Below are 57,671 nucleotides of genomic sequence, written 5' to 3'. Positions count from 1 at the left end.
CGTTTGCTTTGGAAAAGAGCATATGAACTTTATACTCAACAAAAGCCTATCGGGATTAATATCGAAGATTTGTTTCAAGAAGGATTTTTAGGGTTTTATGATGCCATTTATACCTTCAAAGAAATAAAAGATGTAGGATTTGCATATTATGTAAATCTCTGCGTAATCTCCACGATGCGAACCGCACTACGAAAATGTCGATCACAATCATACAAACTTTTGGATAGTAAATGGTCGTTGGATCTCTTTGTGACAGAAGATAAATCTGTTTATCTTGCTGATATGATTGAAACGCAAGATCTCACCAGTGATCCGGTTGTGGTTGCACATTATCATGATGCACGTCGCATTGAACGCAAAGTACTTGAAACGATCCCTGAAAAAGAGCGGATAATCTATACAATGCGGGAAGAGGGATTTGGATATCGTGAGATTGCAGATCGGTTTAATATTTCACCGAAAAATGTGGATAATATCATCCAAAAAGTGAGGCGTCGTCTTGTAGCAATGCGCGATGTTTCCCACATGTGAGTTCATTGACACCCCACTGTGATTGTGATAAAGTTAGGGAGCACGAAAGTGGGGTTTTTTAATGACAAATAAAAGAGAAAAAGTAATCTTGGTATGTACTGAATGCCTTTCACGTAACTACTCTACTTTTCGAAATCATTCAAGTGTTACGGAACGACTTGAGATAAAAAAATTTTGTAAACGATGTGGAAGACACACATTACATAGAGAGACAAAATAGGAGGTAAATGCTATGGCTTGGTTTAGTTTTGCTGGAATTAAAGAAGAAATCCATAAAATCAAATGGCCTACTCGTAAGGAAATGACACGAAACACAACAATCGTTTTATCCTTTGTTCTGTTTTTTGTAGCTTACTTTTTACTAACAGAAGTTGTGTTAGTAGCAGCATTGAAATTGATTGGAATTGGTGGATAAGATGGAAGAAAAAAAATGGTATGTTGTTAACACCTATTCAGGACATGAAAACCGTGTTAAAGAAAACTTAGAACGACGCGTAGAATCAATGGGTATCGAAGATGCTTTATTTAGAATTCTTGTAGCCGAAGAAAAAGAAATTGAATATAAGAATGGTAAAAAAGTCGAAAAACTTCGTAACTTATTCCCAGGTTATTTATTTGTAGAAATGATTATGACGGATGAAGCGTGGTATATCGTTCGTAATACTCCTGGTGTTACAGGATTTATCGGTTCATCAGGTGGTGGTGCAAAGCCATTCCCAGTTTCAGATGAAGAGATTGAATCAATTTTAAGACGCATGGGTATGAGTGATCAAAAACTTATCGTTAATTTCAAGGAAGGCGATACAGTTCGTATTCTTTCGGGACCATTTGCAGGGATCGAAGGAACTGTTGATAGTATGAATGATGATTCTCAAACAGCAATGATTCTTACGATTTTATTTGGTCGTGAGACACCTACTGAGATTTCATATACAGATATCGAAGCATTATAATAATTACAAGCGGGCTATGCTCGCTTTTTTTATGCACAATTATATGAATTCGTGTGAATTGGAAAATCTTAAGATTTATGATGTATAATATAGATGCTATTTATGTTTGGAAGGTGTTTATATGAGTCTATATGGAATTGGGTCTGCGACCGGAAAAATTATTCTAATGGGTGAACATTCAGTTGTTTACGGTAAACCAGCGATTGCGTTGCCTTTCGCATCCGCACGTATTGAGACAAGAGTGGATTTCCATCAAGAAGAAACCACGATTGATTGTCTTTATTATCAAGGGGCCTTGTCAAGTGCGCCTTCAGTTATTGCGGGTATCAAAGAATTAATCACACTAACATTAAAATTTATGAATAAAGAGAATTATGGTCTTCATATTTCAATTGTATCAACATTACCACCACAACGTGGATTGGGCTCGAGTGCCGCAGTTTCAGTATCCGTTGTTCGTGGTCTTTTTGATGCGTTTAAAATGCACTTATCAGACGAAAACTTAAATTATTTGGTGTCAGTAGCCGAGCGCATCCACCATACGAATCCTAGTGGCCTTGATGCAAATACAATCGCTATGGGAAAACCCGTTTTCTTTGAACGGGGTAAATTGGGTGAAGTTATTGAAGTGGATATGGATGCGGTCCTCGTTGTTGCAGATACTGGCGATTCCGGTCAAACCCGTCTTGCCGTTTCAGAAGTGAATGCAATGCTTAAGGATAATCCAGAGTATGTGGAATCGTTGATGAACAAACTTGCAGATTTGACCAATGAAACCCGTATTCACCTTCAAACAAAAAATGTGGGGGAAGTGGGTAATTGTATGAATCGTGCCCATGAGGTTTTAAAAACAATTCGCGTAAGTAATGATAAATTAGATCTCCTAACAACCATCGCCATTCAAGAGGGGGCATTGGGCGCAAAGTTAACGGGATCAGGAAAAGGTGGCTGTATGATTGCACTTTGTGCCAACGAAGAGGATTCAATGCATGTATCACAAAAATTAAAAGAAGCGGGTGCGGTAGATACATGGTCTTATAATTTAAATGGTAAACAAATTCATGACTAAAACGATTCGTGCTCATACCAACATTGCCCTCATTAAGTATTGGGGAAAGAAGGATAATGAATTAAAAATACCGCACAATTCCAGTCTTTCTATGACATTAGATCAGTTTTACACCGATACATGGGTTGAATATGATGCCACATTAACTGAGGATATTTTTATCCTTGATGGTTATGAGGTGGAAGGTAAGGAAAAAGATCGCGTTGTTTGGTATATGAATGAGCTTAGGAAACGATATCCGTTACCTTATTTTGCTCGCATTCATTCTACCAATTTTGTCCCCAAAGCAGCAGGCTTAGCCTCATCAGCATCTGCATTCGCTGCGCTTGCGAAAGCAGCAACGCTTAACCTTGATTTATCCGATGAAGAAGTGTCTCGCTGTGCGCGATTGGGTTCGGGAAGTGCATCGCGTTCAATCTACGGTGGATTTGTGAAATGGAATCGCGGCTCAAATGATTTGGACAGTTTTGCGGAGCCTATAATCATGAAGCCTTGGCCAGAATTTAGAATGATTGTCTGCATTCTTAATGATCAAGAAAAACCGTTTTTAAGCAGCCAAGCGATGAACACAACTGTCGAAGAATCGGTTTATTACCCAGCGTGGGTAGAACAGACAGAAAAAGACATCATAAATTTAGAATCGGCACTGAAAGAACACGATATCTGGACTGTTGGTGCGATTGCGCAACAAAATGCTTTACGAATGCACGCATCGTTAATGGCAGTAAATATGTGGTATTTTGAGCCGCAAACGGTCGAAATTATGAATAAAGTGCGTAAAATCCAAAAGACAGTACCTGCTTTCTTTACCATGGATGCTGGTCCTAATGTGAAAATCATGACAACCTCTGAACATGTGGAAACGGTTCTCGCTGAGTTAGAGGGTGTTAAAACGGTAGTTTGCGCGCCGGGAGTGGGGGTATCGGTTTATGATTCACGTTAAATTTCCTGGGAAACTGTTTTTAATGGGGGAATATGCAATTATGGAACCAGGTCAAAAAGCGGTCATTGCAGCCATTGATCGGTTTTTAAATGTTTACATAGAGGCCGCCGAGCAATTTGAAGTAAACAGTCGCTATGGTCAACTTCAAGGTACTGAGATATTTATGCAGAATGGAACGTTGACTCATGTGAAGGCAGCAATTGAAATTTCAAGACGCTATTTGAAATTTAGAAAAATAACAATGACCCCTTTCAAAATGCATATTGAGAGTGAGTTGGATTCGGAAAATGAGCAAAAATATGGATTTGGATCGAGTGGTGTTGTACTAGCGGCAGTGATTGATGCTATTTTGAGACTTCATGAGGTAGAGCTGGAGTCGTTAGAACTTTTTAAACTCTCGGTGATGGCCCAAGTAATTGTTGGTGAGATCAGCTCGGGTGGTGATTTGGCTTCCACATGTTTTGGCGGCACACTAGTTTATCAGCGTTATGATGAGTCATGGCTTATTGTTGCGGATATGTGTAATATGAACCTTGTCCATTCAACATGGCCAGGATTGCTGATTGAACCTTTACCATCAACCAACCTAAATCTATGTGTTGGATGGACGGGAACTGTAAATCAAACCTCGCCTTTTGTCGACGCAGTACGAGAATTAAAAAGTAGTAATCCAGCCTATTATGCATCCTTTCTCGAGGAAGCGAATCTTCGAGTCAATCAGTTTATTGATGCTTGGAAAGACCATGATTTTATATTGGTTTCTCAAGCCATTGATCACTATAGAATGTTGATGGCCGAATTAGGGAATCGTGCATCGATCAATATTGAGACAAATGTCTTAACGAAGCTGATTGAATCCGCGCACAATATCGGTTTACCTGCGAAGATATCCGGTTCTGGTGGTGGTGATTGTGGATTCGCATTAATATCTGAAAACTTTAATGAAAAAGCGAACACTTTAGTACATGAATGGGAAAAACATGGTATTCTATATCTAGATGTAGGAGTGTATAAAACGTAAATGAGATCAAAAAGAAAAGACGAACATGTAGCACTTGCGTTAAAGCAAAATGTGTATCAATCTGATTTTGATACCGTACGGATTGTTCACCAAAGTTTACCAAATATCAATTTGAGTGAAGTAGATCCTTCCATTCAATTTTTAGGTCAGACGATGAAGTATCCAATTTATATTAATGCAATGACAGGTGGTAGTGAAAAAACTGAAATGTTGAATCGAAACCTAGCGAGAATTGCTCGTGTTTTTGGTTTGCCGATGGCAGTTGGTTCACAACATGCTGCGCTTGATGATAAGACCCTTGAATCATCGTATCGAGTTGTACGTGATGAAAATCCTACAGGATTTATTATTGGGAATGTAGGGGCGAATGCAACTGTGGATGAGGCGAAGCGCGCAATCGCGATGATTGATGCGAATGCACTAGGTATCCACATCAATGTTGCGCAAGAAATTGCGATGGACGAAGGTGATCGCGACTTTGCTCACTGGCTTGAAAATATAACCCAAATTGTTGCTTCGGTGGATGTTCCAGTTATTGTTAAAGAAGTGGGATTTGGTATGAGTGCAAAGACCGTTGCTCAGCTCTATGATTGTGGTGTGCGTCATGTAGATTTAAGTGGTCGTGGGGGTACGAACTTCGTTTGGATTGAAAATGAACGCTCACAAGGCAAACGTTATAACTATCTATCAGATTGGGGTATTACGACCGTCGAGTCACTTATGATGACTAAATCATATCAAGAGAAATGCGATATATTCGCATCAGGTGGGGTGCAAAATCCACTTGATGCCCTGAAGTGTTTAATACTCGGTGCAAAAGCAGTTGGGATTTCAGGATATTTCCTCAAGGTAGCACATTTAGAGTCAGAAGCGATGCTGAATGAAGTTTCCATGTTTTTGGAAGACTTTAAAAAGCTAATGGTTTTAGTTGGGGCTAAAACGATTGAATCGTTAAAGAATGTTGATTATACAGTCCATGGGAAGGAGGTGTAGTAGGATGAGCGAAGAACATCAAGCAATACATGTTGAGGAAAATGCAAACGACAAGAAAGAAAAACAGCGTTTAGTTAAAAATCCAAAAGAAAATAAGAGCGTTATCATTGGTGTTATTGCAGTCTTGTTACTTGCAGTTTTTTCAACCTCATTCTTCTTCTTAAACAGTCGTTGTACGGTAGATGGAAAGAGTGTTTGTTACGATAAAGATAATGAATATTTTAGTATTGAAGAAAATGCCTCGCTTACTGTACAAGTAGAAAATAAAGAACTTGGAGATTATCTCGTGTCCACATGGAATGAGATTCATCCGCAACATAAAGATGCAATTTCATATGTTGTACAGGAACCTTTAAGTATTGATCAAATGGCAAAAGGACTTCCTTATGATGTTATGGTGACGTCTCAAAAAAATGCTGTTTATTTTCTAGATCAGTTGGTCAATCTGGGGAATTCACTTGATACAGTAGTTGGGAGTCGTATTCCGGTCCAACTGCAAGATTCCATTAATCTTAAAGGATACTATTTCGTTCAAAACAGTATTGAAGGTGGCCTTTTTGTCTATAATAAAACCCTTCTAGAGGAAGCAGGTTTTGATTTAAAAGATTCGGATGAATCTGGTTTACCTGATGTTTTTGAGACCTGGGATCAAATCTATAAAGCTTCAGATAAAATACTGAAAAAGACCGATATGGTTTTCCCATTATCCTTTAAAGATCAAGAATCCTTTTATCCTTTCTTAACCAGCGGACGCTGGACGTTGAATTTTACAAAAAAAGGATCTGATCCTGGCTTTGAAACTCAAGAATTTAGAGATGGTCTTGTATTTATTGAAGCAATGAGCACACATAAAATGGATAAGACTCTCTCTAAAGATATGAAGGCAGAAGATCTTCCATGGCAATTGGATGCTGCATTTTATGAACGACGATCGGCCTTTAGTTTTATTACCGATTTTGAGATGGCCGATAAATACGAAGTAAGCAGTAACGATGAATATGTATATGCTCCATTCCCAGAATATATGAAGCATCGCATGTCGCCTATGGGTGAAGTCGATGGTTACATCGCACGAAAAGAGACAAAGTATCCTTCAGCAGCAGCCGAAGTAATCCGAATCTTACGCAGTGGTGAAGGGGTATCAACATATCAAAGTTCGGTAGGTAAAACGCCGATCTATCATCGCATACACCTTGATGAACTTACGATTACCGATAAACGTGTGATTGAAAAGATGAGAGCCTATAATTTCCATGACACACCACCCGTTATGGCATTGGATAATAATCCAACGAAGTTAGCACGAAGTCTTTATAAAGAAGTTGATTTTATGCCAATCTTACGAGATTTATACGATCATAAAATTACAGTTGATGAAGCGCAGATAAAAATTGTGGAATTAGCAAACAAGTGGATTGAAGAAAATGATTTGACGGAAGATGAGAAAAAAGCATTGGAAGCCAAAAAGGCTGAAGATGAAAAAAAAGAGCTTGAAGCTAAGAAAGAAAAAGAATCAAAAGAGTCAGATGATGAAGCATCTTCTGATGATGAAGCGAAAAATAATTAATTGATAATCACAGTTTTGTGATGGAGGTTAGCATGGCTAAAAACAATCGAAAAGAATTTATTTTATTCCGAGACAAAGTAATCGTACTGATATTTTTACTTTGTTCAGTCGTTACTTTGTATGCAATTTATAAGTTTAATGCAATTCCGACAAAGTATCTCATGATTATTGTAGGGATTATCCTACTTTTATTCCTTATTGGAGCGTTAATAACCATGCTCACCAAACCCGGTAAGTTGAAAAATTTTGGTAAAGTATACAGTTTAATTTTAAGTTTACTCTTGTTACTGGGAACACGTTATTTAGTTACAGGAAATAGTTTCCTTGGCAAATTAACCGGGGCAAATAAAGACACACATGTTATTTCTGTTGTGGTCATGAAAGATTCAGAATATAAAAGCATTGATGATGTTAAATCGTTATCCTTTGGTGCAAATACACGATTGGACTCGAAAAACATCGCTAAAGGTAAGAAATTAATTGATGAAAAATATAAATCAGATATTAATATCGTGGACTATGAAGATTATACGGAACTCGCAAATGATTTGTATGATGGTACACAAGAAGTCATCTTATTGAGTGAAGCACACCGTGGTTTTATTCAAGATGAGGTAAAAGATTTTGATGAAAAGACTCGTATTATAGGTACCGTAGCGTATGAAGAAGAAGTCGATTTTAAAAATAAAAATACAGACGTAATGCAAGATACATTTAGTATGTTTGTAACCGGGATTGACACCTATGGACCTGTTTCATCCGTTTCACGCTCAGATGTGAATATGATAATGACCATTGATCCTAAGAATAAGCAAATCTTATTAACAAGTATTCCTCGTGATTATCATGTTGAACTTGCATCCTTTGGAGCTTATGATAAGCTAACACATGCGGGAATTTATGGTGTCGGAGAATCAATGGCAACACTGGAAAATCTTTTCGATATCGATATTGATTACTTCGTAAAAGTAAACTTCAGTTCAGTTGAAACCATTATTGATGCATTGGGTGGCGTAGATGTTTATTCCCGATATGCATTCCAATCTTATGCAGGTGTGTATTTTGATGAAGGAATTAACCACGTAGATGGACGAAATGGTCTTATCTTTGCACGTGAACGTTATAATCTACCAAATGGTGATAATGACCGTGTTCGAAACCAACAAGCTCTCATTACAGGAATCCTTAAAAAGGCAATGTCACCCGCAATTATTACAAACTATACATCAATTCTAAACTCAGTTTCGGACTCATTCCAAATGAGTATGGAAGAAAGTGATTTTAAAAAACTCATAAAACAACAAATTAACGACATGTCTGATTGGGATATTCAATCCTATGCAGTAACTGGAACGGGAAGCTCAAGTACAACGACTTATTCAATGCCGGGACCAGCACTCTATGTGATGGAACCAAACTATGAAACAGTACGTCAAGCGCATGACTATATTGAAGCAATGGAACGTCATGAAATTATTTCAGTCAATGAATAAAAGCCAGATATCTGGCTTTTATTTTTAAAAATCATGCAGGAGGTCTTTATGAACTGGCAACAATTATTTAATGAAGAAAAGCAAAAAGACTATTTTCGTTTACTTGAAAATAAAATCAAAGAAGAACGAAATGAGTTTACAATCTATCCACCTGAGGAAGCGGTTTTCACGGCATTTGAAAATACTAAATTTGAAGATGTAAAGGTAGTGATTTTAGGACAGGATCCTTATCATCAACCCGGTCAGGCGATGGGGATGAGTTTTTCTGTTTATAAAGATCAAAAATTACCTAAAAGTTTGATAAATATTTATAAAGAGTTGGAAGCTGATCTCGGAGTAAAAAATGAACATGGTGACTTATCATCGTGGGCGAAGCAAGGTGTTTTGCTTCTTAATACATTGCTGACGGTAAGAGAAAGTGAGCCAATGTCTCATGCTCATATTGGATGGGAACAGTTTACGGATCGGGTAATTTCGGAATTAGGACGCCGCGAAGAACCAATCATTTTTGTGTTATGGGGGAAAAAGGCTCAAGCTAAAAAAACGCTCATCCAAGATCACCATCAATTTATTGAATCCAGTCACCCATCCCCACTTGGTGCGTATCGAGGATTTATAGGGTCGCGTCCATTTTCAAAAATCAATGCGTTGCTTAGAGAACGTCATCAAGAAGAAATTAATTGGAGTGTTACATGTTTAGACAAATAGAACCTGCGCTTGAAGCGCTTATGAAACGTAAAAATCAGACGTACGGCATTGACTTGTTTCGTCAATGTTTAGAAGATATGGGCAATCCTCAAGATTCCCTCTCTTGCATTCATATTGGTGGTACCAATGGTAAGGGGTCGACAACCAATTATACCCGTGCAATTTTACAGGAAGCCGGTTATACTGTTGGGACATTCACATCACCTCACCTTACGGTACATAACGATCGTATTCGGATAAATAATCAGAATATCACGGACTCGGATTTACTAATGTATATTAATGTAACCGAACCTTTTTGGGATCGATATCAATTAAGCATGTTTGAAATTGATGTTCTCATCTCATTTTTATACTTTCTTGATCAAGATGTAGACTATGCGATTTATGAAGTGGGTCTTGGAGGTCGACTGGATGCAACCAATGTTATCCATCCACTAATTTCTGGAATTACAAACATTGGTCTTGATCATATGAATATTCTTGGGGATACCATTGAGAAAATTGCTGCCGAAAAAGCGGGTATTATTAAGCCGAATACACCTCTTTTCACAACAGAAAGCAAAAGTTCATGTTTAGAAGTATTCCACCAACACGCACATTGTATGCAGACCGAAGTACACCCGATCCAAACACCGGTGCCTCATCGTAGTGGAATGGCCTATCACTTTGAGGTTTTGGGTGACAGCTATAGCATTGAAAATCAAGGTATTTATCAAGTTGCGAATGCAAGTCTCGCCATTAATCTTATAAAGGCCTTGCCTCAACTTGCGATTTCAACCCAAACCATTCAGAATGCAATTTTGAATGCATCCTGGGCAGGCCGTTTTGAGCGTGTCAGCGATGGTGTTTATGTAGATGGCGCTCATAATGAGATGGGGATAGAAATGCTTGTGAGAAGCATGGAAATGCTTCCTCGACCATGGATTGCGGTATTCACAGCTCTTAAAGATAAAGACTATACGCTTATGATAAATAAATTGGAATCTGTATTTGATGAAGTTATTATCACCCAGTTTGATTTTTATCGTTCCGAAAGTGCAGAAAACTTAGCGTTTGGACATCATGTCACCATCATCAAAAATCAATATGATGCAATTGATGCAGGTATCAAACATCGAAATCAAGGGACATGTGTCGTTACGGGCTCACTCTATTTTATTTCTGAGGCGCGTGATTATCTCAAAAAAAAGCAAGACAATTGATGTGAACCCCTAAATCCAAACATGGACAGGGGTTTTTTCATGTCAACATGTAGTGCGGAATTCAAATTAATCGCAATCGAGCATGCAACGATAAACCTAATAAAGTATGGGGACCGATTTCAAATCAAGAAATATGATATCATAATATATTTAGAAAAATAATCAAGTAGATTCGTCCGCACAGCCGTGACAAAATAAAAAGGACGCTCTTCTGTTTAATACAGAGAAGAATCCTTTGGTACTATTCATTAAATATAAAGCTCTTGGTTATGGGTCCACATCCATTTAAGACATGTTTTTTTTTATAAAACTTTACTTAAAAACTCAATGGTACGTGGATGAGATGGGTGATCAAAGATTGCTTCAGGATTACCTTGTTCACAAATAACGCCCCCATCCATAAATAATACTCGATCACTAATTTCTTTTGCGAAATTCATTTCGTGGGTAACGATGACGATGGTCATGCCACTTACCGCAAGATCTTTAATGACTTCAAGAACATCCTTAACCATTTCGGGATCTAAAGCAGAAGTTGGTTCATCAAACAGCATAACTTGAGGTTGCATAGCAAGTGCCCGAACGATTGCAAGACGCTGTTTTTGACCACCGGATAATTTACGTGGAAATTCATGAGCTTTTTCTTTTAATCCAACTTTATCAAGTAAAGATAGCCCTAAAGCATTAGCCTCATCAAGAGACATTCCCTTCTCTAAAGTTGGTGCGAGGGTGATATTTTCCAAAACCGTTAAATTTGGGAAAACATTAAAGTGTTGGAACACCATCCCAATTTCTTGACGAAGCTTATCTAAATTTTTATGATCGGGTTGTAATTCAACACCGTCAAAGATTATACTTCCAGAACATGGTGTTTCAAGTAAGTTCAAACAGCGTAACAGTGTCGATTTTCCAGACCCTGAAGGGCCAATAATTGAAACGACTTCACCTTGGGTGATGGTCTCATTAATTCCTTGAAGAACGGATAAATCGCCATATGCCTTATGTAAGTTTTTGATTTCAAGTAGCGGTTTAGTCATTGAGAGCCACCTTTCTTTCAAATGCGGAAATAAGTTTTGATGTTGAGAATGTCATCATAAAGTAAATAACACCAACAATCATTAAAGAAGGAAGTTTTAAGTGCGTTGCACTTGAAACGATCGACTCCGAAGTCATCAGGTTATTAACAAAAAATACCGATGCAAGAGATGTTTCTTTAATCATTGTAATAAATTCATTCCCTAAAGCAGGTAAGATGTTCTTAATCGCTTGGGGGAAAATAATTTTCTTCATCATATTGGCGTTTGAGATACCAAGACTTTTCGCAGCCTCAAATTGTCCTTTATCAACAGCTTGAATTCCTGCACGGAATATTTCCGCAACATAGGCGCTTGAATTAATTATGAGGGCAACCATAATCCATCCCACATCGGGTACTGAGGATGAAATGTACTCAGATCCTAAAAAATAAAATAAACTCAGTTGAAGTAAAAGGGGCGTTCCACGAATGACTTCAATATAAACATTAATAATTGCTTTTAAGGGTTTAAATTTTGACATTTTCCCCATGGCAAGAAATGCACCAAGTAGAGTGCTGATGAGAACAACTACAACAGAAATGGTTAATGTACCCCAAGCTCCCTTGAGGTACACATGTCCATAGCGATTAATGAGCTTTAATATATCCTGAAACATTTTAGTCTATCGCTCCTAATTGTTCTGCAATGCTTGTAGCGTCATCAAGCCATTGTTTATATAAATCAAGTTCTACGGCTTTCGCAATGGCTTTATTCACTTCATTCATAAGGTCTTCTTGACCTTTTTCTAAAATTACTTTTGTACCATTGTCATCGATTGTTGCGAATTTAACTTTACTTACAACGAGATTTTTATTATTGAGGGTAAAACCTTCGCCTGATGCACATGATGCGGCAATGGCATCAACTTTCCCAACATTTAATTGAAGAACAGCATCATCTAAAGTATTCACAAGCTGCATTGTTGCTTCAGGAAGCTCCGTTTCGACATATGTTTGAGGTAATGATCCGTTTTGAACGGCTACCTTTGCTGTTTTAAGATCATCGATTGTATTTAGGGTTGCTTCTTTTTCTTTGGTAACAAGGAACCCTTGGCATGTGGACTCTGTTGTATCATATGTTTCACTGAAATCAACTTGTTCGGCACGTTCGTCATTGTAAGTGAATCCTGCAATACCCATATCAAATTTTCCAAGCGATACGGCGGAGGCAATATCGCCAAAACTCATCGCTTTAATAACCAGATCAACACCAATTTCATTGGCAATAAATTTTGCGAGTTCAATATCTGCTCCAACATATTGATCTTGACCAGATTTTGTTGCATCGATGAACTCATACGGTGCGTAGTCAGGTGATGTTACTAAAACAATCTCACCTTTTGCCTTGATGGCTTCGAGTTTACTTACGGTTGAATCCTTTTTACCACAACCGGTTAATACTAATAATGTAATACTTGCTACGATAAATAATTTTTTCATTTTGTTTCTCTCCTTGTGATGTTCGCTTTAAGTTTGGTTTGTGCGCTTTGCGAAGTCACGTCGTCGTTTGATTCCCATAAAAATTCTCCTCACTCTTATTTGAATCTAGGAACAAAAAAAACGTCCCTAGATAGTTATATCTAGAGACGTGTTAAACGCGGTACCACTCTAATTGCCATATGTTTTTCATATGACCTCTCTCCTGTAACGCTAGGTTTGCGGTTTATCCTACTCTTTGTTCAGATAAACATCTCCCAAGTGCGGTTCAACATAATTCATCCATTAGGCTTCCACCATCCCTAATTCGCTATCGATATCCGAATGTCTACTCTCTTGTTCTGCGATTTAAGTGAAATAATATCGTACAATCAAATCTTTGTCAATACTTTTATTTATCGTTGTAAGGGAATTGATCTTTCTTAATTGGATGGTTTTTTGCCCAAGTCCTATGTTCTACTGAACAAATAACATCATCACCTAATGTGCGTAAGCGGTCTAATATTTTTTCGTTTTTGATTTGAAGGCCATCAAAATCACAATCTTCAATAAAGACATACTTCTGAACAATCCGTGCACCCATGTAAGATAAAATCGGCTTGAGCTGTTGTTCAGCCATTAAAAAATACTTTGGTGATCCTGCAGTTACAACAATACCTGCACTTTTATCAACCAACGCATGCATTGGTAGTAAATCAAAAATATTTTTAAGGGCTCCAGGAATAGAGGTTTGATACGTTGGCGTTCCAACAATGAGTGCATCGGCCTCCAAAATTGCATTAATAACATATTGGGTATCGGAATTATATTGATTAACGGGGCGTCCATCACTAAATTGGAGATCATAATCTCCGATATTAATAATCTCCGTGTCAATAGTATGATTGTGTTTGGTTATCTCTTGGATAACATAGTCCAAAGCGACACGTGTCTTGCGGCCTGCTACTGAACCTGTGATTGCGATTATTTTCATGATGACACTCCATTTCTAAAAATTGTATCGCTTTCATTATAGAGTTACATGCTGCAAAATGAAAGGAATTCGCATGACTTTATGACAATAACATAAGTTTCGATTACAATTCAATTTCATTATAATAAGAATGTGTTAAAATTTTGATGATAAGGAGGTAGCATATGAAAAAACTCATCGTTCCAGCAATTCTTGCTGCGGCAGGCTATGGTCTGTATAAATATATAAATGAACCGACAACGAGAAATCGATTTCTAAAACCCGTTATGGTACCGACTCTTGGGCGTGATAAAGATATTTTCGTAGGGGAGAAACACTTATATTCGTTTTATATTAGTGAAGGTGATTTTACCCGTATTCTTAAAGAACACATTCGAATTAAACAAGCAGGTTTTGATTTAAATATCAATGAATCTTATACAAATATGCGTTTTGAGGAAATGATTTTACCTCGAATGGATACAAACAGTAATGATACGATTCAAGCAGATATTATTGCAAATTACAGAGAAAATGGCAGTTTAAAAGTAGGGGTAATTAAAGAGATAAATATTGGTCCGGATACGGATGTAAGAGAACGAAGAATTACGCGTAAAGACTTAGAAATGTTTGCGGATCGTTATCAACAACAAGATATTCCTGGCGTGATTACAGTTCGCTTCCATCTAAAAGAGGCCGATGCGTTTAAGGAGTCCCTAGATGTTGTCATTCTAAAAGATCGTACATTATTTATTTTTGAACCGGGTAAAGAACATGAAGACAGTGGTCAAATTGGGATTCATACATGGTTTGGATCTCGAGATCATGAAGCAACGTATACCTATGAAATGGCCTATCATTTTGGTGATTTCAAATAAAAGTCCACGCGATGTGGACTTTTTTCTTTATGGCTTTCGAATCAATTCTTTTTGAGGAACTGTATTTTCGGTTGCGAATATAAGATTGTAAGGTGTATCTTGATTTACATTAAAAATTAGAGTTGCTTGGTTGTTTCGTGCATTGAGGTCCATTCGTTCGTGATTGTTATTTAAAACAAGACGGGGTGGAAGGTAGGTCGTTGCATCTTCAGAGACAAGTGTAAAGGCATTTCTGAAATCAATAATTGGGTCGTCACTTTGTAAATCAAGTGTTACGGAGATGATCGCAAACTCTTGGTTTTTTTCAGTTCGTTCAATATCGCCATCCGGTTTTTTATAGTTCTCACTGAATTCAATGGAATCGACATTAAACGGAATCAAGCGCAATGTTTTTCCCTGTGTATTTGGATAAATACTTTGATTAAAAATCTTAAAAAATTGTGCATAAGGTGCTTCAAGCTCGTTATTGATATCGAATCGTGCATAATTCCGATAGGTTATTCGGTTAATCGGTGTAAAGCGTTTAAACTTAAGGTGAATCTTATAGAGATCAAAACGATGGTCTTCAATGAATGAATCAAATGCTTGGTTTGGATCTTCAAAAATTAATTCAGAATGTTCATCAAAGCACAATGCATATTCAGGCTTTGCATCTAAGAACCCACCGGGATCGGTAAATGTTAAAGATGGCTGTTGACACTGCGTTTTCGGTTCAATTGAACGAGGCCAATTTTCTAAATAAAAGGTTATGACGATGCATAGACACGCGATCAGGACGTATCCTCCCATGATTGTTAGGTTAAACCGGTGTGGACGTGTTGCATAGGTGGGTTGATTAAAGCGTCTTGGTTTTGTTCGCTTTTTAAAGCGAATTCGTTTTGATAGGAAATAAACTGGAAAGCCCAAGATTGTTAGGAGTACAAAAAGCGGTAATGTATAGTTAAAAAAGAATTTCATATGTGTTCCCCCTTATATTCTTATTATAGTTGGATTGTTCTTAGAATGTGTGTGAGTGTGGTAAAAAAGCAAAAAAACACAAATCTTAAAGATTTGTGTTGAGATAATGGGTTGCGAGTGTTTCAAGGTGGTCGAGTGTTTCATCGAGGTCATCAAAGGTGGTGATCGGATTAATTGTACACATTCTTAATACGGTGTGTCCTTTGAGTTCGGTTGTAAAGATACCTGCAAATTCATCGGCAACAATTTGCTTTGCGAGATAGGTATTGAGTGAATCCAACGCTTCGTCCGTTAAATCAGGATGGATGTAACGAAAATTAATAATCGAAAACTGAGCAGGTGAGATCATTTCCCAATGATTGTATTTTAGAATTCGTTCTTGAACGTAATTCGCAAGTTCTTGGCCATGATCAATGCGACGAGAATATTCTTCAATTCCAATAGTTTGCAGTGAAAGCCATAATTTTAGTGCGCGAGTCGGTCGTGTAAGCTCAATTCCCATCGAGCCAAAATTTGTTACACGGTCACCATCAATATCTTTTAAATATTCAGGGCTGGCATCGAAACTGTTGAGAAGATCTTGTTTATCTTTCACAAGAATCATGGCACAACTATAAGTTTGATAGAGTAATTTATGGGCATCCCAGCTAACACTATCTGCTTTATGAATTCCCTTAAGGCGGTGTACTTGACTGGTTGAAAGAAGGAAAGACGCTCCATACGCGCCATCAACATGCATCCAAAGAGAATACTTCTTACATAAATCACCGATATCATCTAAGGGATCTACGGTTCCAGTATTGGTCGTTCCTGCAGTTGCAACTACGCAACAAGGAACCAATCCTTGGTTTAAGTCCTCTAAAATTGTTCGTTCAAGAATGTCCGTTTTAATTTGAAAGGCTTCATCGGTATCAATAAAACGGAATTGACGGCTCGTAAATCCAATAATTTTTAAGCCCTTTTCCACAGAGTGGTGTGTTTGATCAGAAAGATAAATGACCCCCAAGTGTCGGTTATCTTCATTCAATACTTTATCCCTTGCTGCAATAAGTCCCGTTAGGTTTGCCATAGAACCACCTGAAACAAACAACCCGCCAGCATGTTCATCATAGCCGATTTGTTTGGTGAGCCAACAAATGGTGTTTTCTTCGATCGTACTTGCGGCAGAACTATTAACCCAATTACTTGCATGCACATTATAAGCGCTCGACATTAAATCACCCAAAACAGAAACCTTTGTAGCCGGTCCGGGGATAAATCCAAAATGACGTGGGTGAGCACTGCGTAAACTATAGGGATAAATATCCGTCATCAATTGAGATACAACGGAATTGAGGTCGCGTCCTTGTTGCGGCATATCTTGATTTTTAAGACGATCTAAAACGTCTTCCGGTGCGATTGTACAGACAGGTCCGGTACCTGGATTTGTTTCACCTTGATAAAAAGTTTTAATAAATTCAATCATCATAGCTTCAATTGAAGCATCTTCATCGAGTTCATATCGTTTCATTTACATACCTCCATTAACTTGACTTCGTGTTAATGAAAATATACCATAACTTATAGAATAAGATAATTTAATAGATTTTATAAAACGGATAAAAAAAATTAATGTGAGAGCGTATGAATCTGAGACATTTTCAAACATTTGTGAAGGTTGTGGAGAAAGAAAGTTTTAGTAAGGCAGCGGATGCCTTAGGTTATACTCAAGCGGCCGTGACCGTTCAAATCCAACAACTTGAAGAAGAACTTCAAACAAAACTCTTTGACCGCATGAATCGTAAAATTCACCTCACGGAAGAAGGCGAGGCATTTATATTTTATGCGAACGAAGTTTTAAGAACCGTTGAGGAAGCGCGTATCTTTAATCAATCGATCAAAAAAGAACACGGTACCATTCGCGTCGGAACGGTCGGATCGTTGGGGTCGAGCATTTTTCCAGACCTTATCTATAATTTTCACAAGGAACATCCCAACGTGGAAATTAAAGTGATCATCGGAAAAACAGAAGAACTGCTGGGTATGGTACGGCGAAACGAAATCGACATCCTTTTCACACTTGATTATCAACTTTATGGTGCAGATATGGTAAAAGTATTTGAAAAGGAAGAAACCATTCTGTTTGTAAGTGCGGATGAGACGGTAAGCAGTACAAAAATCTATAACCTTGAAGAATTTTCGGATGCACCATTTTTACTGACCGAACAAGGTGAGGCGTATCGCTATGAACTTGAGCGCAATCTTGCGAAGCGACGCGTGAACTTAAATGCGATTTTAGAGGTTGGAGATACAGAAATTATCATCGCTGTCTTGAAAAAAGGACTTGGGTTATCGTTTCTTCCTGAATTTTCAGTAAAAGAAGAACTCGAACAACGCGTATTAAAAACGGTGAATGTTGATATTCCTACGGTTTCGATGTACGCTCAAGTCCTTTATCACGAAAAAAAATTCCTGACGACCCACATGAAGTCATTTATCCAGGAAATTGAACAAACCTATATTCGTCGAAAATAAAAAAACCCACTCTAAAGAGTGGGTGTAATTTCAATATGGGGCGACCGACGGGACTCGAACCCGCGCATGCCGGAACCACAATCCGGTGTGTTAACCGACTTCACCACGATCGCCATATCCTCGTCAATTATAACCATAAAAATTAATCTTGTAAAGAGTAGAAAGACCTAAAAATTAAGAATTCAAAGGGGATGAACAAAACGTGATTGTTGGTCATCATATTTTAAGGTTTCTTGAATTCAAATCACCAAAATGATACTATTTTAAAACTAAATTTCGAATTCTAGATGAAAATTCATCAAATTAACAAACTATCTTGCTATTTTCATTAAATGAAAATGACTTTGGAGAACTATCCTTATAGAATGTATGTGTACGTGCTAAAGAGCATAAAGGAGTACGTTCATATCGAGGAGTTTGTACAATTCACGGTTGATATAATTGAGTGTTTTAACAAGACGAAAGAACAAATAAAAACCCACTTAAAGTGGGTGTTATTTCAATATGGGGCGACCGACGGGACTCGAACCCGCGCATGCCGGAACCACAATCCGGTGTGTTAACCGACTTCACCACGATCGCCATTGCTAGACCATTATAGCGTTTAAAAAAACGTTTGTAAAGGCGCTCACCAAAAAATAGTGAATTATATAAGAAATATGATATAGTAATCATACTAATGGAGGACATTTATGATGAAAATTGCTGTTATCACAGACTCATCGGCAGGTGTTTCAAAGCAAGAAGCAATTGATCATGAGATTATCGTAGCACGTATGCCTTTAACAATCGATGGAAAAGCATATATGGAAGAAGAAGGGATCTCTCGTGAACAATTGATTCAAGCCATGAAAAACGGATCATCTGTTTCAACATCACAACCACCTTTAGGTAGGTTGATTGAATTGTTTGATGACGTTTTAAAAACATATGACCATATAATCTTTTTACCGATTTCAAGTAAACTTAGCGGGACGTATCAAACGGCATGCGGACTGGCTCAAGATTATGATGGACGCGTAACGGTTATTGATTCAAAATTTGTCAGTTGCCCATTGTTTTTATTAAGTCTTGAAGTTAAGGAAATGATAAGGCGGGGTATGGAACCGGATGCTATAAGGACGCTCATCGAAGATGAAGCGGATATGTATGCATCACTCATACCTGAGAATATTATCTACCTTAAGCGTGGAGGTCGTATTACGCCAGCAGCTGCAGCCATTGCGAATTTACTCAAAATCGTACCTGTATTAAAGGTTTCAAATGGTGAAATTGATTTGGCTGAAAAAGTAAGGACCTACAAAAAAGCAGTCCGCGTTGGTTTTGATCACACTGTGGTAGATCGGAATAAAGATGATTATGAATGGATTGTTTTAGACGGCGGTTGTGAAGAAAAAATCTACAATGCTGTTGTGAAAGATTTAGAAAAACATTTTGGGGTTGAGGTCATAAAACGTCCTTTATATCCTATTGTACTTGCTCATACTGGACCTGGCAGCATTGCGATTGCTTGGCGAAAAAAACTTATTAAAGATAAAATATAGAGAAGGAGCTTTAATATGAATAAAATTGAAACAAAACTTGTTGGACACATCGAAGATATTATTCTTGATGCGTTTGGTATTGAAAAAGAAGATGGACTTGTAATGTTAGAAATCCCTAATAATCCAGAAATGGGAGATTACTCAACAAACATCGCAATGCGTCTTACAAAACGTGTTGGTAAAAATCCACGTGAAATTGCTAGCGTTATTGTGGAGAAATTAGAAAATAATGAGATGGTTGACTCCATTAGTGTTGCGGGACCTGGATTTATTAACTTTGTTATGAAACCAGCAGTTTTAGGTAGCGTTATTAATGATGTTATTGAGGCTGGTAAAGATTATGGTCGTTCCAATGCAGGGGAAGGAATCCGTTTACTCAATGAATATGTATCGGCGAACCCTACTGGACAACTTCATGTTGGTCACGCACGTGGAGCCGCATGGGGTGATTCACTTTCACGTATTATGTCCTTTGCAGGATATGACGTACTTCGTGAGTATTATATTAATGACCTTGGTAATCAAATTTTGATGTTAAGTCATTCACTTTATGCACGTTATAAACAAGCATTTGGTATCGAAGCAGCATTGCCTGAAGATGGATATCATGGACCCGATATTGTGGAAATCGCAAATGATGTGAAAGATGCTGAAGGTGACAAATGGTTAGATGCACCGGAAGAAGAATGGGTACCTTATTTTAAAGAACTTGGAATTAAATTAGAATTAGAGCGCATTAAAGAAGATTTAAATACTTTTGGAGTTGAAATGGATTCATGGGTTAGTGAAAAATGGCTCTATGATGATGGACGTGTAGAGGAATCCTTAGAAGCACTTAAAGCAAAAGGTGTAACGTTTGAAGAAGATGGCGCACTATGGCTTCGTTCAACAGATTTTGGGGATGATAAAGACCGTGTCCTTATTAAGAGTGATGGATCTTATACCTATCTCGTACCTGATATCGCAAACCACATTTATAAACTCGAACGTGGTTATACACATTTACTAAACCTATGGGGTGGCGATCACCATGGTTATATTGTACGTATGCAAGCTGCACTTGAAGCGCTCGGCCATCCAAATGTTCTGGATGTTGATATTATTCAAATGGTTCGTCTTGTGGACGAAGGTGTTGAAGTTAAAATGTCAAAACGTACAGGGAATGCACTGGGTCTTGTTGAACTGGTTGATGATATTGGTGTTGATGCAACACGTTACTTCTTTGTAAGCCGTGCTTTAGCAACGCCACTTGATTTTGACCTTGGTCTAGCACGTAAAAAATCAAACGATAACCCAGTATTCTATGTTCAATATGCACATGCTCGTATTTGTTCAATTTTACGTCAAGCAGGAGAAGTTCCTCATGTTGATGTCATTGATCAACTTACAAATCCTAAAGAAATTGCCTTATTAAAAGAAATTAATGAGTTTAGTTCTGTTGTTGCAGATGCTGCGAAAAGACGTGAAGTTCATAAGATTGCAAATTATGTTCAAGATCTTGCATCATCCTTCCATAGTTTCTATGGTGAAGTAAAAGTTATGGATCCAAGTAACCCGGAACTACAAGCACAACGTCTAAATTTACTTGTAGCGGTAAAAATTACCCTAAGTAATGCCTTGAACTTAATCGGTGTTAATGCACCAGAACAAATGTAATTCTTGTACATTTTGTTGTTCTATTGTATTATTTAAGTGTTACAGGGGGTGATGGTATGTCACTAAAAAATAGTTCCGTAGCCATTTACCGACAAATCATTGAGTATCTTGAATTAGAAATTGCCTCGGGTCGACTTAATGCAGGGGATCGCATTGAGTCAATCCGGGCACTTGCTTTATTTTTTAAAGTAAATCCGAATACAGTTCAAAAAGCACTCAATGAGCTCGAGCGTGATGGTTTGATTGAAACAGATCGCACAAATGGTAAATTTGTTACAGATAAACAAGAAATAATTAAGAAGTTAAGAAGTGAATTGGGACGTCGTTACAGTGTTGTATTTGTTGAGAAAACGAAAACACTTGGTCTTGACCTTGAAGAAACAATAAGCCTTCTTAAAAATGAATGGGAGGTTGGGAAACATGAATAACGAAAATGGTTTGGTCATTTCACATTTAAATAAGCATTATGGAAAAAATCAAGTGCTTAAGAATATTAATTTAAATTTGGAATCTGGAAAAATAGTGGGTCTTTGTGGTCCAAATGGAGCAGGAAAGACAACCTTAATTAAGACGATTGTTGGTCTTCTTCGTGATTATCACGGAGATATTCAGGTATGTGGAAATCCAGTTGGTCCTGATTCGAAAGCTATTGTTTCATATCTTCCTGATGTGGAATACTTAGCACCCAATCTTACAGGACTCAAAGCAGCAAGACTCTATAGTGATATGTATGCTGATTTTGATATGGGTGTTTTAGAAGACTTATTCCTTAAGATGAAATTAGATGGAAGCATGCCTGTTTCAAAGATGTCTAAAGGGATGCGTGAAAAGTTCCAACTTGCTTTATGTTTATCGCGTAAAGCACGTATCTATATATTTGATGAGCCGATTGCAGGTGTTGATCCTGCATCACGCGATTCGATTATCGAAACAATTTTAAGCAATTATACTCAAGATGCACTACTTATCATTTCAACACATCTCATTCAAGATATTGAAGGTGTCTTGGACGAAGTCGTCTTCATTAAAGATGGTGCGATTCTCATGCACGAAAATTGTGATGATTTACGTGAAGCACGTGGACAAACAATTGATGAAATCTTTAGGGAGGAATTCAAATGGTAGGAAAACTATTTAAAAATGATTTGGTAGATTCTTATAAAGCGTATGCACCCGTTGTAGGGATGATGATTGCAGGATGTGTTCTTACAATCTTGATGATTCAATTAGCGATTAATGATCGATTTGGAATCTTTGGAACCTTTATTGCGTTAGCGTTGTTTGCACTCGTAGTTATTGTGACAGTGATGTCCGTGCGAGCAAATATCTATGTACTTTATACAAGCATCTATCATAAAAACGGATATCGACTCTTTACGTTACCGGTTAAGACTTGGCAAATTCTTGTATCAAAATTATTAGTGGCGTTCTTTTGGTCAGTGATTATGGGTTTACTCCTAATTCTATCCCTGTTCATCATTACTTTCACAACAACAGGAAGTCTTGCAATCTATGGCCAAGCAATGCAGGAATTATCCCAATACTTTGCACAGTATTTTGAATCGAGTGTCGCATTTTTTGCGGTTATTGATAACCTGTTAAACTTTGCGCTCAGTTCGCTTGTCATTCTCTTTGCAGGTGCTGTGGCACATTCAAGCTATTTCCAAAATAATCGTGGATTAGTTGCTGTGGGGATTGCAGTTTTAATCGCTATTGTTCTCGGACAAATTGGTGCGTATGTTGATACTTCGTTTGGAAGTGTTTTATTACGCTATGATTCTTATGCATTCTTACAAGGTGGAAGTATTCCAGTTGGTGAGTTTGCGCTTGTGGTCTTATATCAAATTCTTGTCTGTGGGTTCTTGACCTTTGGAACACTTTGGTTTTGGAACCATAAGTTAGAAGTTATGTAGCAAATTTAAAAACCTGATAAACAATCAGGTTTTTTTTTGCAAAACATGTGATAATGCGTGAACTTTTGTGATTTATTGACTTTGCAAAGGTTTCGCATTATTGTAATCAAGGTAAAGGAATGTGTAATTATGGAAAAAAATAATAAATTATTACTGATTCTTGTTTTTGTACTGTCGTTAGGGACGCTCAGTGTGGGTGGCTTTTTTGCAATCCAAGCATGGCAGACCTACCAGACAACCCTTACTAAAGCAACGATATCAAACCACAGTCAATACAGTCTTCGAAATAATGCAACGGCATATCAAAAAGAACTTAATGAAGAACTTGCTTCTGTTGAATCAGGTTCGGATGCGGTAATTTCTGAACTCATTTCGAAAAACTTTATTGCTGATTTTTATACGTGGACAAATAAAGTTCGAATGAATGACGTTGGTGGCATTCAATTTCTACATCCGGATATTAAAGTCTGGGTATATGATCAAGCGCTTGATCGCTTCTATAATGATATGCGTGTTTATATTGAACGAGAACAAGTTGAGGATACGCTAGAGGTAACGGGAATCGAGGTTACTTCGAAGAAAACAAAGTTCTTGCTTCATGACCATGAAGTACCCGCATATCAAGTCAATGCGACATGGACATACAAAGATTCAACCGTGCTTGATACAAAAAATTATCAACATGCGGCACAGATTATGGTCGTTAAGGTAGACGACACCTATTCAATTGTGGAGGTATCAAATGGAACTCAAACTTCAACCGAAACAAACCCAGCGTAAAGAAAATCGTGTTGTGGGGACGTTATTGCTTATTCTCTCAAACATTCTACCACTGGGGCTTATTGTCTTCTTAGGAAGATTTGCATCCATTCATGGACGTTACTTTGCAATCGGTACACTAAGTGTTATGGTATTTATTCTTCTTCTTAATATTCTCTATATACTTGGTTATTTAAAATCAAATAAACTTTTTAGATACGTATTTCTAATATTGTCTGTTGTATGGCTTTTGGTTGGATCGGTTGGTTCGTTTTATGCAATTAAAACCAATGCCATCACCAACGCCATTCTTAATAAAGACGAAGTTCGTGAATTTAGTGTTGTGAGTTTTAGTGGGGATGACGTGCTTGAGGGTAAAACAGTAGCGTATGCACCCATGAATGAACCCGAAGTTGAAACATCGATTAAGAAAAAAATCGCGGATAAAGCGGATAATGTTGTTTTTGAGAAATATGATAATTATCGTGACTTGTTATCAGCGGTAAGTGCGAAGAAGATTGATGTTGCGGTATTACCCCTTAATTACCACACATTAACTCAAGAAATTCCAGATGGGTCAAATCCTTTTGTGGAATCAAAAGAATTATTTACGTTTTCCACATCCCTTACAAAACAATCCAACACTGAAGTGGATGTTATTAAAGAGCCATTTACAATGCTTATGTTGGGATTAAATGATGATCTTGCAGATTCAATTATTCTTGCATCCTTTAACCCCGAAACGCTTAAAGTTACGATGACAAGTATTGCACGGGATTCGTATGTTCCAATCGCTTGTTATCCAAACGAATCTTACGATAAAATAAATCATTCTCATGGGATTAGTTCACAATGTATGGTAGATACAATTGAAAACTATCTGGGTGTTAAGGTTGATTTTGTGTTTGAAACGGATTTTTATGCACTTGAAAATATGGTAGATGCGATTGGTGGCTTAGAAATTGAAAGTCCGACAACATTTGCGGGTTCATTTCCACTTGAAAAACAATACGATGACGATGGTGAGCCCATTATGGAAGGTGTTACCATTCCAGAAGGGAAAAACCTTCTGAACGGTAAACAAGTTGTCACCTTTGCACGAGAACGTCGTATTGAAAACATGGCAAATGGTGATTTTGACCGCCAAGTCAATCAACAGTATGTTATTAAAGAAATGGCAAATAAAATTCTTGCGACACGAAATCCGAATACGATCTTAAATGTTTTGGATTCGGCGAAGAAAAATATTACCATGACGCTTCCACTTGAAACCATTTCCAAACTCATGGGATATGCATTGCAAAGTATTGATCGTTCTCCGGTAGACCCCATGTCAACATTTAGAGTTGTGCAAACTCAGATTGCGGGTGAAGGAACGATTATTAATGGTGTGTGGTATGCGAAGCCTTTTGAAAATCAGTATTTACAAGCAAAGAAAGTCATTTTGGATAATCTAAAATCAGATGCAGACTTACGAAATGAATACGACTTTACGTTTACCTATGGTAAACCTTATCAAACAGATCTTATTTCTTCGGAAAATTCAGAAGATACCGGTCCGCTTTTGACGGTGCTTAAACCAAGTGAGCGCAGTGCACAAGCCGTTGATGTCTTAGATTTTAATGGCCTCTCTCAATCAGAAATTCAATCGTGGGCGGATAAAAACCATGTTTCAGTTACCTTTGATGTAATCAAACCGGACTCCCCAGAGTTCAAGCATGATTACATTAACAATCAAGTGCTCGAACAAGATGTTAAGCCCGGATTTTATAACGAAGGTGTAAATGCAATCCACATTAAAATCGTGAATAAGTAAAAAAAGAAAACAACCACTTCAGGTTGTTTTCAAATTCTAATCTAAGATTGAACACATCTTAGTCAATTACAGCTTGCATGTAGACATCATGATTAAGTGTATACGTTGTGAGGACACGATCATCCAGATATCCATACGTGTTTGGATGATTTTCTTTAGGAAGTGCAATGGATCCAGGATTATATATTGTTGTATGGTCTATTTTTTTCAAAAAAGGCACGTGTGTGTGTCCAGAAATAAAGAGGTCTACGCCGCGTCGTGGTCCCTCAATATCGGGTTCAAAAAGGTGACCGTGTGTCACCATAATGGTAAGATTATTCCATTCTGTCACCGTATAGTCTTGCATTATTGAGAATTGACATAACATTTGATCCACTTCACTGTCACAGTTTCCGCGCACTGCGATAATGGGGCATGTGAGTTGGTTCAATCGATCGGAAACAGCTTTCGGATTGTAATCCGCAAGAATTGGATTTCGAGGTCCATGATACATGAGGTCCCCTACCAGTAAAATGCGATCATAAGGTAAGGGTGTGTTGAGAACATCATTTAAACGGTCGATGCTACCGTGTATATCAGAAATAATTAAAGTTTTCATGCTTTCCTCCAGTCATATGTAATGAAATTATACCATCAAACATATTAAAATATGGGATTTTCCAATCGTTAATTGATAATTATGAGCGAACATTTTATGATAGAATAAATAGAGGATGTGAAAATATGAAGCAACACAGTAAAGGTCTTACCATTTTTATTTTAATTCTTTCACTTACAACTTTGAGTGTAGGTGGTTTTTTTGCGTACCGAGCATACCAATCAAAAACAAGTATTGATGGGGGTACTACAAGCGAGAATAGTTTCTATTCGCTGCGTAAAAATGCAACTGAGTATCAAAAAGAACTCTATAAGGAACTTACCTCGAAACTGAAAGAAGATCCAAGAGATGATAAAGTGATTTCAGAGCTTATCGCTCAAAACTTTGTTGCGGATTTTTATACATGGACCAATAAGTTGCGCTTTAATGATGTAGGAGGCATGCAGTATATTCATAAAGACCTTGACTGGGTTTATGGTCAGGCACTGGATACATTCTATAACGATATGCGTTACTATAAAGAAAAAGGGAAATTAGACAAAACACTTGAAGTTGCTTCATCGACCGCAAGTGCCAAAAAAGACACGTTAGTTCTAATTGAGCAAGAAGATGAATTGGTGACACAAGAAGATGGGACGGTCAATACCGTAACAAACGATGTTGAACGTTCAATTCCTGTATATCGTGTTGCGATAACATGGAAATATAAAGACTCGGATGTTTTAAATGTCTCGGAGTTTCAACAGAAAGCAGATATTTATGTAACGAAAGATGACGATGGATTGTATTCAATCATGGAGGTAGACGATGGGCAAGTCAAAGAAGCAGCAAACTAAAACAAAACAACGTAGACCCTCATTCATTCATCGACCAATATTTGGATTGCTTCTAACAGTAGTCGTGAATATAATCTATATTGCATTATTATTTGTCATTGGACGATACGTTAATTTACACAGCAAGTACTTTATGCTCGGAATCACAATTATCGTATTGCTTGTTTTAATTCTTAATTTATTTTTCCTTTTAGGGTATGCGAAACGAATTCGTTTTTTCCGAAAAGCAGTTGCAGTATTTGGAATGTTTATGTTGATTGTTGGATCGGTAGGGTCCTATTACACATTTAAAACCAATGCAATCGCGAATCAAATGATTAATGAATCCGGTCAGGAAAATAAAGAGTTTTCAGTAATTAGTTTTAAGGAAGGTGCGAAAAAAGAAGATCTTGATCACAGCACGCTGGGTTATGTTGAAACAACGCAAGAATTTGAAGATGCGGTAAAGAAAAATGTCGCTAAAGAATCAAGAACGGTTGAGTATGTCAAGTTTAAATCCTATGACGATCTTCTTATAGCGAGTTTAAATGATAAAATTCAATTCGCAGTGGTACCGAAAAACTTTAGTTCGCTTTCAAAACGACTTGAAACGGAAGAACGAAATCCAATTGAGTTTTCAAAAGCAATGTTCTCGTTCAGTATAAAAAGCAAAGAAACGGTGAATGATAAAGATGTGTTAAAGGAACCCTTTACGATGTTAATGATTGGGGTTAATGAAGAACTCGCTGATTCCATTATCCTAACCTCTTTTAATCCTGAAACACTTAAAATCACCATGACAAGCATTCCACGTGATTCTTATCTACCGATTGCTTGTCAGAATAATTATCCCGATAAAATTACCCATGCACGTGCATTTAGCCGTCAATGTCTCATTGATTCGGTTCAAGATTTTATGGGCGTGAATATTGATTTCTACTTTGAAACAGATTTCTATGCGCTTGTGAAAATAGTCGACACATTAGGCGGACTTGAACTAGAGTCACCGATTGCATTTGGGGGATCATTGCCTAAAGAAGAAGATCCATCAGAATTCCATGAAATTTGGATTCCAGCTGGAAAACAAAAAATGGATGGAAAGCAAGTGATTACCTTTGCTCGTGAACGTTATGCCTTTACCGGTGGTGATTATGTTCGTCAAATGAATCAACAATATGTTATTAAAGAACTCGCAAATCAAATTTTAAGTACACGTAATGTGAATACACTTGTGAATGTATTGGATGCCGCAAAGGATAATATTCAAATGAATATATCCATAAACGATATTACATCGCTTATGGGATACGCATTACAAAATATCGAGAAATCACCGGTATCTCCGTATAATACCTTTAGAATTGTATCGACCCAACTTCAAGGTGAAGGGGAAATTATTGATGATGGCTACAGTGGAAAATATGTTTCCCATCCATATATGCGCGATGTCCAAGTAGCGCGTGATGTCATTAGCGATAACTTGAAACACGACGCGGATCATCTAGATGTTAAGACATTTAGTTTCAAACAATCAAAACCGTATCGTTCAGCGCTTTTTAATCCAAGTCAAAATGTGGAAGGGCTCTACTATCCAGGTGATGTCGTACCGAAACGTCTTGAAGATACAGACAAAGATAAAGAAACAGAGCGTTCAAATGTTGTACCTGATCTAACATCAATGTCACGCAGTGAGATTAAACGTTGGGCTCAAAATAATGGCGTGACGGTCGTTTTCAATGAGATTGATCAAAATTCAGATTCTTATCAAGACTACTACAGTGATGGACAAATAATTTATCAAAGTGTAGAACCTGGAGATTATCACCAAAAACAAACATATATTGAACTTACAATAGTCGTGAAATCAGAGGTTGAAGAACCCAAAGGTGTTACAATTCCTGATTTTATTGGAGATACGGTAGCCGATGCAATCGCATGGGCGAATGGAAATGGATTTACCATTGAAGCCATTCCATCCGGGGACACCACTGCGATCATCGAGTCGCAAAGTATTCGTCCAGGTCTTTACCAAGGCGAACATCGCAATATCGTTGTATCGGTTCGAATAGAATCGGAGAAACCCGAAAATCAGAATTCCAATGAATAAATTGGATGCACATGGGTAACACAAAATATAAAATATTCGCTATAATACTTAAGAATCGTGAGGCCTCTATGAAAATAGAGGCTTTCATTCTTGTATTATTAGGTCATCTGTACCATAATAAACATATGTGAATTGAGGTCGAAATCATGAAACACGTATTTATCATTAATCCAACTTCAGGCGTAGGACGTTATCGTGACGTCGAAGCATGGATAGACAATAACTTTAAAGACAAAGAAGACAACTATGAATTGCGTTATACAGAATATCCAGATCACGCACAAAAAATTGCGGAAGAATATCATGGGAATGATGTCGTTATTTACTCTGTAGGTGGTGATGGTACCGCACATGAAATTCTTAACGGTTTAGATTTAGACGTACAATTAGCAATTATACCTGTAGGTACCGGTAATGATTTTTGGCGGATGATCAACTATAACCATCCCCTTGAGAAAATACTTGAAGATACCATTAACGGGTCTGTACAACACATTGACATTGGCGAAGCCAACGGTCACCGCTTTTTAAATTGTATGAATATGGGTGTGGATTCAGAAGTTAATCGTGATGTAAATGCAGTGCGTAAAACATGGTTTCCTCGCAAATTGATTTATATCTATTATGCAATCTACGAACTTATTCGTAAAAAGCCCATCCAATGTATAGTTGAAGCGGATGGTACCCAAAGCGAACACAATGCCCTTCTCATTTCGGTTATGAATGGTCGTTGGTATGGAAATGGATTTCAAAGCGCACCTAAAGCCATTATTAATGATGGTGCACTCGATGTCTGTATCGTAGAAGATGTACCAGCAAGACGTCTTCCTAAATTGCTGCCAATGTATTATAAGGGAGAGCATTTGGATCTTGATGTCGTGACAAGCTTTAGAGCGAAAGAAATTAAGATACAATGCAATCAAACTGTAGCTTTAGGATGTGATGGTGAAGTCTTTGAATATTCAACCGTCCATGCACGTGTTCTAGATGGAAAACTTAAGTTACGTGTTCCAAATGCTCTGTGAGCATATTAAGGTACATATGAAATACTTGTGATATAATAACTAAGCAAATAGGAGGACACTATCAAATGAAAAATATAACAAAAAATGATTTTAATGAAGCCGTTAAAGATGGCGTAGTACTTATTGATTTTTATGCTAACTGGTGTGGACCATGTAAGATGATCGCTCCAATCTTGACAGAACTTTCAACAACAATGGCAGATGAAGCAACAATCTTAAAAGTTAATGTGGACGAAGAAGGCGAACTAGCACAACGTTTCGACGTTATGTCAATTCCTACTTTAATTCTCTTTAAAGATGGAAAACCTGTTGGACGCAAGACAGGATTTTTACCAAAACCTGAGCTTGAAAAATTTATTCGTTCAGCACAATAAACGCAATCTTAAACCAAAGAAAGACCAACACTCCGTTGGTCTTTTTATTTTTACATTTTTTCTATTAATTCGTTTGCATTTTAGAAACCATTATGTATAATTAGTTTGTGTTTATACTTACTAATATAAAAGTTTACCAACACTAAACAAGGGAGGAACTATGGAAATTGGAAAACGACTCAAACAGTTGCGCACAAAAAATGGTCTGACCTTAGAGGAACTCGCAAGCCGTAGTGAATTAACCAAAGGGTTTTTATCACAACTTGAAAACGACTTAACGTCCCCATCCATTGCAACACTTAACGATATCGTGGAGGCGCTGGGCACGAATTTGTCAGTCTTCTTTAAAGAAGAGTCTGCTGAGCAAGTTGTATTTACTGCAGATGATTATTTTATTGATGAACGCGATGATTCGACAATCCATTGGATTGTACCCAATGCGCAAAAAAACGAGATGGAACCCATCCTTTTAGAACTCGAGCCAGGTGGTGAATCCAATGAAATCTTACCGCATGAAGGGGAAGAATTTGGATATGTACTCCAAGGTAAGGTATCATTAAGGTATGGAGATGAAACAATAACGATTTCAAAAGGACAAACTTTTTACATAAAAGGAAATCGTAATCACGTCTTGGTTAATGAACATCAACAACGAGCACGTGTGATATGGGTGTGTACACCCCCTGTATTTTAAAGGAGGAAGAATATGGAAGCATTAATTCAATTTACAAATATTGTGAAGAGCTTTGAAGATCAACTTGTCTTAAAAGGGATCAACTTGGATATCTTTGAAAATGAGTTTGTGACGCTACTTGGCCCTTCTGGCTGTGGAAAAACAACACTTTTAAGAATCTTAGGTGGATTTTTAGAGCAAAGTTCTGGTGAAGTCTATTTCGAAGGCATTGAGATTTCGAAATTAGCTCCTTATAAACGTGAGATTAATACAGTCTTTCAACGGTATGCACTTTTTCCACACATGGATGTTTATGACAACATCGCATTTGGTCTTCGCATTAAGAAAACAAACGAAGATATTATTAAGCAAAAAGTTGATAAGATGTTGAATCTTGTAGGGTTAAACGGCTTTGAACACCGTCCTGTAACACTTTTATCAGGAGGACAACAACAACGTGTCGCGATTGCTCGAGCGCTTGTGAATGAACCAATGGTGCTTCTACTCGATGAACCTTTAGGGGCATTGGACTTAAAAATGCGTAAAGAAATGCAACGTGAACTTAAAGAAATCCAAGAAAATGTGGGTATTACTTTTGTTTATGTTACACATGACCAAGAAGAAGCGTTGACCATGTCAGATAAAATTGTCGTGATGAATGAAGGGGAAATCCAACAAATTGGAAAACCCATGGATATCTATAATGAACCTGAAAACCGTTTTGTCGCAACATTTATCGGAGATTCAAACATCATCGAAGGAACGATGATTGAAGATCGCCTTGTGGAATTTGATGGTGTTCAGTTTGAATGCGTTGATGCAGGTTTCTCAAATAATGAAGTGGTAGATATCGTAATCCGACCTGAAGACATTGATATTGTTGATGTGGAGCTTGGAAAATTAACGGGAGTTGTTGAGTCGATCCTATTTAAGGGTGTTCATTACGAAATTGTCGTTAAAACAGAGCATCGTGACTTTATCATTCATACAACGGATAATTCAGAAGAAGGCAAAGAAGTTGGCATCCATTTCTTCCCTGAAGACATCCATGTGATGTACACGATGGAGTCGTATTAATGAAGAAATATAGACCACTGGTTATTCCCTATGTAGTTTGGATGTCAGTATTTATTGTCGTGCCAATGCTCTTAATTGTATTTTATGCATTTACGACTGTAGGGAACCAAATGATTCCATTCCAGTTTAGTCTTATTAACTTTAAAAAATTCTTTGATCCCGTCTTCCTAAAAGTACTTCTTGATTCATTTAGAATTGCAGGGATAACAACCGTCATCTGTCTCTTAGTAGGATATCCTTTAGCTTATTTTATTTCACGGCGTTCAGAACGGATGCAAACACTCCTGATTCTCTTGGTAACCATTCCGATGTGGATCAATATGCTCGTTCGGACGTACGCTTGGATTAGTATTCTTTCAGACAAGGGGCTGATAAATAGTTTCCTTGCGTTGTTTGGGATTGCACCACTTAAAATGATGAATACAGATTTTGCGGTTATCCTAGGGATGGTTTATAATTTCCTGCCTTTTATGATTATGCAAATCTATAATGTTTTAGCGAAAATGGACGAGTCACTGATTGAGGCAAGTTATGACCTTGGAGCAAATCGTTTTGAAACTTTCCGTAAGATTGTCTTCCCCTTATCATTATCGGGGGTAATCTCCGGGATTACGCTGGTCTTCTTACCATCACTTTCGACCTTTGTCATTCCTCAATTCTTGGGTGGCGGAAGTTATGTTTTAATTGGTAACTTAATTGAAAATCAATTTATCAATATTGGTGATTATAATTTCGGTAGTGCTATCTCATTAATCATGGCTGTCCTTATTATGCTCTCAATGCATTTTGCGAATAAATTTGATCGTGAATACGATGAATCAAAACCAAAAGGAGGGAAACTCTAATGAAAGAAAAAAATCGTTGGATAGGGCCATTGGGAATTATCTTAATGCTCATTTTCTTCTATGGACCGATTCTTGTCATGATGGTGTTTTCCTTCAATGACTCACGTTCGTTGACGTCATGGTCGGGATTCTCAACAAAATGGTATGGAAAACTCTCGCAGAGTAACGATATTACTGCTGCTGTTCGAACATCGCTTTTCATTGCCCTAATTACAACGGTTATCGCAACGGTCGTTGGAACAATGACAGCAATTGGATTGAGTAAACATAAGAAAATTTTTAAGAAATCGATTTTGACCATTAATAACTTTCCTGTTCTTAATCCAGAGATTGTAACGGCAATTAGCTTCATGCTATTGTTTGCGTCCGTGAAGGGCCTCCAAAAAGGGTTTGGTACTATGCTTGTTGCCCATATAACATTTTGTACCCCATATGTCATCCTTACAGTCTTACCAAAGCTAAAGTCATTAGATCCAAGTTTGGCGGATGCTGCTATGGATTTAGGGGCTACGCCTACGGTAGCGCTGCGTAAGGTTATTTTACCGCAACTAACACCTGCAATTATCTCGGGAGCCCTTATCGCTTTTACAATGTCGTTTGATGATTTTGTAATTTCATACTTTGCTACCGGAAATGGTGTAAGCAATATTTCAATTCTTGTTTATCAAATGTCAAAACGAATTAACCCAACCGTGAATGCCCTCTCGACCATTATCGTTGTGATCATTACTGTTGTGTTAATCATTATAAATGTATTACCAATTCTGAAACGTAGTAAGAGAAAGGTGGCTGTTTCATGAAAAAAATCTTAGTAGCATTGCTTGCATCACTTCTTGTGTTAACCGGATGTGGTGCAAAAGAAACCAAAGAAGAACTCCGTGTTTATAACTGGGGTGAGTATATTGATGAATCGTTGATTCCTGAATTTGAAAACAAATACAACGTTCGTGTTATTTATGAAAAATTCTTATCCAATGAACAAATGTATAATAAGCTTCAAGATGGTTCAAAATTTGATGTGATTGTACCTTCTGACTATACGACGCAACGTATGCGTGAGGAGGGAATGCTTCAAAAAATAGATTACTCAAAGATTACAAACTATGAGAAAATTATTCCAAGCCTTAAAGGACGTCATATGGACCCTGACAATGAATACTCAGTTCCATACTTCTGGGGAAATGTTGGTATTCTCTATAATAAGAACACTGTAGACCGCAACGATCTTGAAACTCAAGGTTGGAATATCTTAATGAACGAAAAATATAAAGGCAAATTATTTTTCTATGATTCAGAACGTGATGCCTTTATGATCGCTTTGAAAGCACAAGGATTTTCAATGAATACAACACAAGAGGAAGAACTCAAAAAAGCAAATGATTGGTTAATTGAAATGAAACAAACCATGGATCCCGTTTACGGTACCGATGAAATCATTGATCAAATGATTGGTGGTGCCAAGGACATTGCGGTTATGTATTCAGGGGATGCGAATGCGATTTTACTCGAAAATCCTGACATGGACTATTATTCGCCTTCTGAAGGAACAAACACATGGGTGGATGCAATGGTTATTCCTGTTGACGCACCCAATCCAGATTTAGCACATAAATGGATCGATTTTATGATTTCAGAAGACGTGTCAAAGCGTATTACCGAAGAAATTGGATATACAAGTCCGATTCAATCTGTGATTGATGATGTGACAGGAGCTGATGGAGCATTCAATGGAATTGACTCCTATGTCACACGAACAGGTTACGATAAGGACGAAGAGTTTTTCTATGATCAAAACATGAAAGTAATTCTTTCTGATTATTGGCAAAGAATTAAAGCGACAAAATAACGAAAAAACGCATCAAAAAGGGCTAAAAAGGCCCTTTTTGTTGAATTAAAGGAACAATTAAATCTTTTTTTAAAAAAATGTATTATTTTGTATTTTAAGTGTTGCATTTCTATACTGATGATGTATAATGTAAAAGCACAGTGAGAAACGACAACAACAACAAAGACAAACGTCGAGTTAATATTAATATGTCGCGACACAGTTAATGGTTCCTTAGCCAAGTGGTAAGGCAATAGACTGCAACTCTGTGATCATCGGTTCAAATCCGATAGGAACCTCCAGTAATGGGGATGTGGCGGAATTGGTAGACGCAACGGACTTAAAATCCGTTGAAGGTAACTTCGTATGGGTTCAAGTCCCTTCATCCCCACCATTACTTTATTGATGGAGTTCTAATTTAAATCGATGTATATGCGCCCGTAGCTCAACTGGATAGAGCACTTGATTACGGCTCAAGAGGTTATGGATTCGACTTCTGTCGGGCGCGCCAATTTTCGGGATGTAGCACAGCTTGGTAGTGCACCTGGTTTGGGACCAGGGGGTCGCAGGTTCGAATCCTGTCATCCCGACCAATTTTATTATTAAAATTAAATATTCCTATGGCGGGTTAGCTCAGTTGGCTAGAGCGTCCGGTTCATACCCGGAAGGTCGCGAGTTCGAATCTCACACCCGCTACCATTTCTATTTTGAAAAGCGTAATACCGATGTAGCGGACCCTTAGCTCAGTTGGTTAGAGCTACCGGCTCATAACCGGTTGGTCGTAGGTTCGAGTCCTACAGGGTCCACCAATTTGACACTTAGGATCATCGGAATTTAATTACATTAAAATGCAAATAACTCTATGGAGGAGTACCCAAGTGGCTGAAGGGACTGGTCTTGAAAACCAGCAGACGTGAGAGCGTGCGGGAGTTCGAATCTCCCCTCCTCCGCCATATTATTTCTTTACGAAATAAGGTTGCATTATATACCAGTTATGCTATAATGACATAGCATTAAACATATCGCGGGGTAGAGCAGACTGGTAGCTCGTCGGGCTCATAACCCGGAGGTCGTCGGTTCAAATCCGGCCCCCGCAACCAATGGCCCTGTAGCTCAGTCGGTAGAGCAACGGATTGAAGCTCCGTGTGTCGTCAGTTCGATTCTGACTGGGGCCACCATTTAAACCGATAAGACAAACCACTCATTGAGTGGTTTTTTTTGTTCCTAAAAAGAGATTTTTTTATTGTTTGATGAATAAGTATTCAAGATACGATACTTAATAAGGCAACGATTTGTATGAACATAACAAACTCTTTTTAGAAGTATTATTTTTTTGAATTTCAAATTAAGAAATGCGATGGTTTATGTTAAAAATAATAGTATAATAACCATATGAAACTATTACTTGTAGAAGATGATCGAGCAATATCTCGAAGTCTAAAATATATCTTAGAAAAAGAAGGCTATCATGTTGATGCTGTATTTTCTGTGCAAGAAGCTGAACGCTTTCTTGGATTGAATCAATACAACATTCATATTCTTGACGTTCGACTACCAGATGGAATGGATTTGATATTTGTACGTTTATTCGGCAACAGAGTGAAGCCCCAATTCTATTTCTAAGTGTTGAAAATGAAGAAGATAGCATAGTTGAAGGCCTGACTCGTGGTGGTGATGATTATATTATTAAACCTTTTAAGTCAAAAGAACTTTTAGTTCGACTACAAAAGCTTTTGAAGAAACATGAAAAGCATGTATTCATAGACGGTGACATGAGTATCGATATGCAATCAGGAATCGTGAAGTTTGGTTATGAGATGATTAATCTTTCAACTATAGAATATAGATTACTCTTATTCTTTATTAGCCATAAAAATGAAATCGTTAAACGAGAAGATCTCTACGAATTGATTTGGGACTCTATGGAATATGTGAATGATAATGCGCTCTCAGCGTCCATTAAACGCTTAAGGGAGAAGTTTAATGGAGAATTAGATATTGTTACCGTTCGTGGACAAGGATACCGATACAAGCATGAAAATACTCAGAGATAAGAAAATTGCTCATCTTTTTGCACAAAGTATCATCTTAGGGGTATCTGTTGGTTTTTTATGTGCATATTTCATGAATTCATATGTTGGTATCTTAGTCGGAGTTCTATGTATCTTGATTTTGGTGTATCGATATCTCTTGTATCGAAGTAGAGAGATAGAAGAACTAACAGAGTATTTAAAGCGTCTGAATGATAACAGTCACGACTATGAACTCAACACATATGAAGAAGGAGAATTATCAATTCTGCATTCAGAACTCAATAAAATAACCGTTCTTCTCAAGACAATGAATCGAAACTTAGATGCCAACAATACCTTTCTGAAGAAGTCGTTAACTGATATCTCTCATCAACTTAAAACACCCATTACTTCCTTACTTCTTACTAATGACATTTCACGAGATGAATCACCAGATAATGATTTCTTACTTCAAAATCAAGAACAATTGGAGCGACTGGAATCATTGATAACCTCACTTTTACTTCTAGTTCGCTTGGAATCAAATACAATTGAAATGGATAAGAAACACGTTAATACTCATGAATTTGTGAATAGTTTGAAACTTAATATATCATCAAAAAGTAATGAGCTCGGCATTGAAACTAGAGTAGCTGCAAACACAATATATGTAGATGAAAAGTGGTTTTTAGAAGCAATCATTAATATACTTGATAATAAAACACGATATGCCCAAAATACAATCTTCATGACAATTGAAGAAAATGTATTTGAAACACAGATTATGATCTCTGATGATGGTGAAGAAATCGCGACGGAACTTAGAGAAAAAGTTTTTGAGAGGTTCGTTAAAACAAATAGTGTTAGCTCCAAGAGTGTTGGAGTTGGACTTGCAATATCTAAGGAAATAATCGAAAAACAAGGCGGTTCGGTTCGAATTATTGAGAAAAATACGTTTGAAATTAGGATACCTACTAAGTGACGAATAAATCACTTATAACACTCTCATGAAATATATAATAAAAGTGAGGTGATACTATGTCATTATTAGTGCTGGAAAATGTTTCAAAAACGTATAAGCAAGGCGACGCAGAAATTAAGGCTCTTGATAACGTCTCTGTTTCTGTGGATAGTGGAGAATTTATAGCAATTATGGGTGCAAGTGGAAGCGGAAAGTCGACTCTTCTCCATGTTATTGGAGGTGTTGATACTGTATCCAGTGGTGTTATTCGATTGGATAACACCAATCTTGGAGCATTAAGTGAAGAAGCACTCACGATTTTTAGAAGACGTCATATAGGTTTAATCTATCAGTTTTACAATCTAATTCCATTATTAGATGTAAAGGAAAATATTATCCTTCCTTTAGAGCTCGACAATCAAAACATTGATGAAATCCATCTGGAAGAACTTCTAAAGTCCTTAGAACTTGTGAATCGTGTAAACCACTTACCAAGTCAATTATCTGGAGGGCAACAACAACGTGTTTCCATAGCAAGAGCGCTCATGAATCGACCAACTCTGATTCTTGCAGATGAGCCAACGGGTAACTTAGACAAAAAAACATCTAAGGAAATCATTAAAATTCTTAGAGAAACCAATGAGATGAGCGAACAAACAATCATAATGGTTACTCATGATGAAACTATTGCATCACAGGCCAAAAGAATTATTGAAATAGAAGATGGTCGCATTATTAGAGATGAGAGAATACGATGAAATCACTTCTAAAAGTTCAATATAGACACCTTAAAAAATATTGGAAGCAAACACTAATGTCATGGTTGTCAATTATGATTGTAGTGAGTCTTATGACGGCCGTGATCGCAACATTTTCAGGATTTTATAGTAGTTACAAGTTATCGTCGCTTAAATACGGTGAACAATATAATGTCTACTTTCGAAATGTAAAAGATGTGGATGCATTGATTGAAAGTGGAGAAGATATTGTTAAGTATGAGTATACATCAAAAGTTGGAGATATAACGGCGGTTGATTTTAATGCTGAACAACATAGCCCCCAAACTTTTTTACTTTATGCTTTACATAATGAAGATTTTTCTTTCATCAAACAAGGTTCTCAGCAAACGCTTCTTAGTGGAAGATTGGCAGAAAACAATGAGGAAATGCACGTTTCTGAAATGATGCTTGAGGCATTGAATTTAGATGATCCTATAGGTCACAAACTCGATGTAAGATGGGCAGATGGCTCAAAATCGGCAGTTACAATTGTTGGTGTTGTAGATAGACAATATGCATACGACAATCAAACTAAGAGTGCTATGATGTCATATGACAATACAGTCTATGTTCAATTCGAAAATGACACAAAGAGTTTTGAGAAATCGGTTATTTCAATGATGGAGTCTAACAATCTCATAGATGAAGATGTAGTATTTAACGATTTTCGTAATGAACTATTAGGACTAAGCGACAATAAGAATATTATGTGGAAAGTTGTAGTGGTAATGGCAAGTGTTCTATTGGGTTTATTCACGTTAACATCAATCTTCACACTCTATAACACCCTGAACATTAGCCTCGAGAGTAAAGCAAAATCTTTAAGTCTCCTATCAACAATTGGGGTAACTAAAAATCAGATACGAAGGTCACTTTTTTTTGAGATGTTTCTGACCACAATTCCTTGTGTTGTTATAGGATTGATGGGTGGGTTTCTTGTGTCTCAAGGAATCTTTAACATGAGTTATCCCATATTATCTAACACGTCCCTATTTGGATATAATATTATGGAATTTGCGAAGCCAACTCTAACAATGGAGCTAATTTCAGGAATATTTATAGTCTCATTTATAGTTGTTTATATCCCATTACTTCGTTCTATAAGAAATATATTTAAAGAGAGTTCTATTGAATTGATACGTGAAAGCAAGCGGATAACAATCAATAAGAAAAAAGAAAAAACAAGATTCATCAAGTTATTTTGGGGGCAAGCAGGTGTTTTGGCATATAAAAATACGGTTAGAGATCGAAAAAAATACTTGGGTCTTAAACGTTCTTTGATAATAGGTACTGTATCGTTGGTATTGATTGCTTCTTTCTTGGCTTCTTCCCTAGATTTAGCCTCTGCAAAATTAGATCATGGTAATTATGCGATTCAAATTGAAAAACAGAATATCGATTCGAGCGCTTTTGATGACATTAGAAGTCAAATTGAAGAGAATGAAGACGTAAGTTCGACGTTTAAGGTGACAACAGAATCAGGACGACTTGGAATTTGGCATCACAATGATGTATTTGATGAAGAATTGAGATATTTATTGAGACATAAAATAATCGTTTTAGATGACAAAGATTTCAATACATTATATCCCTCCGTTAATCTTCATGAAATTGTGGTAAACGATTATTTTGAAGGCGTCATTTCAGACTATAATAACGGAAGAATGCAGATATCTCGCCATTTAACTGACTTGAAAGTTGGTGATCTTGTCCATTTTTATACATATGATGGAACAGATGGGAAAAGTATGTCAAAAACATCAGAGTATCCCATCGGTTTAAAGGTTGACACATTTGATGGTGCATCCTCAGTGCTCAAATTTTTCTATAATGAGTCGATCATTCGTAGTGAGGTACTAGTAAACTATATTGTATCCCAAACTTTGTTTGATAGAATTGAGAGTGAGAGCCCTTATCAGTTTGTACTGAATAGGAGTTTGTTGATTGAGACTGAAAAAGCGGATGCAGTTGAAACAAGCCTTATTAGAATGAAGCCAATATTTTCTATTAGAAACTTAGCCTCAGACTATACGCAAGATAAGAATGTTTATGATGTTATCGTAAAAATATTATTTTCAGTGATGGGTCTGATTCTCTTGATGACGGTTACGAGTATTCTTAATACAACTATATCTGAACAGGATAGACGCAAAGGCGAGTATGCAATCCTAGAGTCAGTGGGAATGACACGCAAGGACATGTGTAAGATGTTACTCTACGAATCTGTATTTACAATAGGGAAAGTGATTGTTTACTCAATCGTATTAAGTTTTGGACTATCCTATGGACTGTATGCAATTGTAAGAAAAGTGATTTGGATGCCTGAATTTAACTTTAGATTGGACTATCTCTTGTACGCAATTATTGGTTCTACGCTAATACTGATTACTCAAACTCTAATTTCAACAAGTATGTTCAATCGAGAATCGGTTATTGAACGTTTAAAGTCTCAAAAATATTGAGAGTAGTTTTAATATTGTGCTTCAGTTCCAAAAGTGATTTTTTGAGAAATGATTTAACTCTTATTTGATGAATCGGTAGGTGCATCGACTCTTTTAAGCTCGTTGATATGAATCATAGATAAACGATGTTCAGGTGGCCAACGATTTTCTTGTGCATCAATAATGAATTTGGTATCATTTTTTTATTAAAGGGGGATTATTATAATGGTGGTATTTAACCAAGAAATGATAGCTATAAGATCAATACGGACTGGAAAGTTTCTTTCACCAAAGGATATTCTGGAAAGAAGTTTATTTGAAAGAACACGGTACTAGATATCATGAAAAAATTATCTTACTGTATTCTAATGATATTACTTATTGCAGGCTGTTCTTCAACACCTTCCACAAATGCACTTAAAGATACTAAAACAATAGTATTAGGGAACGATACTTTCCATAGCGCAAAATCACCAGAATTTCTAAACTTATTGAATCACACGGAGTTTAAGTTTCTCGATAAGAGTGGGCATGTTCTAGGCTCGAAAAAATATCGCGGAAATTTTTATAAATTAAAAATTGATAATAATTTTTACTATCTGATATCATCCGATAAATTTATAAAGGGAAAATTATCGAACCAAGACGAAAAAGTATACAACTTCGAACCCTCTTTGAATGCGATTGATTCACAGGTATATCTTTATGAAGAAAATTTGTATTTCATTGATAACCAAGGCTTTAGATCGGAACCTACAAATTATTTGACATCAATATATAAGAACAACGAGAAACTTTTCGATATTGAGGATGAACAAGCAACTTCTCTTGTAGTGATTGGTTCTGATGTTTATGTACTTACGGAAAATAACCATAATCAAAAACATTCTGAACGTGGAATTAAACGAAAGCTCTACAGATATAATATTGAAAATAAAATGATTGAGAAGATGTCTGAAACATTGGAATCAAGGCACTATACCTCACAACTCATCACGGATTCAGAAAAACTATATCTTTATTTGTATATAGCGGATAATGTACCAATCTCAGATAGTATTGGCTCAATAGAAGACCGGCTTCTTGTAATTGATAAGGATTTGAATGTTGAGTCGATCTCAGATTTTAAGCGATTTGGACCATCCTTCACAAGTGATGTACAAAATTCTATCATCAATAACAAGCTCTACATTAAAAGTGAGCGTCACGAGCTTCGAATGATTGATTTAAATACTATGGAGCGTCGGGATCTTACACTTGAGCCAATAAGTGATACCGCACAGTATCATTATTGGTCTCAGTATTGGTATGATTCGAGTAAAGAAAATCTTGTTCTATTTGGGAACTTTGAATCCAAGCCAAACTACACACAGTATGTCTACGATTTGAAAAGTGGTGGACTGATTGAAACGATTGAATGTCCTGATGTGAGTGCGTTGTATCGGTCTAGTTCCATCGAATTATCAGAGTAGAGGATTTGCATCGAATCAGTACATATATTGCTTAATTCATGCCTAAAAGCGTTCTTTTATGTAAAGTTTATTATATAATAAAGAGACTAAGTAAAAGGAGCGTTACAGATGGCAGAAATCATCACGAATTACATGCAAAACATTGCGAAAACATTGGAATGTGAGATTGATTCCATTTTGAACTTTACCCCACTATTTGGCGGACTTACCAATCATTCTTACACATTCGAGGTTGATGGAAAAAAGTATGTTTATCGTGAACCAGGCGTTGAAACGGATGCTTATATTAATCGGAAAAGTGAGTTCTATGCTCAATTGAAAGCGAAAGAACTCGGCTTAGATAACAGTCTTGTATTTATGGATCAAACTGAGGGCTGGAAGATATCGAATTATATTGAAAATGCGCGCTATTTTGATTATATGAACGAAGAAGATGTTAAAGTTGTAATCGAGAAAGTACGTTACCTTCATGATGCAAACATACAAGGCGAATGGGAGTTTGACTTATTCCAAAAAATTCAAGACTTTAAGCAAGAAATTGGTGATGTTGGTCGTTCCCATTTCTCAGATTATGATGATTTAAGTGAACGCGTAGAGCGCATTTATGAGTGTGTTTCACGTGAAGGTTATGCGAAGACTCTTTGTCATAATGATATCTATACGACTAATATTCTCTTCCAAGATGATAATTTTTATTTAATTGATTGGGAATTCGCGATGGTTGCCGATCCAGCTGTAGACCTTGCGACCTTTATCGTATGTTCGCCTTACGATTACTCAACCATTCTGAAGGTTCTTGATCAATATGCAGGGGGGACCATGAGCGAAGCTGACAAGCATCATTTTATTGGAACTTTTGCGGTTACCGGATTTTATTGGATGAACTGGGCAATTTTCCAAGAACATAATGGTACTGATGTTGGGGATTTCTTTGAAAATTATGCTGCTTATACACGTTTGTTTGTAAAACAGGCTGAATCTTTTTATAACTTATGATGTTAATTTTGATATTACATCGTTAGAAGCGAACTCCTCTTTATAAATAGATCTATCAAACTCAAAAACATTCAGAAATATATTAATACTACCATTTTTAGGAATAAAAACGATCTATCTGGTTGGAAGCATTTGATTTTAGATTAATTCAAAGTCGTTAAATTTTGGACTTCATTATTTATAGAAAGACATGTGATTCTTTTCTGTTATCATTTGAGAAATGCTACATCACAATATCCTATTCTCTATCTCTAGACATAAAGAAAATATTTAAGTTTATGCTCTATTGATTTCCTAAACATGAACACTACTAAAACATATTAATAATTATCAGTGTGTATGATATACTAAATTTAAAAGAGGTGCATAAAATGAATCAGTACTTAGTGGTTATTGAACTGACAGGAATGAAAGAGCGTTGTTATCGTAAAGTTGTGGTTGATGCAGATTTAACAATGTATGAACTCCATCTCGTTATCCAAACTGCTATGGGATGGAATAACGCTCATCTATATGAGTTCGTTTTACCAAATGACATGAAAATCGTAGGTTTTTTTGAAGGTGATAGTTCCACAATGGAAATCGATGCCGCTAGCATTCAAATACGCGATGTATACAATAAAACGAAGAATTTACGTTATATATACGATTTTGGTGATTGGTGGGATCATGATATCGTGATTAGTGAAATTGTCGAACAATATGATACTTCCGCAACGGTTATTGAAGCGGAGGGTGTGTGCCCTCCAGAGGATGTCGGGGGAGTAGGCGGATATGAATATCTCAACAATACCTTAATTTCCGGAGATGAAGAAGAAGTCAAAAATATCTTGGAATGGTTGGCTATGATTGAATATTCACCAACAGATACAATAAATGTTACACGGATGAATGAAAAATTAAGCGAAATATTAAATAACACTAAAACTAATCATAAAATACTACATTAATCATAAGAAATAAAGTCGTCGGAAATGTCGTTAAAGACTTTAGTTGAATTTATTTTTCAACCGTACCAGTAATGGTGCGGTGTTTTTATAAATAAAAATGTATGAAGCAAAATATTTAATTGAAAATGCAACACAATTATAATGATTCATAAGCCAATATTCGATATGCATTACATAAGAAGATAAAAGGATTATTTGCATTTTATTTTAATAAGGTATAATAGAAGGAGATATGATATAAGGGATGGGGCGCTATGACAAAAGATAATTACAAGAGAACACGGCTCAAGGATATTGCTGAAATTGCAGGCGTATCTGTGGCAACAGTATCCATTATACTGAAAGATCCGGATACCAAACGGTTTTCAACTGAAACAAAACGACAAATCATTGATTTGGCGAAATCACTTAATTATACACCCAATATGGCAGCGAGAAGCCTCGTGCAACATAAAACATTTGCTTTGGGGTTAATCATACCGGATCTTTCAAATCCGTTTTTCGCAAACCTAGCAAAAAAAATCGAGACATTAGCGAGAGCTTATAATTACACAGTGCTTATGGTTAATGCAGATGAACACTACGAGAATGATATAAAATTGTTTGATTCGCTCTTTCGCAGAAATATGGATGGTATCATTCTTGCGGCATCTGCCAATTCGTATGGACATGAAAAACAAATAAACCGAATGATAGAAAGGGCGAATATTCCGACCATCACAATTGATCGATCATTAAAAGATTATAAAGGGAGTCAAGTTGTATTCGATAATAAATTAGGTACATACATAGCGACAGTACATTGTATCAAGAAGGGTCATCAAAATATTGGTTTTATCTCAACTCGAGAAACGTCTTTGAATGGCTATTTTCGACATGAAGGCTACCGAGAAGCGATGCTTGATTACAAATTAGATTATGACGAGTCAAAGGTTTTTTTTGGAGGTTTTGATTTTAAAACTGGTTATGATGCTGCCGAAGTATTACTTAAACAGAACATTACTGCAGTTGTTGCTTCAAATGATTTAAATGCTTATGGGTTCAAAAAACGTGCTGAGGCTTTAGGATATCGCATTCCACAAGATATTTCGATTGTGGGTTTTGATAATCTTGAGATGAATGATTATATTTCAGAAGGCATTACATCGATTGATTTGAATGTTGATGCTATGGCAAAAAGTACGATTGAGATTATGATTCGGATGATTGAAGAGAAGGACTTCGTTGAACGCTTAGTATTGAAACCGAAGTTATATGAACGAGATAGTGTAATTGATTTTAATCAAGAAATGAAAAATGATGCTTAGCATCATTTTTTTTATGGAGGTCGATGGTACAAATAATGTAAGCGATTTCTAGAAAAAACTCAAATAGCGTTGACAACGCTTACATTATTAACTATACTAGTTTTAAATTAAGTTAAACGTTTAACTTAATGTCGAAGACGTTCGATTTGATTGAATAGGAGATTACAATGAAAGTCCTTAATTTTGGTTCAATGAATATTGACAATGTTTACTATCTTGACCGGTTTGTACAACCTGGAGAAACCAAGGATGTCAGAAAATTGGAAGTGAATCCGGGTGGTAAAGGGTTAAATCAGTCAATTGCAATGAGGCGTGCGGGCATTGATGTCTGCCATGCTGGAATTTTAGGAAATGGAGGGAATGTACTTAAAGAATATTTAGAAGAGAACGAAGTTGATGTACATTTGGTCAAGATGGATGATATCTTGCAAGGGCATGCAATCATTCAGGTTGATGAAATTGGAGAAAACTGCATTATCGTTTACAGCGGTTCGAATGGAAGCGTGGATCGCGAGTATATTGATAATGTCTTAACTCAGTTTGATCAAGAAACCATGCTTGTTTTACAAAATGAAATCAGTGAGTTGGAGTACGTGGTCAATGAAGCACACAAACGTGGAATGACCATTGTTCTTAATCCGTCCCCCCTTACTGAAAGTCTAAAGCAAATTGATTTGAATAAAATCAGCTGGTTGATTATGAACCAAGTTGAGGCAGAAATGATGAGTGGTTGCACGGAAACGGAAGCCATTCTAGATACATTTAAAGCGAAGTATCCAGATCTAAATTGTGTACTAACGCTTGGGAGCAAAGGAAGTGTGTGTCTCTATGAAGGAAGCATCATCGAGCAGACTGCTTTTCAAACCAAGGCTGTCGATACAACCGGAGCTGGGGATACGTTTGCAGGATATTTTGTAGCGGGTATGAGTCGCAACAAACCAATTCAAGATGTATTAAACGATGCATCAAAGGCCGCAGCATTGTGTGTTAGTCGTTATGGAGCGGCACCATCAATACCCTATTATAAAGATTTAGCTCAGTTAACATCATTCAAAGGAGAAAAACGATGAAAAAGTTTAAATTAATTTTGTTTGCAGCTGTGTTATTACTTGTGACTGTGGGATGTAGTTCCACAACGGATTCCGCTTCAGAAGATGGCGTAATCTTGATTGTTAATGGAAACTTGGGTGACCTTGGTTTCTTTGACTCCGCTAATGAAGGAATGAAACGCGTTGAAAAAGATTTGGGATTACCAATTCAAGTTATTGAAACAGGGTCTGACGAATCAAAATGGGAACCAGCTCTAGCGGATGCTGCTGAAGAAAAAGCAAAAATTATTATTGCAGTATCACCGTCAATGGTTGATCCAATTCAACAAATTGCACCACAATATCCAGATAAAACATTTATCTTAATTGATAACGCGGTCGATTACAGTAAAGGAAACTTAGACAATGTATATTCAGCAACCTTTAAACAAAATGAAGGTTCGTTCTTAGCAGGTGCTTTGGGTGCTTATATGACTATTGAATTACCAAATGCTGATGAAAAACCGATGATTGGCTTCTTGGGTGGAATGGATATTCCTCCAATTAACGACTTCTTAGTTGGTTACATTGAAGGTGCTAAATATGTAAATGAAGACATTAAAGTTGTCGCAACATATGCGGGTGACTACTACGACCCTGCTAAAGGAAAAGAGTTAGGAATTGCATTAGCTAATAAAGGTGTTGATGTTATATTCCCAGCAGCAGGTCCTACAGGATTGGGTACCATTGAAGCTGCTCGTGAGACAAACAAATATATCATTGGTGTGGATAGTGACCAATCTGCAATGTATAGCAATAACAATAAACAAGATATTGCAGATATCATTATTTCCTCGATGGTGAAACGTGTCGGAGATGTTCTATTTAACTCAGTGAAACTTCATCAAGAAGATAAACTACCACTAGGAACAGCTGAACAATTAGGTGTTAAAGAGGGAGCTGTGGGATTGGCTAAAAATGATGTCTTCACATCAAGCATGAAGCCGGAAACGATTGCTGCCCTTGAAGAAATTGAACAAAAAATTGTTGCAGGTGAAATCGAAGTAAGTACTGCAATCGGTATGTCTACAGAAATTTTAAATAGCATTAAAACAAGTGTTGCACCTTAAGAATTGATGCAACTCAATTCTTAGGTATGGAGGTTATTATGCAAGAATTACTAAATGTAGAGAATGTATTGAAAGTTTACCCCAATGGTGTTGTCGCAAATAAAGATGTAAATTTGAGATTAATGACCAATGAAATTCATGCCTTAATTGGAGAAAATGGCGCTGGTAAATCAACATTGATGAAGATTCTCTTTGGAATGGAACGTCCAGATAGTGGTACGATAACACTTAATGGAGAAGCGGTTACGATTGAAAACTCTAAAAAAGCAATCGATTTAGGGATCGGGATGGTTCACCAACATTTTATGTTGGTTGAATCACTCACGATTGCTGAAAATATTGTCCTTGGCGATGAGCCAACACGTGGAAAATTATTTCTCGATGAAAAAGAGATGCTTAGTCTTGCGCGTGAATATAATGAAAAATATCAGTTTAATATCGATATTACAAAAAAAGTACAGGATGTATCCGTGGGTGTTAAACAAAAAACGGAAATCCTTAAAGCGTTGGTTCGTGGTGCGAAAATTCTAATTCTCGATGAGCCAACGGCAGTACTCACTCCACAAGAAACGACAGAGCTATTTCAACAATTAAAGATGTTAAAAAATCAAGGACATACCATTGTATTTATATCACATAAATTGAATGAGATTATGGAACTGTGTGATCGTGTGACAATCATGCGTCATGGTCGTACAGTTGTCTCTAAAAATATTTGTGATACCAGCGTTGAGGATATCTCAAAAAATATGGTCGGACGCGATGTTGTATTGAAAATTGAAAAAAAACCGATGGAACGCGGAGATGTCTATTTATCTGCCCGAAATTTAGTTGCAATTAATGATATTGGAAAGCGCGTTGTAGATCATGTCTCATTGGATGTCTATGCTGGACAAATTCTAGGTGTTGCAGGTGTTGAAGGAAATGGTCAATCAGAATTGTCGGATATTTTGAGTGGAATGACAACGATGCAAGAGGGTTCCTTTACGATTAATGGTAAAGAACCTGAAAACTATACACCAAAAGCGATTCGCGATTGTGGTTTAAGTATTATTTCGGAAGATCGCCTCAAGACAGGAACCGCACCCCACATGTCGATTGTAGATAATATGTTTACCAATCGGATTGAGTCGTTTACAAAAAAAGGAAATATCATTCTTGATCGTCATAAAATGAACCATCACGCTCAAGAATTGGTTAAAGAGTTTGAAATTGTCACCGACTCAATCAATCGTTCAATTTTAATGTTATCAGGTGGAAATATGCAAAAAGTTGTAGCCGCTCGTGAATTATTGGATGAATCAACAGTTATTATAGCAAACCAACCAACGCGTGGTATTGATGCTGGAGCATCAGAACTTTTACGCCGGAAGATTATTGAATTAAGAGATCAAGGCAAAGCAATTATTTTGATTTCCGCAGATTTGAATGAAATATTAGAACTCAGCGATAGTGTTGCAGTTATGTACTCAGGAAAGCTTAACGCATATTTCGATGATACAAAAACACTCACTGAAGAAGAACTCGGATATTACATGTTAGGGGTAAAAACACAACAAAACCAAGGAGGGCAAGATCATGCAGAAAATTAAAATGAAACGAACAAAAATGGATAAATTTCTGCGTAAGTTTGAAATTGTAAGACTCTTGATTGCTGTTGTTATTGCATTTGGTGCTTCGTTTGGAATTCTAGCAATGTTTACACCCCATCCAGTGCAAGCCATTATTGATTTAATTATTGGTCCACTAACATCTGTACGTCGCTTTAGTACGGTTATTGAAAAAGCAATTCCGCTCACATTTGCAGGTTTAGCAGTGAGTGTTATGTTTAGAGCCAATCAGTTTAACTTAGCAGCTGAAGGCGCACTTTATTTTGGTTCTTTGGTTGCAGCAACCATTGCCATTTTTATGGGTGGTCATCCAATCTTTGTGACAATCGTAGCAATATTAAGTGCTGGGTTAGTCGGAAGTATTATAACCGCAATTCCAGGATATCTAAAAGTTAAATGGAATGTCAGTGAATTGGTTGTATCCATCATGTTAAATACGATTATTTTATATTTTGGAACGTATCTCTTCAATCATTATATTCGGGATATTAATTCTGCCTATGCGGCATCCTATCCATTCCAGGACGGAGTCGGGTTACCTGTACTCTTAAAAAACACACGTCTTCATCTAGGAATCGTGATTGTCGCAATCTTCGTGATTGCGGTTAACTTCTTTATTAATAAAACAAAATGGGGCTATAAAATTACAGTTACTGGTAACAATGAAGAATTTGCGAAAAGTGTAGGAATGAATACACCACACATTATCATGTTAGCTCAACTTGTTGGAGGATTTGTTGCAGGACTTGGTGGTGGCGTTGAAATGCTTGGTTTGTATACGCGTTTTCAATGGATGGCATTGCCAGGATTTGGTTTTGATGGTGTTGTTTTAAATATTATTGCTAAAGGCAATCCAAAATTTATTCCTCTAGCGGCAATCTTTGTTTCCTACATCCGTATTGGTGCTGACTATATGTATCGCCAATCCGGTGTAGCACCAGAAATTGTCGCAATTATTGAAGGCATTTTAATCATCCTTATTGCCGCAAACGCATTCCTTGCTAAATGGCGTCATAAGATGACCGTTGATATTTCTACACGCGAATTAAATAAGGAGGTTGCATAATGGAATACATTCAAATGATCTTTACCACTTCATTTTACGATACCATTATTCGTGTTGCGACTCCGTTATTGCTTGCGACTATGGGAGCGGTTATCACTTCAAATGCTGGAATTACAAATATTGGACTTGAAGGAGTAATGCTTACATCTGCACTTGTCGCTGTATTATCCAGTGCATTTGGGTTTGGACCTTGGTTTGGACTCCTAATTGCTGTCATCACGGGAATCCTAGCATCACTATTTATTGGATATGTTTCACTGAAACTCAAAACGGACAGTGCATTAACGTTTATTACTTTTAATGCCATGGCTTCCGGTGGAACCATCTTCTTTATGTATTCGATCACAGGAGATAAGGGAACAACCAGTTCCTTAAATTCAGGGGTACTACCAAATATAAATATCCCCATCATTAAGGATATCCCTATATTGAGTACGATATTTTCGGGACATAATGTGGTTGCTTATATTGCGGTGATTGCTATTATTGCAGTATGGATTTTGCTTTATAAAACACCAATGGGACTTCGAATACGTGCAGCAGGAGAGGCACCGCAATCTTTGGAGTCCGTAGGTCAAAGTGTTTTTAAAACAAAAATGATTGCACTTGCCATTAGTGGAATTTTAGGTGGAATCGCCGGTGCTTACATGTCAATGGGCTATGTAAGTTGGTTTTCGAAAGACATGCTAGCAGGTCGCGGATTTATTGCGATGGCAGCTGATGCAATGGGTAAATCAACACCTCTTGGCGCAAGCTTAGCGGCAATTCTCTTTGCTTTCGCAGAAGCATGGTCTTACGCTTTACAATTAACCTCCATTCCAACGGAATTGGTTCAAATGATTCCTTATGTTGTGTCTGTTGTTGGACTGGTAGTATTTAGTATTCGTGTTAAACGCGAAAATGAAAAGAAAAAAATGAGATTAGCACTTGAAGGGAGCATTAAGCATGAAACGCAAAATAATTATTGATTGTGATCCAGGTCACGATGATGCAATGGCCATTATGTGGGCACTTGCATCACCTGAATTAGATATATTAGGTATTACTACGGTAGCAGGAAATCAAACGTTAAGTAAGGTTACAGAAAACACACTTCGTATTCTAACCTTATTAGGACATCATGAGATTCCGGTTGCGGTCGGTATGAGCCAACCCCTTGTACGTAATTTGGAAATTGGTGGTGAATTAGTACATGGGGATTCGGGACTTGAAGGACCCGAACTTCCTGAACGTGGTTTTGATCCAATTAAAGAGGATGCTGTTTCATTTATAATTCGTACTCTTGAAGCAAGCAAGGAGCCAATTACATTGGTTCCTCTAGGACCTTTAACGAATATTGCATTGGTTTTACGTATGAGACCTGATTTAATGGACAAGATAGAATTGATCGCGTTGATGGGTGGTGGAACGGTTGGAAACTATACGCCAGCTGCTGAGTATAATATCTGGGCAGACGCTGAAGCTGCAAAAGTTGTCTTCAACAGTGAGATTGAAATTTTAATGGCTGGTTTAGATGTTACGCAAAAAGCTTACGTGACACGCGAGGAAAATGAAATATTAAGAGTCCAAGGAAATAAAGGATCTGTATTCGCAGCGGAGTTGATTGATTATTTCAGTAAATATCATTATGAGGTTGAAGGCTTTCCAGGTTGCACACTCCATGATCCAACTGTAATTGGAGCACTTGTTCATCCTGAAATATTTGAATCCATTCAATGTAATGTGGATGTTGAAACACAAGGAACGTTAACCTACGGAATGACTGTAGTGGATACGATTAACTATCAAGAAAAAATCTTTGGCGTAAAACGCCCCCAAAATGTCAAATTCTTAAAGGGTGTCAACCGAGAAGTCTACGTTGAAAACTTCTTTAAGGCAATGAGTCGATTATGAAACATAAAAAACTACCGATACGTATCTTAATTGCAGCAATTGGATTAATGATTTCAGGAATCGGTGTCGGAATCTTTATTTTTAGTCAATTAGGTGTTGACCCAGCAAGTGTTTTTCAACTGGGTCTCGCCAAACAACTTGGGATCCGTTATGGAGATGCATCCGCTTTGATGAATCTGGTTATTCTAACCATCGTTTTCATTATTGATCGCAAGTTTATTAACATTTCATCTTTTTTAGCGATTTTTTTAATCGGATACACAGCAGATTTTACCAACACAATCTTAATGGGGATTTTACCATCAGATTTTTCAGTTGGTATTCGGATGGTGTTGATGATTATCGGATGTGGGATTATGGCATCGGGAATCCCCATATACATTCGTGCTAATTTAGGTGTCGGTGCAGTGGATTTAATTTCTGAAATTATTTCAGAAAGAAGTGGTATTGCTTATCGTATGGTTCGCATTATTGGCGATTTAACCTTGGTAATAGTAGGTTATTTTTTGGGAGGAAAAGCAGGCGTTGGTACCATCGTGGCAGTAGTTATGACGGGCCCGATTGTACAATTCTTAAGACCCCATACCAATAAGATGGTAGATAGGATAATAGGTGAGTATGATGAATAGAGTGATATTGGATATAGATTCTGTTGGTGATGACATTTTAGCTGTAATCTTTGGTGTTTTAGATCCGCAAACGCATCTTGAGGCGATCACGACAGTTTGTGGAGCAAGTGGTGATATTGAGCAGGCTACATGGGTTGCACTGAATACGGTTGCCCTTACACACCGTCAGATTCCTGTGTATGCTGGTATGGCGCAACCCATGAAACCCGTTTCGACTGAACACGGTGACCCTGTAAACTTCCATGAGTTACTTCGTGATAAGTTGGGTTCGCGTTTAGATCGCTTCAATGAAGCGCAAACAAAACCACTTCAAGAAGCAGAAGTGATGAATGCTGTGGATTATATCATTGATACAGTGAAAAACAATCCGAATGAAATTACGATTGTGACGACGGGACCAATGACAAATCTCGGCGTTGCTTTACAAAAATGCCCGGAAATTGCATCGAAGATCAAGCAAGTGATTGCACTTGGCGGTAATTTTGAAATTGCTGGGAACATCACACCTTTATCTGAGTACAATATTTGGGCAGATCCTGAGGCCGCAAAGATCGTGCTTAATGCAGACATCGATGACATCATTTTAGTCCCACTCGATATCTGTGAAAACAATGATTTCGCAGCGTCGATGCTTTCAAGAGATGATTTATACGATCTTGAAACGTATGGAAAACGTAATGATGTAATCGAATACATGATTCACAAATTCCCAGTATATATTGATATTTGGCGTGAGTTCTTTGATTTATCTGGATTCCCTATGGATGATATCATCACGCTATCGTTGGTTGCACACCCACACTTGTGTACTTATTCTGAACCCGTTCATGTTGATGTTGAATTGGAAGGAACTTTGGCACGCGGTGCAACCGTCGCTTACTTTGGTAAGCAAATTATGCACAATCCATTGAAAGAACATCGCAATGTTCGCATAGCAAAATCTGTCAATGGGAGAGCATTTATGAAGCTGTTTATTGACACAATCATAGATGATTCTCATTTGTAATTAACCTCTAAGAATAGAATGATTCTTGAATTTATATGGACATGGTATTAACAGAATCCCATACTATGTTTAGACTAATATTATTTTATAAAGAACTCTTGTCCATTGAATTAGGACTCGAGTTTTTTTATTCTATTTCAAGTTACTATTAATATAAGGTATATAGTGAACTGATATGATAATGATCAAACAATAAATCCATAATCAATACTTACTTTAGTCCAAATAAAACACCGTAATTCCATGTAAAATGAAGTTGTTTGAATTAAAATAATTAATTCATATTGGATTTTTTTCTGCTAGGCTTTGTTCAGTTTTTTTAATATATTCCAGGGAATATATTATCAAGCAGATAACTATAAACTCTAATGGTGCAGTATTTTTTGAACACTAGTGCATCAATAAATTTAAGCATTTATTGATTTTGTTAGGTGTTCTACAACAATATTATGCACGCAATCTTTCCTTGTTATATCATCCAAATTCATATTCAAATATTTTAATTTCGAGTTATTTGTCACGATTAATCTGTAGGCGGTAGAAAAGTTCGAAATGTTGGATTTCTAAAGAATTGGTCCACTACCGAATTATTACATAGACACCTTGTTTGGATTCACTACATTTTCTAGATAATATTGTATGAAATCATAGGATTCGAATTGACTACCTTGGTCACTATACAAGATTAACCCCTTAGTTTTTTTTGTTGTAATTGCAGGTCCGTTTCTAAAGTATCTTTGGCAGGTCTGCTTGTCATCATGTCGTTATTCAAATCTTTTTAGTACTGATAATAATTCGGTCAGATAGGTCTAGAATAATGCGGAAGAATTGAAAAATGCAATCCGAGCTTGAATGAAGGAGAAGACGGTACACTAAACTGTGGTTTTCTTCAGTATTGAAGTCTTGCGATAACAGGTTGGAAAACATCTTATGTTTAATTCCTTCAATACAGAGTGGTGTCTTCGTAGCTGAATATAGTAACTTAATCCATTCACTATTTAGAAATATGACCTTGCCATGATGTTCTACAATGCCACTATTGGAAAGGAAAATTTCCTTAAAATTATCTTAAATTAATATCTTATTTGGTGATAATCTATGTGACATTTCTAATATAGTTATAATATTCGTTAGCATCAATCCCACATCATTAAAGTACACAGTGTAGGCCTAAGTGATTCATTTCGAACTCAACGAGTTTCTGTTTGAGACTACAGTCTTATTTCGTTAATTCTAGTTTGTGCACTAATTTGGTTGTAATTTGTCATAACATGCGGTAATCAAGTTCAGTCCCCTAATACGCCAAATTCAGTGGAAAGGATTGTAATGATGTACCAATCTTGCATATATACTTTAATAATTCTCTTATTTCTTTCTGTTCAGTAACGTTTTATATGTTTTCTCTGTTTCTTCCATCGTACTAGATTAATCGCAAGAGATACAAATTTAATATATCATCATCAATTGATGCTTTAAAACTGTGAAGTTAGTATGAGATAACACGAAAGTTCAGTGATATCGAAGTATATAAGTCGATATATTTTACTTGTTTGATAGAATGTGCTTGTAATATGTTAATTATTTATGACAGAGCTATCGGTTTAGAGGGGGGGTTCAATATAAAGAATGTAAGTAGCAGGAAAATATAGCTTAAATGGATAAAGTACGCTAAGGAGAAAATATGAAAAAATTTTTAAAACTATTCTTTTCTTTGACATTAATTTTTAGTAATGCTTTTGTTATAAACGCAAATGCTAAAACAGTTAAAGATAGTGATATTATTACTTTAACAGATCCAAACTTTAATAAATCACATGGTTATAATACTAATGTAGAGCAGTATATGACTATAGAAGTTGCAGAAATAAATGAAAATCAATCTAACATTATATTATCTATAAATCGAGAAACCGGTATTTTGGCGTATACGCCTTATAATAGAAGTACTAAAATTTATGGTGAAACTGTAGAGTTCTCGAACACCAGTCTCAATATTGAGCGCAAAGCCTACTCTAGAACGAATCTTGATGTGGAGCACAAGGCAGGTATGTATAAATATACTCCTGATCAAAACAGAACTGGAAACATTTATAACGGTAAATTTAGATACGATGGTTCTAACATTGCTTATACATATGGAAAAGGGTATGCAGGAATACCAAAATTTGTGAATGTAACAGCTCAATTTATGAGTGATGGAAAAGAAATAAAACCTGCTGTGACTCAAAAAGGAATCCAATCACAGTCCTACACTTTTTCAGAAAACTACCCAATCGAGGGATACTCTCAAACGACTGTTAGCGGAATCAAATCTGGGAAAGTTGGAAAATCAGACATTAAAGTGATTTATAATTATGTTGAAGACTACGATGCAGCCAAACATGATATTGTGATTGATCCAGCTAGTTCAGGAGACACGAAAATAGTTGGAACTGGATTTCCAGGTGATACAATTGTATTCACAGATTCTTCGGGAGAAAAAATCGGTGAAGGTGTCGTTGATTCAAATGGAGATTACGACATTACATTAGATAGACCTTTAATTGGTGACGAAATTATAATAGGTCAACCTATTACAAATGGCATCAAAGGTAATAAAGAAAATGTTGTTGTTTATAATCGTGAGAAGCATAAAGTAACGATTGAACAACCAGTAGAAAATGATACTATTGTAAAAGGTAAGGGAATCGCGGGTGATTTATTAATTCTAAAAGATGGCAATGGAATAAATATTGGCGAAACAACTGTCAATGATGATGGGTCTTACACTATTAATGTATCTCGTCCTCTAATTGGCAATGAGGAAATCAAAGTCATCCCTTATACGAATGATATCGAGGGTATGGAAACGAAATCTACCGTTCTCGATAAAGATGCCCATAAACCAACGGTGAATAAGCCAGGCTCGGGTGAAACCAATGTGACTGGAAAAGGAACACCGGGTGATGAAATCATCATTACTGATGGTAAAGGTAAAGAAATCGGAAAAGGCACTGTCAAGTCAGATGGAACGTTTGATGTGAAAACAGAACGCCCATTAGAACCTAATGAAGTGATTACAATCACAC

Annotated in this window: 54 protein-coding genes, 11 tRNA genes, 1 pseudogene and 1 other annotated feature (1 of these 67 running past the window's edge); of the genes and pseudogenes, 57 read left to right on the top strand and 9 right to left on the bottom strand. The window is 36.9% G+C overall.

Going from position 1 to position 57,671, the window contains the following annotated elements; translation table 11 throughout:
• The 12 genes from EPJ90_RS03070 to EPJ90_RS03015 form a co-directional block, all read left to right on the top strand.
• A protein-coding gene (locus tag EPJ90_RS03070) for a sigma-70 family RNA polymerase sigma factor (protein ID WP_161636773.1) crosses the window boundary here: on the top strand, window positions 1–531 show its 3' portion. It extends 81 nt beyond the left edge of the window; the window shows 531 of its 612 coding nt (coding positions 82–612); its start codon lies beyond the left edge, outside the window; it ends in the stop codon at window positions 529–531.
• A gap of 61 nt (window positions 532–592) precedes the next feature.
• Window positions 593–751 (top strand): 50S ribosomal protein L33, encoded by a 159-nt coding sequence (gene rpmG, locus EPJ90_RS03065; protein WP_083913023.1) that lies wholly within the window; start codon window positions 593–595, stop codon window positions 749–751.
• 12 nt (window positions 752–763) lie between these two features.
• A complete protein-coding gene (gene secE / locus EPJ90_RS03060) occupies window positions 764–946 on the top strand; it encodes a preprotein translocase subunit SecE (RefSeq protein ID WP_125164028.1) in 183 nt (60 codons plus the stop codon).
• Window position 947: 1 nt separating this feature from the next.
• Complete coding sequence (gene nusG, locus EPJ90_RS03055) at window positions 948–1,484, top strand: transcription termination/antitermination protein NusG (protein ID WP_125164029.1); 537 nt, start codon at window positions 948–950, stop codon at window positions 1,482–1,484.
• Window positions 1,485–1,605: 121 nt separating this feature from the next.
• A complete protein-coding gene (mvk, locus tag EPJ90_RS03050; RefSeq protein WP_161636772.1) occupies window positions 1,606–2,553 on the top strand; it encodes a mevalonate kinase in 948 nt (315 codons plus the stop codon).
• The gene (gene mvaD / locus EPJ90_RS03045; RefSeq protein ID WP_161636771.1) at window positions 2,546–3,496 is read left to right on the top strand and encodes a diphosphomevalonate decarboxylase; all 951 of its coding nucleotides are present in this window, start codon (window positions 2,546–2,548) and stop codon (window positions 3,494–3,496) included. The genes mvk and mvaD overlap by 8 nt, the downstream gene beginning before the upstream one ends.
• Window positions 3,483–4,517: a phosphomevalonate kinase gene (locus EPJ90_RS03040; RefSeq protein ID WP_161636770.1), complete on the top strand. Its 1,035-nt coding sequence runs from the start codon at window positions 3,483–3,485 to the stop codon at window positions 4,515–4,517. The genes mvaD and EPJ90_RS03040 overlap by 14 nt, the downstream gene beginning before the upstream one ends.
• Complete coding sequence (fni, locus tag EPJ90_RS03035) at window positions 4,518–5,510, top strand: type 2 isopentenyl-diphosphate Delta-isomerase (protein ID WP_125164032.1); 993 nt, start codon at window positions 4,518–4,520, stop codon at window positions 5,508–5,510.
• A 4-nt stretch (window positions 5,511–5,514) separates the two neighbouring features.
• Window positions 5,515–7,077 carry an ABC transporter substrate-binding protein gene (locus EPJ90_RS03030; RefSeq protein ID WP_200542557.1) on the top strand — a complete coding sequence of 521 codons (1,563 nt, stop codon included), beginning with the start codon at window positions 5,515–5,517 and terminating at the stop codon, window positions 7,075–7,077.
• A gap of 32 nt (window positions 7,078–7,109) precedes the next feature.
• Complete coding sequence (locus tag EPJ90_RS03025) at window positions 7,110–8,570, top strand: LCP family protein (RefSeq protein ID WP_161636767.1); 1,461 nt, start codon at window positions 7,110–7,112, stop codon at window positions 8,568–8,570.
• Between the two features lie 48 nt (window positions 8,571–8,618).
• On the top strand, window positions 8,619–9,278 hold the full coding sequence (locus EPJ90_RS03020; protein ID WP_161636766.1) for a uracil-DNA glycosylase: 660 nt from the start codon (window positions 8,619–8,621) through the stop codon (window positions 9,276–9,278).
• Window positions 9,263–10,483, top strand: coding sequence for a bifunctional folylpolyglutamate synthase/dihydrofolate synthase (locus EPJ90_RS03015; RefSeq protein ID WP_161636765.1), 1,221 nt, complete (start codon window positions 9,263–9,265; stop codon window positions 10,481–10,483). Before EPJ90_RS03020 ends, EPJ90_RS03015 begins: the two co-directional genes overlap by 16 nt.
• A 302-nt stretch (window positions 10,484–10,785) precedes the next feature.
• Here EPJ90_RS03015 and EPJ90_RS03010 read toward each other — a convergent pair whose 3' ends face one another.
• From EPJ90_RS03010 to EPJ90_RS02995, 4 genes are all read right to left on the bottom strand, one after another.
• Window positions 10,786–11,520, bottom strand: coding sequence for an amino acid ABC transporter ATP-binding protein (locus EPJ90_RS03010; RefSeq protein ID WP_161636764.1), 735 nt, complete (start codon window positions 11,518–11,520; stop codon window positions 10,786–10,788).
• Entirely contained in the window at window positions 11,513–12,175 is a 663-nt protein-coding gene (locus tag EPJ90_RS03005; RefSeq protein ID WP_125164038.1) for an amino acid ABC transporter permease, read from the bottom strand. Before EPJ90_RS03005 ends, EPJ90_RS03010 begins: the two co-directional genes overlap by 8 nt.
• Before the next feature lies 1 nt (window position 12,176).
• Window positions 12,177–12,998: a transporter substrate-binding domain-containing protein gene (locus tag EPJ90_RS03000; protein WP_161636762.1), complete on the bottom strand. Its 822-nt coding sequence runs from the start codon at window positions 12,996–12,998 to the stop codon at window positions 12,177–12,179.
• 139 nt (window positions 12,999–13,137) lie between these two features.
• Window positions 13,138–13,348 (bottom strand) — a binding site (T-box leader).
• Between the two features lie 38 nt (window positions 13,349–13,386).
• Window positions 13,387–13,968 carry an NADPH-dependent FMN reductase gene (locus EPJ90_RS02995; RefSeq protein WP_161636761.1) on the bottom strand — a complete coding sequence of 194 codons (582 nt, stop codon included), beginning with the start codon at window positions 13,966–13,968 and terminating at the stop codon, window positions 13,387–13,389.
• A gap of 164 nt (window positions 13,969–14,132) precedes the next feature.
• On the opposite strand from EPJ90_RS02995, the gene EPJ90_RS02990 reads away from it, so the two are divergent.
• Window positions 14,133–14,825, top strand: coding sequence for a hypothetical protein (locus EPJ90_RS02990; protein WP_161636760.1), 693 nt, complete (start codon window positions 14,133–14,135; stop codon window positions 14,823–14,825).
• 27 nt (window positions 14,826–14,852) lie between these two features.
• Here EPJ90_RS02990 and EPJ90_RS02985 read toward each other — a convergent pair whose 3' ends face one another.
• Together EPJ90_RS02985 and EPJ90_RS02980 are read right to left on the bottom strand one after the other, a co-directional pair.
• Complete coding sequence (locus EPJ90_RS02985; RefSeq protein ID WP_200542555.1) at window positions 14,853–15,782, bottom strand: hypothetical protein; 930 nt, start codon at window positions 15,780–15,782, stop codon at window positions 14,853–14,855.
• An 85-nt stretch (window positions 15,783–15,867) separates the two neighbouring features.
• Window positions 15,868–17,292, bottom strand: coding sequence for a pyridoxal phosphate-dependent decarboxylase family protein (locus EPJ90_RS02980; protein ID WP_200542554.1), 1,425 nt, complete (start codon window positions 17,290–17,292; stop codon window positions 15,868–15,870).
• A 113-nt stretch (window positions 17,293–17,405) separates the two neighbouring features.
• Between EPJ90_RS02980 and EPJ90_RS02975 the strand changes: the two genes are divergently transcribed.
• Window positions 17,406–18,296 carry a LysR family transcriptional regulator gene (locus tag EPJ90_RS02975; RefSeq protein ID WP_200542553.1) on the top strand — a complete coding sequence of 297 codons (891 nt, stop codon included), beginning with the start codon at window positions 17,406–17,408 and terminating at the stop codon, window positions 18,294–18,296.
• Window positions 18,297–18,332: 36 nt separating this feature from the next.
• Here EPJ90_RS02975 and EPJ90_RS02970 read toward each other — a convergent pair.
• Window positions 18,333–18,409, bottom strand: a tRNA-His gene (locus EPJ90_RS02970).
• Between the two features lie 392 nt (window positions 18,410–18,801).
• A tRNA-His gene (locus EPJ90_RS02965) sits at window positions 18,802–18,878 on the bottom strand.
• A gap of 110 nt (window positions 18,879–18,988) precedes the next feature.
• On the opposite strand from EPJ90_RS02965, the gene EPJ90_RS02960 reads away from it, so the two are divergent.
• The 7 genes from EPJ90_RS02960 (at window position 18,989) to EPJ90_RS02930 (ending at window position 25,984) form a co-directional block, all read left to right on the top strand.
• A complete protein-coding gene (locus EPJ90_RS02960; protein ID WP_125163770.1) occupies window positions 18,989–19,840 on the top strand; it encodes a DegV family protein in 852 nt (283 codons plus the stop codon).
• 15 nt (window positions 19,841–19,855) lie between these two features.
• Window positions 19,856–21,496 (top strand): arginine--tRNA ligase, encoded by a 1,641-nt coding sequence (gene argS, locus EPJ90_RS02955; protein WP_161636756.1) that lies wholly within the window; start codon window positions 19,856–19,858, stop codon window positions 21,494–21,496.
• A gap of 56 nt (window positions 21,497–21,552) precedes the next feature.
• On the top strand, window positions 21,553–21,924 hold the full coding sequence (locus EPJ90_RS02950) for a GntR family transcriptional regulator (protein WP_161636755.1): 372 nt from the start codon (window positions 21,553–21,555) through the stop codon (window positions 21,922–21,924).
• On the top strand, window positions 21,917–22,621 hold the full coding sequence (locus tag EPJ90_RS02945; protein ID WP_200542552.1) for an ABC transporter ATP-binding protein: 705 nt from the start codon (window positions 21,917–21,919) through the stop codon (window positions 22,619–22,621). Before EPJ90_RS02950 ends, EPJ90_RS02945 begins: the two co-directional genes overlap by 8 nt.
• Entirely contained in the window at window positions 22,615–23,409 is a 795-nt protein-coding gene (locus EPJ90_RS02940) for a hypothetical protein (protein WP_161636754.1), read from the top strand. Before EPJ90_RS02945 ends, EPJ90_RS02940 begins: the two co-directional genes overlap by 7 nt.
• A 129-nt stretch (window positions 23,410–23,538) precedes the next feature.
• Window positions 23,539–24,189, top strand: a complete 651-nt coding sequence (locus EPJ90_RS02935; protein WP_200542551.1) for a hypothetical protein — start codon at window positions 23,539–23,541, stop codon at window positions 24,187–24,189.
• The gene (locus EPJ90_RS02930) at window positions 24,152–25,984 is read left to right on the top strand and encodes an LCP family protein (protein WP_200542550.1); all 1,833 of its coding nucleotides are present in this window, start codon (window positions 24,152–24,154) and stop codon (window positions 25,982–25,984) included. Before EPJ90_RS02935 ends, EPJ90_RS02930 begins: the two co-directional genes overlap by 38 nt.
• Before the next feature lie 58 nt (window positions 25,985–26,042).
• Here the strand turns inward: EPJ90_RS02930 and yfcE are convergent, their stop codons facing one another.
• Entirely contained in the window at window positions 26,043–26,582 is a 540-nt protein-coding gene (gene yfcE / locus EPJ90_RS02925) for a phosphodiesterase (protein WP_200542549.1), read from the bottom strand.
• A 125-nt stretch (window positions 26,583–26,707) separates the two neighbouring features.
• Here yfcE and EPJ90_RS02920 point away from each other — a divergent pair, with 125 nt between their 5' ends.
• The 36 genes and pseudogenes from EPJ90_RS02920 to EPJ90_RS02750 form a co-directional block, all read left to right on the top strand.
• Window positions 26,708–27,418 (top strand): hypothetical protein, encoded by a 711-nt coding sequence (locus tag EPJ90_RS02920; protein WP_200542548.1) that lies wholly within the window; start codon window positions 26,708–26,710, stop codon window positions 27,416–27,418.
• Window positions 27,390–29,504: an LCP family protein gene (locus EPJ90_RS02915; RefSeq protein WP_161636749.1), complete on the top strand. Its 2,115-nt coding sequence runs from the start codon at window positions 27,390–27,392 to the stop codon at window positions 29,502–29,504. Before EPJ90_RS02920 ends, EPJ90_RS02915 begins: the two co-directional genes overlap by 29 nt.
• Window positions 29,505–29,650: 146 nt before the next feature.
• A complete protein-coding gene (locus EPJ90_RS02910; RefSeq protein ID WP_161636748.1) occupies window positions 29,651–30,529 on the top strand; it encodes a diacylglycerol/lipid kinase family protein in 879 nt (292 codons plus the stop codon).
• Window positions 30,530–30,594: 65 nt separating this feature from the next.
• Window positions 30,595–30,903 (top strand): thioredoxin, encoded by a 309-nt coding sequence (gene trxA, locus EPJ90_RS02905; protein WP_125163760.1) that lies wholly within the window; start codon window positions 30,595–30,597, stop codon window positions 30,901–30,903.
• A gap of 160 nt (window positions 30,904–31,063) precedes the next feature.
• Window positions 31,064–31,597 (top strand): helix-turn-helix domain-containing protein, encoded by a 534-nt coding sequence (locus tag EPJ90_RS02900; RefSeq protein ID WP_125163759.1) that lies wholly within the window; start codon window positions 31,064–31,066, stop codon window positions 31,595–31,597.
• 12 nt (window positions 31,598–31,609) lie between these two features.
• Complete coding sequence (gene potA, locus EPJ90_RS02895) at window positions 31,610–32,653, top strand: spermidine/putrescine ABC transporter ATP-binding protein (RefSeq protein WP_200542547.1); 1,044 nt, start codon at window positions 31,610–31,612, stop codon at window positions 32,651–32,653.
• The gene (locus tag EPJ90_RS02890; protein WP_161636746.1) at window positions 32,653–33,498 is read left to right on the top strand and encodes an ABC transporter permease; all 846 of its coding nucleotides are present in this window, start codon (window positions 32,653–32,655) and stop codon (window positions 33,496–33,498) included. Before potA ends, EPJ90_RS02890 begins: the two co-directional genes overlap by 1 nt.
• Window positions 33,498–34,298: an ABC transporter permease gene (locus tag EPJ90_RS02885; protein WP_123171011.1), complete on the top strand. Its 801-nt coding sequence runs from the start codon at window positions 33,498–33,500 to the stop codon at window positions 34,296–34,298. Before EPJ90_RS02890 ends, EPJ90_RS02885 begins: the two co-directional genes overlap by 1 nt.
• The gene (locus EPJ90_RS02880; RefSeq protein ID WP_161636745.1) at window positions 34,295–35,344 is read left to right on the top strand and encodes an ABC transporter substrate-binding protein; all 1,050 of its coding nucleotides are present in this window, start codon (window positions 34,295–34,297) and stop codon (window positions 35,342–35,344) included. Before EPJ90_RS02885 ends, EPJ90_RS02880 begins: the two co-directional genes overlap by 4 nt.
• Window positions 35,345–35,551: 207 nt before the next feature.
• Window positions 35,552–35,625, top strand: a tRNA-Cys gene (locus tag EPJ90_RS02875).
• A 5-nt stretch (window positions 35,626–35,630) separates the two neighbouring features.
• Window positions 35,631–35,717 (top strand) — tRNA-Leu (locus EPJ90_RS02870).
• Between the two features lie 40 nt (window positions 35,718–35,757).
• Window positions 35,758–35,834: transfer RNA gene (locus EPJ90_RS02865), tRNA-Arg, on the top strand.
• 5 nt (window positions 35,835–35,839) lie between these two features.
• A tRNA-Pro gene (locus EPJ90_RS02860) sits at window positions 35,840–35,916 on the top strand.
• A 29-nt stretch (window positions 35,917–35,945) separates the two neighbouring features.
• A tRNA-Met gene (locus EPJ90_RS02855) sits at window positions 35,946–36,022 on the top strand.
• 33 nt (window positions 36,023–36,055) lie between these two features.
• A tRNA-Ile gene (locus EPJ90_RS02850) sits at window positions 36,056–36,132 on the top strand.
• A gap of 55 nt (window positions 36,133–36,187) precedes the next feature.
• Window positions 36,188–36,276 (top strand) — tRNA-Ser (locus EPJ90_RS02845).
• A gap of 70 nt (window positions 36,277–36,346) precedes the next feature.
• Window positions 36,347–36,423 (top strand) — tRNA-Met (locus EPJ90_RS02840).
• A gap of 2 nt (window positions 36,424–36,425) precedes the next feature.
• Window positions 36,426–36,501: transfer RNA gene (locus tag EPJ90_RS02835), tRNA-Phe, on the top strand.
• A gap of 214 nt (window positions 36,502–36,715) precedes the next feature.
• A pseudogene (locus tag EPJ90_RS08570) lies at window positions 36,716–36,987 on the top strand (response regulator); the annotation flags it as partial.
• A 108-nt stretch (window positions 36,988–37,095) separates the two neighbouring features.
• Window positions 37,096–37,377: a helix-turn-helix domain-containing protein gene (locus EPJ90_RS08560; protein WP_244660370.1), complete on the top strand. Its 282-nt coding sequence runs from the start codon at window positions 37,096–37,098 to the stop codon at window positions 37,375–37,377.
• A complete protein-coding gene (locus EPJ90_RS02825) occupies window positions 37,358–38,317 on the top strand; it encodes a sensor histidine kinase (RefSeq protein ID WP_161636743.1) in 960 nt (319 codons plus the stop codon). The genes EPJ90_RS08560 and EPJ90_RS02825 overlap by 20 nt, the downstream gene beginning before the upstream one ends.
• A 56-nt stretch (window positions 38,318–38,373) precedes the next feature.
• Entirely contained in the window at window positions 38,374–39,054 is a 681-nt protein-coding gene (locus EPJ90_RS02820; protein ID WP_161636742.1) for an ABC transporter ATP-binding protein, read from the top strand.
• Window positions 39,051–41,537 (top strand): ABC transporter permease, encoded by a 2,487-nt coding sequence (locus EPJ90_RS02815; protein WP_200542546.1) that lies wholly within the window; start codon window positions 39,051–39,053, stop codon window positions 41,535–41,537. The genes EPJ90_RS02820 and EPJ90_RS02815 overlap by 4 nt, the downstream gene beginning before the upstream one ends.
• A 320-nt stretch (window positions 41,538–41,857) precedes the next feature.
• The gene (locus tag EPJ90_RS02810; protein ID WP_200542545.1) at window positions 41,858–42,988 is read left to right on the top strand and encodes a hypothetical protein; all 1,131 of its coding nucleotides are present in this window, start codon (window positions 41,858–41,860) and stop codon (window positions 42,986–42,988) included.
• Window positions 42,989–43,096: 108 nt separating this feature from the next.
• On the top strand, window positions 43,097–43,984 hold the full coding sequence (locus tag EPJ90_RS02805) for a choline kinase family protein (RefSeq protein ID WP_200542544.1): 888 nt from the start codon (window positions 43,097–43,099) through the stop codon (window positions 43,982–43,984).
• Window positions 43,985–44,355: 371 nt separating this feature from the next.
• Window positions 44,356–44,934, top strand: a complete 579-nt coding sequence (locus EPJ90_RS02800) for a plasmid pRiA4b ORF-3 family protein (protein WP_161636738.1) — start codon at window positions 44,356–44,358, stop codon at window positions 44,932–44,934.
• 254 nt (window positions 44,935–45,188) lie between these two features.
• Window positions 45,189–46,241, top strand: a complete 1,053-nt coding sequence (locus EPJ90_RS02795) for a LacI family DNA-binding transcriptional regulator (RefSeq protein WP_161636737.1) — start codon at window positions 45,189–45,191, stop codon at window positions 46,239–46,241.
• Between the two features lie 167 nt (window positions 46,242–46,408).
• A complete protein-coding gene (locus tag EPJ90_RS02790; RefSeq protein WP_161636736.1) occupies window positions 46,409–47,311 on the top strand; it encodes a ribokinase in 903 nt (300 codons plus the stop codon).
• Window positions 47,308–48,399 carry a BMP family lipoprotein gene (locus tag EPJ90_RS02785; protein WP_161636735.1) on the top strand — a complete coding sequence of 364 codons (1,092 nt, stop codon included), beginning with the start codon at window positions 47,308–47,310 and terminating at the stop codon, window positions 48,397–48,399. The genes EPJ90_RS02790 and EPJ90_RS02785 overlap by 4 nt, the downstream gene beginning before the upstream one ends.
• A gap of 38 nt (window positions 48,400–48,437) precedes the next feature.
• Entirely contained in the window at window positions 48,438–49,991 is a 1,554-nt protein-coding gene (locus EPJ90_RS02780; RefSeq protein ID WP_200542543.1) for an ABC transporter ATP-binding protein, read from the top strand.
• A complete protein-coding gene (locus tag EPJ90_RS02775) occupies window positions 49,978–51,075 on the top strand; it encodes an ABC transporter permease (protein ID WP_161636733.1) in 1,098 nt (365 codons plus the stop codon). Before EPJ90_RS02780 ends, EPJ90_RS02775 begins: the two co-directional genes overlap by 14 nt.
• On the top strand, window positions 51,075–52,043 hold the full coding sequence (locus EPJ90_RS02770; protein ID WP_161636732.1) for an ABC transporter permease: 969 nt from the start codon (window positions 51,075–51,077) through the stop codon (window positions 52,041–52,043). Before EPJ90_RS02775 ends, EPJ90_RS02770 begins: the two co-directional genes overlap by 1 nt.
• The gene (locus EPJ90_RS02765) at window positions 52,021–52,968 is read left to right on the top strand and encodes a nucleoside hydrolase (RefSeq protein ID WP_161636731.1); all 948 of its coding nucleotides are present in this window, start codon (window positions 52,021–52,023) and stop codon (window positions 52,966–52,968) included. The genes EPJ90_RS02770 and EPJ90_RS02765 overlap by 23 nt, the downstream gene beginning before the upstream one ends.
• Complete coding sequence (locus EPJ90_RS02760) at window positions 52,965–53,597, top strand: YczE/YyaS/YitT family protein (protein ID WP_161636730.1); 633 nt, start codon at window positions 52,965–52,967, stop codon at window positions 53,595–53,597. Before EPJ90_RS02765 ends, EPJ90_RS02760 begins: the two co-directional genes overlap by 4 nt.
• Window positions 53,590–54,603 (top strand): nucleoside hydrolase, encoded by a 1,014-nt coding sequence (locus EPJ90_RS02755; protein WP_237558281.1) that lies wholly within the window; start codon window positions 53,590–53,592, stop codon window positions 54,601–54,603. The genes EPJ90_RS02760 and EPJ90_RS02755 overlap by 8 nt, the downstream gene beginning before the upstream one ends.
• A gap of 1,681 nt (window positions 54,604–56,284) precedes the next feature.
• The coding region (locus tag EPJ90_RS02750; protein WP_200542542.1) for an Ig-like domain-containing protein at window positions 56,285–57,671 on the top strand (1,387 nt) is incomplete at its 3' end.

Source organism: Erysipelothrix sp. strain 2 (EsS2-7-Brazil), from assembly GCF_016617655.1.
GTDB classification, from domain to species: domain Bacteria; phylum Bacillota_I; class Bacilli_A; order Erysipelotrichales; family Erysipelotrichaceae; genus Erysipelothrix; species Erysipelothrix piscisicarius.
Note: the sequence above shows the minus strand (reverse complement) of the source record. Positions and strands in the feature narration are given on the sequence as shown.

What these genes read in the sequence shown, in the direction of transcription:
- EPJ90_RS03010 (WP_161636764.1), bottom strand. Translation starts at nt 11,520, where the DNA reads ATGACTAAACCGCTACTTGAAATCAAAAACTTACATAAGGCATATGGC.
- EPJ90_RS03030 (WP_200542557.1), top strand. Translation starts at nt 5,515, where the DNA reads ATGAGCGAAGAACATCAAGCAATACATGTTGAGGAAAATGCAAACGAC.
- EPJ90_RS02810 (WP_200542545.1), top strand. Translation starts at nt 41,858, where the DNA reads ATGAAAAAATTATCTTACTGTATTCTAATGATATTACTTATTGCAGGC.
- argS (WP_161636756.1), top strand. Translation starts at nt 19,856, where the DNA reads ATGAATAAAATTGAAACAAAACTTGTTGGACACATCGAAGATATTATT.
- EPJ90_RS02880 (WP_161636745.1), top strand. Translation starts at nt 34,295, where the DNA reads ATGAAAAAAATCTTAGTAGCATTGCTTGCATCACTTCTTGTGTTAACC.
- EPJ90_RS02890 (WP_161636746.1), top strand. Translation starts at nt 32,653, where the DNA reads ATGAAGAAATATAGACCACTGGTTATTCCCTATGTAGTTTGGATGTCA.
- fni (WP_125164032.1), top strand. Translation starts at nt 4,518, where the DNA reads ATGAGATCAAAAAGAAAAGACGAACATGTAGCACTTGCGTTAAAGCAA.
- EPJ90_RS03015 (WP_161636765.1), top strand. Translation starts at nt 9,263, where the DNA reads ATGTTTAGACAAATAGAACCTGCGCTTGAAGCGCTTATGAAACGTAAA.
- EPJ90_RS02910 (WP_161636748.1), top strand. Translation starts at nt 29,651, where the DNA reads ATGAAACACGTATTTATCATTAATCCAACTTCAGGCGTAGGACGTTAT.
- EPJ90_RS02765 (WP_161636731.1), top strand. Translation starts at nt 52,021, where the DNA reads ATGAAACGCAAAATAATTATTGATTGTGATCCAGGTCACGATGATGCA.
- EPJ90_RS03040 (WP_161636770.1), top strand. Translation starts at nt 3,483, where the DNA reads ATGATTCACGTTAAATTTCCTGGGAAACTGTTTTTAATGGGGGAATAT.
- EPJ90_RS02900 (WP_125163759.1), top strand. Translation starts at nt 31,064, where the DNA reads ATGGAAATTGGAAAACGACTCAAACAGTTGCGCACAAAAAATGGTCTG.
- EPJ90_RS02785 (WP_161636735.1), top strand. Translation starts at nt 47,308, where the DNA reads ATGAAAAAGTTTAAATTAATTTTGTTTGCAGCTGTGTTATTACTTGTG.
- secE (WP_125164028.1), top strand. Translation starts at nt 764, where the DNA reads ATGGCTTGGTTTAGTTTTGCTGGAATTAAAGAAGAAATCCATAAAATC.
- EPJ90_RS03025 (WP_161636767.1), top strand. Translation starts at nt 7,110, where the DNA reads ATGGCTAAAAACAATCGAAAAGAATTTATTTTATTCCGAGACAAAGTA.
- nusG (WP_125164029.1), top strand. Translation starts at nt 948, where the DNA reads ATGGAAGAAAAAAAATGGTATGTTGTTAACACCTATTCAGGACATGAA.
- EPJ90_RS02960 (WP_125163770.1), top strand. Translation starts at nt 18,989, where the DNA reads ATGATGAAAATTGCTGTTATCACAGACTCATCGGCAGGTGTTTCAAAG.
- potA (WP_200542547.1), top strand. Translation starts at nt 31,610, where the DNA reads ATGGAAGCATTAATTCAATTTACAAATATTGTGAAGAGCTTTGAAGAT.
- EPJ90_RS02760 (WP_161636730.1), top strand. Translation starts at nt 52,965, where the DNA reads ATGAAACATAAAAAACTACCGATACGTATCTTAATTGCAGCAATTGGA.
- EPJ90_RS02985 (WP_200542555.1), bottom strand. Translation starts at nt 15,782, where the DNA reads ATGAAATTCTTTTTTAACTATACATTACCGCTTTTTGTACTCCTAACA.
- EPJ90_RS02930 (WP_200542550.1), top strand. Translation starts at nt 24,152, where the DNA reads ATGGAACTCAAACTTCAACCGAAACAAACCCAGCGTAAAGAAAATCGT.
- EPJ90_RS02820 (WP_161636742.1), top strand. Translation starts at nt 38,374, where the DNA reads ATGTCATTATTAGTGCTGGAAAATGTTTCAAAAACGTATAAGCAAGGC.
- EPJ90_RS03000 (WP_161636762.1), bottom strand. Translation starts at nt 12,998, where the DNA reads ATGAAAAAATTATTTATCGTAGCAAGTATTACATTATTAGTATTAACC.
- EPJ90_RS02950 (WP_161636755.1), top strand. Translation starts at nt 21,553, where the DNA reads ATGTCACTAAAAAATAGTTCCGTAGCCATTTACCGACAAATCATTGAG.
- EPJ90_RS02980 (WP_200542554.1), bottom strand. Translation starts at nt 17,292, where the DNA reads ATGAAACGATATGAACTCGATGAAGATGCTTCAATTGAAGCTATGATG.
- EPJ90_RS02975 (WP_200542553.1), top strand. Translation starts at nt 17,406, where the DNA reads ATGAATCTGAGACATTTTCAAACATTTGTGAAGGTTGTGGAGAAAGAA.
- EPJ90_RS02800 (WP_161636738.1), top strand. Translation starts at nt 44,356, where the DNA reads ATGAATCAGTACTTAGTGGTTATTGAACTGACAGGAATGAAAGAGCGT.
- EPJ90_RS03020 (WP_161636766.1), top strand. Translation starts at nt 8,619, where the DNA reads ATGAACTGGCAACAATTATTTAATGAAGAAAAGCAAAAAGACTATTTT.
- EPJ90_RS02945 (WP_200542552.1), top strand. Translation starts at nt 21,917, where the DNA reads ATGAATAACGAAAATGGTTTGGTCATTTCACATTTAAATAAGCATTAT.
- EPJ90_RS02825 (WP_161636743.1), top strand. Translation starts at nt 37,358, where the DNA reads ATGAAAATACTCAGAGATAAGAAAATTGCTCATCTTTTTGCACAAAGT.
- EPJ90_RS02775 (WP_161636733.1), top strand. Translation starts at nt 49,978, where the DNA reads ATGCAGAAAATTAAAATGAAACGAACAAAAATGGATAAATTTCTGCGT.
- yfcE (WP_200542549.1), bottom strand. Translation starts at nt 26,582, where the DNA reads ATGAAAACTTTAATTATTTCTGATATACACGGTAGCATCGACCGTTTA.
- EPJ90_RS02815 (WP_200542546.1), top strand. Translation starts at nt 39,051, where the DNA reads ATGAAATCACTTCTAAAAGTTCAATATAGACACCTTAAAAAATATTGG.
- EPJ90_RS02780 (WP_200542543.1), top strand. Translation starts at nt 48,438, where the DNA reads ATGCAAGAATTACTAAATGTAGAGAATGTATTGAAAGTTTACCCCAAT.
- EPJ90_RS02920 (WP_200542548.1), top strand. Translation starts at nt 26,708, where the DNA reads ATGAAGCAACACAGTAAAGGTCTTACCATTTTTATTTTAATTCTTTCA.
- EPJ90_RS02915 (WP_161636749.1), top strand. Translation starts at nt 27,390, where the DNA reads ATGGGCAAGTCAAAGAAGCAGCAAACTAAAACAAAACAACGTAGACCC.
- mvk (WP_161636772.1), top strand. Translation starts at nt 1,606, where the DNA reads ATGAGTCTATATGGAATTGGGTCTGCGACCGGAAAAATTATTCTAATG.
- EPJ90_RS02935 (WP_200542551.1), top strand. Translation starts at nt 23,539, where the DNA reads ATGGAAAAAAATAATAAATTATTACTGATTCTTGTTTTTGTACTGTCG.
- EPJ90_RS02790 (WP_161636736.1), top strand. Translation starts at nt 46,409, where the DNA reads ATGAAAGTCCTTAATTTTGGTTCAATGAATATTGACAATGTTTACTAT.
- rpmG (WP_083913023.1), top strand. Translation starts at nt 593, where the DNA reads ATGACAAATAAAAGAGAAAAAGTAATCTTGGTATGTACTGAATGCCTT.
- EPJ90_RS02990 (WP_161636760.1), top strand. Translation starts at nt 14,133, where the DNA reads ATGAAAAAACTCATCGTTCCAGCAATTCTTGCTGCGGCAGGCTATGGT.
- EPJ90_RS02770 (WP_161636732.1), top strand. Translation starts at nt 51,075, where the DNA reads ATGGAATACATTCAAATGATCTTTACCACTTCATTTTACGATACCATT.
- EPJ90_RS02755 (WP_237558281.1), top strand. Translation starts at nt 53,590, where the DNA reads ATGAATAGAGTGATATTGGATATAGATTCTGTTGGTGATGACATTTTA.
- EPJ90_RS02995 (WP_161636761.1), bottom strand. Translation starts at nt 13,968, where the DNA reads ATGAAAATAATCGCAATCACAGGTTCAGTAGCAGGCCGCAAGACACGT.
- EPJ90_RS03005 (WP_125164038.1), bottom strand. Translation starts at nt 12,175, where the DNA reads ATGTTTCAGGATATATTAAAGCTCATTAATCGCTATGGACATGTGTAC.
- EPJ90_RS02805 (WP_200542544.1), top strand. Translation starts at nt 43,097, where the DNA reads ATGGCAGAAATCATCACGAATTACATGCAAAACATTGCGAAAACATTG.
- mvaD (WP_161636771.1), top strand. Translation starts at nt 2,546, where the DNA reads ATGACTAAAACGATTCGTGCTCATACCAACATTGCCCTCATTAAGTAT.
- EPJ90_RS02940 (WP_161636754.1), top strand. Translation starts at nt 22,615, where the DNA reads ATGGTAGGAAAACTATTTAAAAATGATTTGGTAGATTCTTATAAAGCG.
- EPJ90_RS08560 (WP_244660370.1), top strand. Translation starts at nt 37,096, where the DNA reads ATGAGTATCGATATGCAATCAGGAATCGTGAAGTTTGGTTATGAGATG.
- trxA (WP_125163760.1), top strand. Translation starts at nt 30,595, where the DNA reads ATGAAAAATATAACAAAAAATGATTTTAATGAAGCCGTTAAAGATGGC.
- EPJ90_RS02885 (WP_123171011.1), top strand. Translation starts at nt 33,498, where the DNA reads ATGAAAGAAAAAAATCGTTGGATAGGGCCATTGGGAATTATCTTAATG.
- EPJ90_RS02795 (WP_161636737.1), top strand. Translation starts at nt 45,189, where the DNA reads ATGACAAAAGATAATTACAAGAGAACACGGCTCAAGGATATTGCTGAA.